This window comes from Acidovorax sp. CF316, from assembly GCF_000276605.1.
Taxonomy (GTDB): Bacteria; Pseudomonadota; Gammaproteobacteria; order Burkholderiales; family Burkholderiaceae_C; genus Acidovorax.
Map to the genome: position 1 here is coordinate 1 of NZ_AKJX01000089.1, position 55949 is coordinate 55949.

A 55949-nucleotide genomic window follows, 5' to 3' on the forward strand; every position below is an offset into this window, starting at 1 on the left:
CCGGCGGCAGCCGCCGCGGCCACCCCCCGGGCAGAGGGGGCGGTGCCAGGAGCGGTCGCGGGCGGAGCGCCGGGCTCCGGCAGGCGCCACAGGGGCCAGTTGCGGCGCACCTCTTCGGGCAGGGGTGGGTTGGCACCCGCCACCGCCGAGGCGATGCCCAGCTGCAGGGCGGTGTAGGCGGCGGCAGACTGCAGCACATAGGCTTCCTGCAATGCCTCCTTTTCGCGGGCGAGCAACTGCGCATCCAGGCGCAGCGAGACCGAGACGCCCAGCACCACCGTGGTCACCACGGCCATCAGGCCCAGCGCAAACAGCAGGATGTAGCCGCGTTCGCCGGCGCGGCCGGCCCGGTGGGCGCGGCGCTGCGGGGGCCGGAGGGGCTGCAGGGTGCGGGTGGTCATGGTGCGCCAGCCTCGCTGCGGGCCTTGTAGACCAGGGCTGGCATGTCGTCGCGCACACCCGACAGTCCCATGCGCAGCAGGTCGGGCGGCTGGCGCAGTTGCTCCCACTTGGCCAGCCAGGTGGGGATGGGCTTGCCTTCGCGGTTGGGCAGGCGGGTCAGGTAGGAGAAGGCACACATGCGCAGGCCCGAGGCCAGTACCTGGGTGTCGAGCAGGGTCGGGGTCGGTCGGTTGCCGGTGTTCGTGGGGGTGGCGGGGGGCAGCGTTTTCACGCGGTGCACCAGCGCCAGGCTGTTGCTGCCTTCGGCGGTTTCGCAGGCATATTCCACGCGCGCAATGGCCGGGGCCGCACCGGGCGTGCCCATCACCGGGTGCAGGGTGTCGAACTCCAGCGTGGTGGCACTGCCCTTGACGGAGATGCCGCGCGTCGTCCATTCGTGGCGCAGGATGCGTTCGGCACCGCGCACTTCCTCGCGCGAGCGGGCACGGTCGCTGTTGCGGCCGTAGAAATCGAGCGCCGTGGACATGGCCGAGGCGCCGATCACCGCCACCACGGCCGAGATGGCGAGCGCCACCATCAGCTCCAGCAGCGTAAAGCCGCCCTGGGCGCCGGGGTGCGAAGTGGGGTGGCGGCGCATCATGGCGAGGGCCGCACGGGGTTCTGTGGATTCGCCGGGGTCGACGAGGTGGGCGCTGCCGAGCCGCCCGCAGTGCGCTCACCCGGCGGGGGCGGTGCCAGGCGGTAGCTGTTCAGGCGGTAGACCTGCTGGTTGCCCTTGGGGCCCCAGAAGACCTCGACCTCCACCTCTTCGAGCTTCTGCCGGAAGGCCGGAATCCGCTCCTGCTGCGCGCGGGTCAGGGCCTCGAAGGGGCGCAGGTGGACGCGGTAGCCGAAATCGGTGCCGGCATAGCCCTGGTCCACGGCGTCGTCGGCCACGGCGAAGGTGGGGCTGGCCAGCGCTTCGTCGAGTTTGGCCTGGGCCAGCGCCATGGCGGCGGTGTGGCCGTTGATCTTGTCGTCCAGGCGTGCCGTGCCCGAGATCGCGGTGAACGCGATCGCCAGGCCGAAGCCGATCAGCACCATGGCCACCAGCACCTCCAGCAGCGTGAAGCCGTGTTGCTGCAGGGCGCGCGGCCGGGCAGGCACGGGCTTACTGTTCGGTCGGCGCGGCATCTTTTCTTTCAATGCGTCCGCTGACGCGGGCCATGCGGAACTGCTGCTGCACGCCCGAGGGGGTGCGCACCAGAAAGGCCGCCTCCTGCGCGGTGCCATCGGGGTAGAAGAGCAGCTGCAGGGTTTCGTCCTCGGCCCGGGTGGCCGTGGCCGCCGTGCGCGGGCGGTCCGCGGGGCTGGCAATGAGGCGGTAGTTGCCGGGCAGCTCCAGCACATTGCCGGCCGCCGTGGCGATGCGCCCCGAGTCAAAGTACACCGTGGCTTCCACCAGCGCCCCCCCGAGCACGGCCCGGTTGCGCAGGCGCTTGAGCTCCTGCTGCGTGCGGTCGAGCCAGCGGCGCTCCTCTGCGCGGCCGGCCAACTGGTCCACCGAGACCATGGCCAGGCCCGTGCCGATGCCGACCAGCACCAGCACCAGCAACAGCTCAAGCAGCGTGAACCCGGCGGTCTTTTTCATGCGCAACCGCACGGAGCCCCAAAGGCGTTATTCCCAGCTGCGGATGTCGGCGTCGTCCCCGCTGCCGCCTTCCTTGCCGTCGGCGCCCAGGGACGAGAGCTCGTAGTCGCTCTTCTCGCCCGGTGCACGGTAGACGTAGCTGTTGCCCCAGGGGTCCTTGTCCACCTTCTTCTTGAGGTAGGGGCCGCGCCAGCGGGCCGCCTCGGCCGCGTCGGCGGGCTTTTCCGACAGGGCGGCGATGCCCTGCTCGGTGCTCGGGTAGCGCGACATGTCCAGGCGGTAGGTGTCCATGGCGGCGCCCAGCATCTCGATCTGGGTGCGCGCTGCCTTGACCTTGGAGGCGTCGAGCTGGCCGAACAGGCGCGGGCCGACCAGCGAGGCCAGCAGGCCCAGGATGACCATGACGATCAGCAGTTCGATCAGCGTGAAGCCGCCTGCGCGGCGCAGCGCGGGCTTGCGGGAGGGGAGCTTGAAGGGCATGTGCATTGGAAAAAACCTACTTACTTACTACGTCACTTGTTCATTTACAGGGGCATGTCGTTGATCGAGAAGATGGCGGTCAGCATCGACACCACGATGGTGCCGATCAGCCCGCCCATCAGCAGGATCATCATGGGCTCGAACAGCGCCACCAGGTTGCGGGTGGCCTTCTGGATGTCCTTCTCATACTGGTCGGCCACCTTCACGAGCATGGCATCGAGCGCGCCCGACTCCTCCCCCACCGCGGCCAACTGGCCCAGCAGGCGGGGAAAGAACGGGTCGGCGCGCACCGGGCCCGACACGCCTTTGCCTTCCTGCACAGCGCGCACCAGCCGGTCCAGCGCCTTGCGCAAGGGGATGTGCTCGGTCAGTTCGCGCACGATGCGCATGCCGGTGAGTATCGGAACCCCGCTGGCCAATAGAGTTCCCCAGGTGCGGCAGACATGGGCCAGCTGGATCTTGAGCAGCAGGGGCCCCAGGATGGGCATGCGCAGCAGCAGCAGTTGCCAGCGCTCGCGCCATTTGTCGTCGCGCAGGGCCATCACGAAGCCGGTAAGGGCCACGGCGATCACCCCCAGGATGTACAGGCCATAGGTCTTCAAGAACTCGCCGGTGCCGATCAGCACGGCCGCCGCTGTGGGCAGCTCCTGGTGCATGTCGGTGAAGATCTGGCCGAACTTGGGCAGCACGAACACCGTGAGCCCGAGCAGCGCGCTGACGCCGAAGAAGAACAGCAGCACCGGGTAGATCGACGAGGTGACCAGGAACGAGCGGAACTCGATGCTGCGCGTGTAGAACTCCACCAGCCGCTGCATCACCACGGGCAGCACGCCGCCTTCCTCGCCGGCGCGCACCATGTTCACGTACAGGCGCGGGAACACCGAGGGGTGGCGCATGAAGGCATCGCCCAGCGAATTGCCCTTTTCCACGTCCACCACCACGGCCTGCATCACGCCGCGAAAGAAGGGCTGCTCGATGCTGCTCTGGCAGATGTGCAGTGCCCGGTCCAGCGGCAGGCCGGCGTCGAGCAGGGTCAGCAACTGCTCGGTCATGGCCAGCACATGCTTGATGCCCACGCGCTTGCTGCCGCCGAGCGAGGCGGTCCAGCCGGTGCCGGACGCAGCCGGCTTCTGCTCGGACGCCAGTGGCAGGTGCTGGGCGGTGTCGGCCGGCGGGGGGCTGATGCCCGCTTCGGCGGCAATCCCCTGGCTGGCGGCCCCTGAGGTACCCGGCCGCGGCCTCACGTCATCTCCTGGCGCGTGACGCGCGCCAGCTCTTCGAGGGTGGTGATGCCCGCCAGCACCTTGCTGATGCCGTCGGCGCGCATGGTGCGCACCCCTTGCTCGATGGCCTTGCGGCGCACGCCTTCGGCAGGCATCTTCTGGATGATGGCTTCCTTGATCGCCGTGGTCATGGGCAGCATCTCGTAGATGCCCGTGCGGCCGATGTAGCCCGACTGGCCGCAGTGGTGGCAGCCCTTGCCGTGGAACAGCTCGGTCACCTGGTGGGCCTCGACACCCTCTTCCGCCAGGAACAGCAGGTCGGCCGAGGTGGGCGTGGTGCTTTCGCGGCAGTGCGGGCAGATCACGCGCACCAGGCGCTGCGCCACGATGAGTACCACCGAGGAGGCGATCAGGTAGCTCTCCACGCCCATCTCCATGAGCCGGTGGGGCGCGCCGAACGAGTCGTTGGTGTGCAGGGTCGAGAACACCAGGTGGCCCGTGAGGGCGGACTGGATGGAGATCTCGGCCGTCTCACGGTCACGGATTTCGCCGACCATGATGATGTCCGGGTCCTGCCGCACGATGGAGCGCAGCGCGCTCGCAAAGGTCAGGTCGATCTGCGACTTGACCTGGATCTGGTTGATGCCGTCGATCTGGTACTCGACCGGGTCTTCCACGGTGATGATCTTGTTGCCCGGCAGATTCACCTGGCCCAGCGAGGCGTACAGCGTGCTGGTCTTGCCGCTGCCGGTGGGGCCGGTCACGAGGATCATGCCGTGCGGCTGCACGATGGCGGCCTCGAGCATGGCCAGCGCCTCGGCGTTCAGGCCGAGTGAGTCCATGCCCATCATGCCGGGGCCCTGGTCCAGGAGGCGGATGACCATGCTCTCGCCGTACACCGTGGGCACGGTGGAGACGCGCATGTCGATCTGGCGGCCACCGACTTCCATCTTCATGCGGCCGTCCTGGGGCAGGCGGCGCTCGGCGATGTTCATCTTGGCGCGCAGCTTCAGGTGCGAGATGGACGCCATGTACATGCGCCGCGGGGGCGATTCGGCGTCGAACAGCACGCCGTCGATGCGGTAGCGCACGCGGAACTTCTGCTGGCTGACCTCCAGGTGCAGGTCGGATGCCCGGCTTTCCACCGCGCGCAGCAGCAGCGACTGCACCAGGCGCACCACGGGGGCATCCTCGGCCAGGGCCTTGAGGGTTTCGAGGTCGTCGTCCTGGTTCTCGGAGCCCGATGCGTTCTCGTCGTCGAAGGCGGCCAGGTTGGCGTTCTCGGGGCGGTAGACCTGGTCCAGGCCGGAGTGGATCCACATGCGCGGCGCCAGGTGCAGGCGCGTGGGCACGGAAAAGAACTGCTTCAGGGCATCGAGCGCGGCCAGCTGCACGGGCACGCTGGAGGCGATGTGCACCGCTTCGTCCGTGACCGAAAAGGGCAGCAGCGAGTTCGTGCGCAAAAAGGCTGGCGACAGGCCCTCGATCGGGGACACGTCCTGCAGCGCATGCGTCATGGTGTTGAGCAGCGGCACCTTGAGGTTGCGCGCGAACTGGGCCAGAAGCTCGGCTTCCTGGTTGCCGGCGTCATCGGTGCCGATGGGGAGACTGCTCATAGTTGCTGTGGGAATGGCCGGTTCGGCACTGGGGGGCATGGGGTGGAAGGGGTTTGCCAGCGGCCCATGGCCTGCAGGATGGGCGCTGAACGGCCCGTGCGGCCACAGGCCGGGGGTGTTCTGGCACCACCCGGCATTGTAGTTTGTTCGCCTTTCGCGGGGCACCCCCTGCATGGGTGGGCTTGTGCCGGCGCGCGTAACAAAGATGAGTGCGTGTTAATGGGGGTCAGATCGCGAGGGGGTCGACATCCACCAGCCAGCGGATCAGTCCCTTGTGGGCCGGATCGCTGCGCGTGGCCTGCAGCACCGGCTGCCAGGCGGCCAGAAAGCGTTGCAGGGCCGTGCGGCTCTCGCTCTCCAGCAGCATCTGGGCGCGCTCCACATTGGCGATGCGCTGGATGGTCAGCGGCACGGGCGGGTACAGGGTGACATGGTCCACGCCCGGCAGGCCGTGCTCCCGGGCGGCGGCGCTGGCCGCGGTCAGGAAGGCCTGGGCCACCTCTTGGGTGCGGGCGTCGGCGCGCACCAGGGCCTGGTAGGCGAAGGGGGGCATGCCTGCCTCCTGGCGCTCCTTGAGCTGCTGGGCCGCGAAGGCGGGGTAGTCGTGTGTGCGCAGCGCCTCGAACACGGCATGCGTGGGGTGGAAACTCTGCACCCACATCTCGCAGGGGGCGCCGCCCTGGGCCGCCATGTAGGCCGCGTCGCGGCCGGCGCGCCCCCCGGCCTGCATGAGCAGTGCGAACAGCCGCTCGGCCGAGCGGAAGTCGCTGGAGAACAGCGCGCCGTCGGGCTGCACGGCAGCCACCAGGGTGATGCGGCGAAAGTCGTGGCCCTTGGCGATCATCTGCGTGCCCACCAGCACGTCCACCTCGCCCGAATGCACCTGGGCCAGCTGGCTTTCGAGCGCGCCCTTGGCCTTGGTGGTGTCGGCATCGATGCGCGCGATGCGCGCGGGCGAGCCGTCGGGCCGCAGCACCTCGGACAGCAGGCCGGCCAACTGCTCCTCGAGCTGCTCGGTGCCCCGGCCCATGGACAGGATGTCGGGGCTGCCGCAGGTAGGGCAGTGGCGCGGCACGCGCACGGTGTAGCCGCAGTGGTGGCAGCGCAGGGTGCGGTCGGCCTTGTGGAACACCTGGTGCGCACTGCAGTGGGGGCAGTCGCTCTTCCAGCCGCAGTCGGCGCAGTGCAGCACGGGGGCATAGCCGCGTCGGTTGAGGAGGACCATGCATTGTTCGCCGCGCTGCACGCGCTCGGTGATGGCGGCCAGCAGCGGCGCGGTGAACACCGCGCGCTTGGGCTGCTGGTTCATGTCCACCCGGCGCACCCGCGGCAACTGCCCGGCGCCGATGCGGCTGGGCATGTGCAGGCGCAGGTAGCGGCCGCCCTCGGGGTCCTCGGGCGTGGGCGGGCGGCTGGCGTGCCAGCTTTCCAGCGACGGTGTGGCCGAGCCCAGCAGCACCTTGGCGCCCTGCTCGCGCCCGCGCCACACGGCCAGGTCGCGCGCCGAGTAGCGGGCGCCCTCCTGCTGCTTGTAGCTGGGGTCGTGTTCCTCGTCCACCACGATCAGGCGCAGGCCCGGCATGCTGGCGAACACCGCCATGCGCGTGCCCAGCACGATGCGCGCCGCGCCGCTGTGGGCGGCCAGCCAGCTCTTGAGGCGCTGCGGGTTGGTCATGCCGCTGTGCAACGAGACCACGGCCTGGGCGCCGAAACGCGGCGCGAAGCGGGCGGTGAAGCGCTCTTCGAGCTGGGGGGTGAGGTTGATCTCGGGCACCATCACCAGGGCCTGGGCGCTCGGATCGGCGTCCAGCACCTCCTGCGCGCAGCGCAGGTAGACCTCGGTCTTGCCGCTGCCAGTGCTGCCGAACAGCACGAACGGGCCTTTTTCGGCGGCGATCTGCGCGCGCGCGCTTTCCTGCTCGGGTGTCAGGGCCACGCTGGGCAGGGTCTGGCCGGAGTCGCCGGCGGGCAATGCCGGGCGGCGCAGGCGCCGGGCCAGCTGCTCAGGGCCCAGGTCGCGCAACTGGGGCGGCAGGGCGGCCAGCGCCACCTCGCCCAGCGCGCGCTGGTAGTAGCGTGCCGCAAACCCGACCAGGCGGCGCCAGGGCGCGTCGAGCGGCGCCACGCCGGCCAGCACCCCAGCGATGGGGCGCATGGTCGTGCCTTCGGGCAGCTCGCCGGTGGCCTCTTCCGCGTCCCAGACCACGCCCAGTACCTCGCGGGTGCCAAAGGGCACCCGCACCAGCGTCCCGGGGGGCAGCGGATCGGGGCTGGCATAGCTCAGCAGATCGCCCACGCCGCTGTGCGAGGGGGCGTGCAGGGCCACATGGACGGTGGTGGTGGATGGAGGCGGCAAGGTCGGTGGTTCAGGGGCAACCGGGAATCGTACGCCAATCCTCCTGGGGGCTCGGGCTGTCCGCGGTGTGGGGAGGTTGCGCGTGCTACTTCATGTGCTGTGGCGGTGTCAGCGCTAAGTCGCTGATCGTGCTGCTTTTTTCAAGTCATCCCACAAATCTGTGGATAACTTTGTTGACATCCTGTCTTCACCGTGGCCCAGGCCGCATGGATACTGGGCTGGAACAAACTGCCTGTAAATCCAGCAGAGAGAAAAAATCCATATGAATCAATCATCTGAAGATTTTTGGAGGGCTTTTTTGTGTTAATCGCCGGCGGGTGCATTTTTGCTGCGCCGCATCACGTTTTGTGTGCATAAGTCGAGCCTGCCCGGTTCGTCAAGGGGAGAATGGCCACCATTTCTGTGCTAGCCGATCGAGTCGGTATGCAGTGTTTTCTGTGATGTCGCCCGCAAGTGCTTGATTTTGCAAGGCTTTTGCGAGAAGTTCAGAATTTCTGTGGATAACTTTGTTGATATCCCCTGCGCGCAGCCCGCCAGCCCTTGAAAAACCGTGCTTCCGGTAGGTTGCCCGCCAAAAGTGCAATCGAAGGATATCCATATGAATCAACCACTTGCGTCGCTGCCAAAATAAAGTGGCGCCCCAGAAACAGCGCGATTGAATTTTTCAAGGATGCGCTGCCAGTGTGCACAACTCCGGCTATTTCCCGCCTGCTGGAGGGCTTCGAGGGGCTCTCTCGATGCCCTCCGACGAGATGGCTGGACTTTTTTTTTGCCAGCGTACCCGGGTGCTGGCGCACGGGTGCGATGGATCGCCTGGCCGAAGATTCCGCCCCGCCCTGCCAAGTCATCCCGGAAATCTGTGGATAACTTTGTTGACATCCTGTCTCCAGTGCGCCGCAGGCCGCATGGATGCTGGGCTGCGACAGAATGCCTGTCAAAACGGCAGGGTCAAAAAATCCATATGAATCAATCATCTGAGGATTTTTGCTGCACCTTCTTGTGCTAGTGCCGCAGCATTGGCTTTTGCTGCGCCGCATTACCTTTTGTGTGCATAAGTGCAGTTCGCGCGGTTCGTCAAGAGGACATTGCCCGCCATTCCCGTGCCCGCGGTGTAGGACGATGTCCACTGATTCTTGCAGTTCACGCCGCAAGTGCTTGATCTGTCACAGTTTTTTCATGAAATTCAGAATTTCTGTGGATAACTTTGTTGATATCCCCTGTGTTCTGGCTGCCAGCCCTTGAAAAACCGTGCTTCTGGTAGATTGCCCAGCAAAAGAGCAGCGCATGAATGCCTATACAAATCAATGGCTTGCATGCGGTCCGAAAAAAAGGGCCGTCCAATGGACGGCCCGATAGATTTTCTTGCAGATGCACCACTGCTGTGCACAACCCAGGCTATCCCGCAACCCGGGAGAGCGCTTTTCAACCCGCGCTGCGCTGATTGCGTGAATGGCTGTGCACGGTTTCCACCAGCGCCGCCACATGCTCGGGTGGCGTGAACTGGCTGATGCCGTGGCCCAGGTTGAAGATATGCGTGGGGCCGGTGGTGCTGCGGTCGGTGTGCGGCGTGCCGAAGCTGTCCAGCACCCGGCGCGCCTGGGCTGCGATCTGCTCGGGCGGCGCAAACAGCACGTTCGGGTCGATATTGCCCTGCAGGGCCTTGCCCGGGCCGCCCACGGCGCCACCCACCAGGGCCCGGGCGCGCGCCAGGTTCGCGGTCCAGTCCAGGCCCAGCACCTCGCAGTCCAGGGGCTTCATGTCTTCCAGCCACAGGGCGCCGCCCTTGGTGAAGACCAGGCGCGGTACATCGGTGCCGTCCACGCCGGTGCGCTTGAGCTGGGCCAGCACCCGCGCCGTGTAGGCCAGGCTGAACTCCTGGAAGGCCCCGTCGGCCAGCACGCCGCCCCAGCTGTCGAAAATCATCACCGCCTGGGCGCCCGCGTCGATCTGGGCGTTCAGGTAGGCGGCCACGGCGTCGGCATTGGTGGCCAGGATGCGGTGCATCAGGTCCGGGCGCGCATACATCAGGCTCTTGACCAGGCGGTAGTCGTCACTGCCCTTGCCTTCCACCATGTAGCAGGCCAGCGTCCAGGGGCTGCCCGAAAAGCCGATCAGCGGCACCCGGCCGGTCAATGCCTTTCGAATGCTGGTCACGGCGTCGAACACATAGCGCAGCTTGTCCATGTCGGGCACGGCCAGTTCGGCCACCGCGGCCTCGTCGCGTACCACCTTGGCAAAGCGCGGGCCCTCGCCCTCGGCGAACGACAGGCCCAGGCCCATGGCATCGGGCACCGTGAGGATGTCGCTGAACAGAATGGCCGCATCGAGCGGAAAGCGCTCCAACGGCTGCAGCGTCACTTCGGTCGCGTAATCCACGTTGGTGGCCAGGCCCATGAAGCTGCCGGCCTGGGCGCGCGTGGCCTTGTACTCGGGCAGGTAGCGCCCTGCCTGGCGCATCAGCCACAGGGGCGTGTAGTCGGTGGCCTGGCGACGGCAGGCGCGCAGGAAGGTGTCGTTGGAAAGGGGGGCGAAGCTCATGCCCCGATTGTCGCAGGGCCCGGAAACTGGACGGAATCGCCAGAGCAGATGGGGTTGGGTGTGCTGCCTGCGCAGATGTCGCGGAGGCCTGCAACAAAGGCCTTCATGGGCAGGGCCGCGGCCCTGCAAGCGCCACCGTGGATCCGGCTTTGCCGGTCCACCGGAGGCGTCCCCCTCAGGGGGAAGACGCGCAGCGGCTCAGGGGGAGCTATCTCTCCGCGATGTAGTGCGACATGCGCACGACCTCCCCTGGCGCGAGGAAGGCGCGCACCTCGGTCTCCAGCGTCTGGTCGGCCATGGTGGCGCGGGCGCGCTGGTGCAGGTAGTCGGCCCAGGATTCGACGATGAAGCGCTCCACATAGCGGGTGGGATCGCCCAGGTCCTTGTAGACGCGCCAGAAGGTGGCGCCATCGCGCCGGCGCGGGGCCTTCATGCGGCTGATGGTGTCCAGGAAGGCCGCGTCCGTGCCTTCGGCGATGCGGTAGCTCACCTCCACGGCCACCGGGCCTGCCTCGGGCAGGGGTTCGGCCTCGATGAAGAGTTCGTCCCAGGGCGTGGCCTGGGTCACCTCGTGCAGGGCGCCCATGCGCAGCGGCATGGGGCGCGCGAGCAGCAGGCCCACGGCCATGCAGGCCGCGGCGGCTACCAGCGTGGGCGCCAGGCCCACGATGTCCGAGGCAGCCCCCCAGATGGCCGAGCCCATGGCGAAGGCGCCCAGGGCCGTCACCATGTGCATGGCCACGGCGCGCGAGCGCACCCAGGGCGGTGCGCTGGCCTGGGTGGCGGTGTTGAAGGTGGACATCGCCGACATCCAGGCCGCACCGCCAAACATCATCGCCAGATAGACCACGATGGCGGTGTGCGAGAACGCGGCCACCAGCATGGCGCCTGCGAACACCACGCAGGCCACGTTGACGATGACTTCCAGCCCGAAGCGCGCGCGCAGCTTGCCAATGACCAGGCCCACGGCCACGGCGCCCGTGCCCAGGCAGCCCATGAGCAGGCCAAAGCCCTGGGCGCCTGCACCCAGCTGGCGCTGGGCGATCACCGGCAGCAGCGCCCACAGGGCCGAGCCGGCCGCGCTGAAGGCCGTCACGCGCACCAGCTGCGCCAAAATCATGTGCGAATGCCAGGCAAAGCGCAGCCCGCTCAGGGTGCCGCCCCACAGGCGCTCGGCCGGCAGCCGGGTGGGCGCATGCGGGCGCGGCGGCCAGCGGCGAATGGACTCCCACATCACCATGGTGGTGACGGCCGCGATGGCGAACACCCAGCCTGCGCCCAGCTGGGCGAACACCAGGCCGGCCAGCGTGGGCCCCACGGCGCGCGCCGCGTTGTAGGCGATGCTCACGGCCGTGATGGCCTGCGGCCACTCGTCGCGCGGCACCGGGTCGATGACCGAGGAGTTCCAGGCCGGCGTGAGCACCGCCGTGCAGCAGCCGCAGACGAACACCAGGAACAGCACCGAGGCCGGCCCGCCCTTGCCCGCCAGCACCAGTACCGCCAACAGGCTGCAGGCGGCGATCTGCGCGATCAAGGCGCCGGAGATCAGCCGGCGCCGGTCGGTGGTGTCGGCCAGCACACCGGCCGGCAGCGCCAACAAAAACATGGGCATGAACACGGCTGTCTGCACCAGCGCGGCCAGGAAGGACGAGCCCGACAGCTCCACCATCAGCCAGGCCGCCGCCATGGTCTGCATGCCGCTGCCGATGAAGAAAACCCCGCCGCAGATCCACAGGCCCCGGAAAGCAGGTTGGCGCAGCGGACTCCAGAGCGAGGTGGATGAGGACATGGATGGCGTGGGGCGTGGTTCTATAGATAGAGAAGACAGACAGGGCGTGTGGCGACCCTTTGCCACAGGATAGCGGCAGCCGACGCATTGCGGTGCGCCAAAGCCCGTTTTTCCTGTACGGCGGCCAATGGAGTGTGGGAATGGGGCCGGCTGTGGGCGTACCGCTACTCCGGGTGCCGCCCGCCGCGCAGCCGGTAGGTGCGCGGCACGTCGGTGCGGGTGGCCACCAGGGCCTCGGCCTGGCGCTGCATGTGGACCAGGCTGGCATCGAGTGTGTCGAGGGCACGGGCATCCAGCCCGGTGAGCAGGGCCTGGTTGAGCGCCTTGATCTGCGGGAACAGGGCGTCGTGCACCGCCTGGCCAGCCGGGGTGAGCGAGAGCACCGCCTGGCGCCGGTCCCCCGGCATGGCTTCGCGCGTGATGAGCTTCTTGCCCAGGAGCGAGGTGATGGCACGCGAGGTGCGGGCCCGGTCCAGGCCCAGGCGCTCGGCCAGTTCAGCCGGGGGCATGCCGGGTCGCTCGGCCAGCCACATCAACAGGCCCCACTCGCGCCGCGTGATGCCGTAGCCGCCCTCGCACAGGCGCACCACCAGGCTGCCGGCCACGGCCAGCAAGCGGTTGAGCCGGTACATCAGCAGGTGCCGGGCCGCCTCGGGGTCGGCCAGCCGCAGCGGGTCATCGGGTTCGGGCATCAGGGTAAACACGGGCATGGATTGTTTAGATCAATCGATTGTGGCCCTTCTAAAGTGCGCCATTCCTTCTATCGATATCCATTCGGGAGCCTTGCCATGTGGAAACCCCTCGCCTCCGTGTTCACCGCCGTGCTGGCGCTATCGGCCGCACTGGCCCAGGCGCAGGAGGCTCCACTGCGCATCGTCGTCGGCTATGCGCCGGGCGGCTCCAGCGACCGCGTGGCCCGCATCGTGGCCGACAAGCTGCAGGCCAAGCTGGGCTCGCCCGTGATCGTGGAGAACCGCACCGGCGCCGGCGGCCGCCTGTCGGCCCAGGCCGTCAAGAGTGCGCCGGCCAACCAGCCTGCGCTGCTGCTGGCCAACCCGGCCGTGATGCTGGTGGCGCCCCTGGTTTTCCCCGACGCGGGCTATGACGCGGAGCGCGATTTCCGCCCGGTGAGCCATGTCAACAGCTACGAGTTCGGCGTGGCTGTCTCCGCCGCCGTGCCCGTGCGCGAGCTGCCGCACCTGATCGCCTGGCTGCGCGCCAACCCCGACAAGGCCAACTTCGGCGTGCCCGCCACGGGCAGCTTGCCGCACTTCTTCGGGCTCATGGTGGGCGATGCCGCCAAGGTCAGCGCCGAGGTGGTCGGCTACCGCGGCTCGGCCCCGCTGCTCAACGACCTGATCGGCGGCCAGGTGCCCGTGGCCTTCGACACCTTCGACACCCTGCTGCCCCAGCACGAGGCGGGCAAGGTCCGCATCCTGGCGGTGTCCAGCGCCAAGCGCAGCCCGCTCGATCCCAAGATCCCCACCTTCAAGGAAGGCGGCCTGGACCTGGCCGCCACGGGCTGGAACACCTTCTTCGCGCCCATGAGCATGCCCAAGGCCCAGGCCGAGCGCCTGGCCGGCCTGATCCACGAAGTGATGAAGGACCCCGACACGCGCCGCAAGTTCGAGGCCGCCAAGATGGAGCCCGTGGCCAGCAGCATGGTGCAGACCGAGGCCATGCTCAAGGCCTACCGCGCCCAGTGGGCACCCGTGGTGCAGCGCTCCGGCTTCAAGCCCTGAGGCAGCTTCATGAGCCATACACGTCCCAACATCGTCTTCATCGTCGCCGACGACCTGGGCTATGCCGACCTGGGCTGCTACGGCGGGCGCGAGGCCGCGTTCGGCCCCGTCTCGCCCGTGCTCGACGGCCTGGCCGCACAAGGCCTCAAGCTCACGCAGGGCTATTCGAACTCGCCGGTGTGCTCGCCCACGCGCTTCGGGCTGATGACGGCGCGCTACCAGTACCGCCTGCGCGGCGCGGCCGAGGAGCCCATCAACAGCAAGAGCCGGGGCAGCAGCACCCTGGGCCTGCCGCCCTCGCACCCCACGCTGCCCTCGCTGCTGCGTGCCGGCGGCTACCGCACGGCGCTCATGGGCAAGTGGCACCTGGGCTACCCGCCGGCCTTCGGGCCGCTGCAGTCGGGCTACGAGGAGTTCTTCGGCCCCATGTCGGGCGGGGTGGACTATTTCACGCACTGCAGCTCCGCTGGCCAGCACGACCTGTACCTGGGCGAGACCGAGCAGCAGGAGGACGGCTACCTCACCGACCTGATCACCGACCACGCGCTCGATTTCGTGGAGCGCATGGCGCCCGGTGCTCAGGCGGGCACGCCCTTCTTCCTGAGCCTGCACTACACGGCACCGCACTGGCCCTGGGAGACGCGCGACGACGCGGCGCTGGCCGAGGAGGTGCGCCAGAATTTGTTCCACCTGCACGGCGGCAACATCGAGACCTACCGCCGCATGATCCACCACATGGACGAGGGCATCGGCCGCATCATGGCCGCCCTCGCCCGCCATGGCATCGATCGCGACACGCTGGTAGTCTTCACCAGCGACAACGGCGGCGAGCGCTTCTCGGACAACTGGCCCCTGGTGGGCGGCAAGATGGACCTGACCGAGGGCGGCATCCGCGTGCCCTGGATCGCCCATTGGCCCGCCGTGATCGCGCCGGGGGGCGAGAGCGTGCACAGCTGCATGACCATGGACTGGTCCGCAACGATGCTCGATGCGGCCGGCGTGCCGGCCGATGCCGACTACCCGCTCGATGGCGTCTCGCTCATGCCGTTGCTGCGCGATGCCGGGTGGGACTGCGAGCGCCCGCTGTTCTGGCGCATGAACCACCGCGGCCAGCGCGCCATGCGCCTGGGCGAGTGGAAGTACCTGCGCGTGGATGGCAACGACTACCTGTTCCTCCTGGCCGACGACGAGCGCGAGCGCGCCAACCGCGCCGGAGTCGATCCCGAGCGCCTGGCCGCGATGCGCGCGGCATGGGAGGCGTGGAACGCCACCATGCCGGCCATCCCGGAGGACGCCACGGTCAGCCTTGGTTACTCAGTCAAGGACATGCCGCAGCGGTAGCTCTCTCTACTAGACAGTTGGCGCAGCCACATGTTCGCGCCGCTGCACGATCACGAAGCGGTCGGCCACGAAGGCCAGGTTGGTGTAGCTGGCGTTGGCGGCCGGGTTGCCGCCCGTGGCGTGGTAGTCCGAGAACGACGCCGATTGGTTCACGAACACACCCTGCGTGAGGTTGATGGACAGGGCCACGCGCGTGCGCCGGCCCAGGGCGATGGCGGCGTCGATGTAGGCGCGGTCGGTGGAGTACACGCCCAGCGTCAGCGCGCCATGCTCGCGCAGCGTGGCCTCGGCCACCTGCAGGCTGGCGGCGCCCGAGTCGGTGGCCACCAGGTAGGACACGGGGCCGAAGCATTCCTGGCCGTAGATGGCGCTGTCGGCCTGCTCCAGCGCCACGATCACCGGCGTGTGGATCTGCGCGTTCGCGAACTCGGGGTGGGGCAGGGCACGCGAGGCCAGCACCAGGCGGCCCTGGCCGCTGGCCTGCTGCATGCGGGCCACGGTCTCGGGCGAGCCCACGGCGCCCAGCACCGAGGTGGCCACGCGCGGGTTCGAGGCCAGCTCGGTCACGGCGGCGGCCAGGTCCGCACCCACCTGCTCGAAGCTCTTGTGCCCTTCGTCGGTGGCGATGCCGCTACGCGGCACCAGGAGGTTCTGCGTGGTCGTGCACATCTGGCCGCTGTACAGCGACAGCGTGAACGCCAGGTTGCGCAGCAGGGCCGCGTACTGGTCGGTGGATTCGATGATCACCGTGTTCACGCCGGCCATCTCGGCATACACGCGCGCCTGGCGGGCGTTGTCGATGAGCCAGCGGCCGAACTGGTTGCTGCCCGTGAAGTCGATGCTGGCCACCGCGCTGTGCGTGGCCAGGGCCTGGGTGTCTTCGGCACGGGGGCTCAGTGCCAGGGTCACGGTGTTCGGGTCCAGCCCCTGCTCGGCCAGCACCTCGCGCAGGATGTTCACCGAGATCGCGGCCGGCAGCACGGCATTGGGGTGCGGCTTGACGATGACCGGGTTGCCCGTGGCCAGCGCGGCGAACAGGCCGGGGTAGGTGTTCCAGGTGGGGAAGGTGGCGCAGCCCACCACCAGCGCGACGCCGCGGCCTACGATCTCGTAATGCTTTTGCATCACCAGCGACGGGTTCTTGCCCTGGGGCTTGTCCCACAGCGCCTGGCCTGGCACGTCGGCCATGGCCTTCCAGGCGTAGGCGATGGCTTCGAGTGCACGGTCCTGCGCATGCGGGCCGCCGGCCTGGAAGGCCATCATCGGGCCCTGGCCGGTGGTCAGCATCACGGCGTGCGCGATCTCGTGGCTGCGGCGGTGTATGCGCACCAGCGCCTCCAGCAGCACGCCCGTGCGGCCCTGCGTGCCCAGTGCCTGCCACGCGGGTTCGGCCGCCTGGGCCGCATCCAATAGGGCATGCACGTCGCAATCGGGGTAGCGCACGTCCAGCGCCACGCCGTAGGGCGAGCGCTCGGTGGCCAGGCGGCCTTGCTCGCCGGGCTGCTGCAGCGCAAAGTCCTTGCCCAGCAGGGCATTCACGGCCGCCTGGCCGTCGGCCTGGCCGGTCTCGCCATAGACCTTGGGCGAGGGCGATTCGGGGAAGGGCGTCCAGTGGCCGCGGGTGGCCAGGGCGGCAAGGGCTCCCTCCAGGAGGGCACGGTGGGTATCGAACAAGGGCATCAAATTGTCTCCGCTAGGGTTTGCCCTGATGGGTTTGACTTGCATCAGGATTCGGGAAAGTTTATTCTCTACCGAACGGTCGGTCAATAATGTTTGCGATCGCTCAACACCAGATTTCCCCACCTTGATAGGCAGGAGCATCCATGTCTGAATCCCTGGTCCTCGTGACGCAGTCGGGCGCCGTGCAAACGCTGGCGCTCAACCGGCCCGCCGCGCTCAACAGCTTCACGGCCGAGCTGCATGCCCAGCTGCTGGCGGCGCTGGAGGCGGCCGCAGCCAATGCAGAGGTGCGCTGCGTGGTGCTCACGGGCTCGGGCCGGGCCTTCTGCGCGGGGCAGGACCTGGCCGACCCGGCCGTGGCGCCCGACCTCACGCCGGGCGCCGCGCCCAAGGACCTGGGCGAGGTGATCGACAAGCTGTACGGCCCCCTGTGCCTGCGCATCCGCAGCATGCCCATCCCCGTGGTGGCCGCCGTCAACGGTGTGGCCGCCGGCGCGGGCGCCAACCTGGCGCTGGGTTGTGACCTGGTGCTGGCTGCGCGCTCGGCCAGCTTCATCCAGGCCTTCACCAAGATCGGCCTGGTCCCCGATACCGGCGGCACCTGGCTGCTGCCGCGCCTGGTCGGCCGCGCCCAGGCCCTGGGCCTGGCGCTGCTGGGCGACAAGCTGCCAGCGGCCGATGCCGAGCGCCTGGGCCTGATCTGGCGCTGCGTGGACGATGCGGCCCTGCAGGACGAAGCCCAGGCCCTGGCCCAGCGCCTGGCCGCCATGCCCGTGAAGGCGCTGGTGGCCACGCGCAATGCGATGGATGCCTCCGCGCAGATGGACTACGGCCAGGCCCTGGCCCGTGAGGCGGCCGTGCAGCGCACGCTGGGCGCCTCGGCCGACTACCGCGAGGGCGTCGAGGCCTTCATTGGCAAGCGCGCCCCCGTCTTCAAAGACCGCTGATCGAGTAGCCCCATGGATTCCTCTACCACCGCCATGGACCCCCAGGCCATCGCCGAGCATGTGCGCGCCGGCATGCTCGCCAACGACCGCGCCACGCAGGGCCTGGGCATCGCCATCACCGCCATCGCACCAGGGCAGGCGACGCTCGAGATGACCGTGCGTGCCGACATGCTCAACGGCTTTGCCATCTGCCACGGCGGCTTCATCACCACGCTGGCCGACTCGGCGTTCGCCTTCTCGTGCAATGCGCGCAACGAGATGACCGTGGCCTCGGGCCTGTCCATCGACTTCCTGGCACCCGCACGCGAGGGCGACCGCCTCACGGCCGTGGCCACCGAGGTCTCGCTGGCCGGCCGCACCGGCGTGTACGACGTGAACGTGCACAACCAGCGCGGCGAGGCCATCGCCGTGTTCCGCGGCCGCTCGTACTGCATGAAGGGCAAGCCCACCGTGCCGCTGGACGCTGCCGCCCGCTGACCCCCCTACCCAGAACCCACAGGAGACATCCATGGCCGTGCGCCAACCTGCCCCAGGCGACCTGGAGCCCATCGAAACCGCCAGCCGCGACGAAGTCCAGTCCCTGCAGCTGCAGCGCCTGCGCTGGACGCTGCAGCACGCCTACGACAACGTGCCGCACTACCAACGCGCCTTCGATGCCAAGGGCGTGCACCCGTCGGACCTCAAGCAGCTGTCTGACCTCTCCAAGTTCCCCTTCACGGTCAAGAAGGACCTGCGCGACAACTACCCCTTCGGCATGTTCGCCGTGCCGCGCGAAAAGGTGGCCCGTATCCACGCCTCCTCGGGCACCACGGGCAAGCCCACGGTGGTGGGCTACACATTGAAGGACATCGATACCTGGGCCGACCTGGTGGCACGCTCCATCCGCGCGGCCGGCGGGCGCGCGGGCGACCTGATCCACATCGCCTATGGCTACGGCCTGTTCACGGGCGGCCTGGGCGCGCACTACGGCGCCGAGCGCGCGGGCTGCACGGTGATCCCCATGTCGGGCGGCCAGACCGAAAAGCAGGTGCAGCTGATCCGCGACTTCGGGCCCAGCATCATCATGGTCACGCCCTCGTACATGCAGGTCATCAACGAGGAGTTCGTGCGCCAGGGGCTGGACCCGCGCGAGAGCTCGCTCAAGGTCGGCATCTTCGGCGCCGAGCCCTGGACCGAGGCCATGCGCCGCGAGATCGAGACCAAGGCCGGCATCGACGCGGTGGACATCTACGGCCTGTCCGAAGTGATGGGTCCGGGCGTGGCCAGCGAGTGCATCGAGAGCAAGGACGGCCCCGTGGTCTGGGAAGACCACTTCTACCCCGAGATCATCGACCCCGAAACGGGCGAGGTGCTGCCCGACGGCCAGGAGGGCGAACTCGTCTTCACCTCGCTGAGCAAGGAGGCGCTGCCAATGATCCGCTACCGCACGCGCGACCTCACGCGCCTCTTGCCGCCCACCTCGCGCGCCTTCCGCCGCATGGGCAAGATCGTGGGCCGCTCGGACGACATGCTCATCATCCGCGGCGTGAACGTGTTCCCCACGCAGATCGAAGAGATCGTGCTGCAGAACGAAAAACTCTCGGGCCAGTACCAGATCCTCGTGGCGCGCGACGGCAACCTCGACCAGGTGACCGTGCGCTGCGAGCTGCAGCCAGGCGTGGCCGATGGCGAGCGCCCGGACCTCACCGGTTGGGTGCAGCAGCGCATCAAGACCCTGGTGGGCATCACCTGCCAGGTCGAGGTGCTGGCCACCGATTCCATCGAACGCACGCTGGTGGGCAAGGCCCGCCGCGTGATCGACCAGCGCGCGCGCTGAAGCAGCCCCCCGAACGAAAGGACACCACCATGTACACCCAGGCCATGGACACCATGGGCAAGGAAGGCGGCGACGCCAAGGCCCTGCGCAGCGCCGAGGAGATGCAGCGCCAGGAGGCCTTCGATGCGCGCATCGACGCGGGCGAATTCATCGAGGCCAAGGACTGGATGCCCGACCACTACCGCAAGACCCTGCTGCGCCAGATCAGCCAGCATGCGCACTCGGAGATCGTCGGCATGCTGCCCGAGGGCAACTGGATATCGCGCGCCCCCACGCTCAAGCGCAAGGCCATCCTGCTGGCCAAGGTGCAGGACGAGGGCGGCCATGGCCTGTACCTGTACGCCGCGGCCGAGACCCTCGGGACCTCGCGCGACCAGATGCTGGATGCCCTGCACACCGGGCGCGCCAAGTACAGCTCCATCTTCAACTACCCCACGCTGACCTGGGCCGACATGGGCACCATCGGCTGGCTGGTCGATGGCGCCGCCATCATGAACCAGGTGCCGATCTGCCGCTGCTCCTACGCGCCGTATGCACGGGCCATGGTGCGCATCTGCCGGGAAGAGAGCTTCCACCAGCGCCAGGGCTACGACGCGCTGCTCACCATGATGCAGCAGGGCACCGATGCCCAGCGTGCCATGGTGCAGGACGCGGTGAACCGCTGGTGGTGGCCCTCCATCATGATGTTCGGCCCGCCCGACGACCAGTCGCCCAACTCCGCGCAGTCCATGCGCTGGGGCATCAAGCGCATCTCCAACGACACCCTGCGCCAGAAGTTCATCGACGCCACGGTGGAGCAGGCCCGCGTGCTCGGCGTGACCCTGCCCGACCCCGACCTGCAATGGAACGAGGAGCGCCAGGCGCACGACTACGGCGCCATCGACTGGAGCGAGTTCTGGCGCGTGATCGGCGGCGACGGCCCCTGCAACGAAGAACGCCTGGGCGCGCGCGTCAAGGCCTGGGACGACGGTGCCTGGGTGCGCGAAGCCGCCCTGGCCCATGCCGCCAAGCACGCCCCGGTGCGTGCTGCCGCCTGATTTCACCGAGATCCGAGATTTCCCCATGACGACCCCATCCTCTCCCTCCACCCCCGCCGCCGATCCCGCGATGGCCACCGAATGGCCGCTGTGGGAAGTCTTCGTGCGCAGCAAGGCCGGCCTGGACCACAAGCACTGCGGCAGCCTGCATGCGGCCGACCCGCGCATGGCCATCCAGCTGGCGCGCGACGTCTACACCCGGCGCCAGGAAGGCACCAGCGTCTGGGTCGTGCGCTCCGACCAGATCGTGGCCAGCGACCCCGGCGAGAAATCCATGTACTTCGACCCGGCGCAGGACAAGGTCTACCGCCACCCCACCTTCTACGTGCTGCCCCAGTCCGTGGACCACATGTGAGCGCCACTGCCATGCAAGCCACCAGCATCCACATCAGCCAGGACCCGGGCGTGCAGTACCTGCTGCGCATCGGCGATACCTGCCTCGTCCTGGCCCAGCGCCTGTCCGAATGGTGCGGCCACGGCCCCGTGCTCGAAGAGGACATCGCCCTGTCCAACATGGCGCTCGACCTCGTGGGCCAGGCGCGCGCCGTGCTCACCCGGGCCGGCCAGATTGAAGGCCGCGGCCACGACGAGGACCAACTGGCCTTCCTGCGCGACGAGCGCGACTATGTCAACGTGACCCTGGTGGAGCTGCCGCGCGGTGACTTCGCCTTCACCATGGTGCGCAATGCCATGGTGGCCACTCTCTTCAAGCTGCTGTGGGAGCGCCTGGCCAGCTCCAGCGACACGGAGCTGGCCGCCATTGCCGGCAAGGCCGTCAAGGAGGCGCGCTACCACCAGCAGCATGCGGCCGACTGGGTCGTGCGCCTGGGCGACGGCACGGCCGAATCGCGCCGCCGCACCGAAGCGGCCCTCAAGGCCCTGTGGCGCTACACGCCCGAGCTGTTCGTGGTCGATGCGGTGGACGAATCCGCCCACGCCACGGGTCTGGGCCCGCGCTGGGCCGACCTCAAGGACGCCTGGACCGGCGAGATGGCACAGATCCTGGCCGCTGCCAGCCTGGCGACGCCCCAGGAGTCGGCGTTTCGCAGCACCGGCAAGCAGGGCGTGCACAGCGAGCACATGGGCTACATCCTGACCGAGATGCAGTACCTGCAGCGCAGCTTTCCCGGGGGCGTGTGGTGATGGTGGCCGAAGCCATCGACCGCCCGGACGCAGCGGACACCTTCGCCGACGCACGCATTGCGCGCGCGTGGGAGGTGCTCGACAGCGTGCCCGATCCCGAGGTGCCCGCGGTCTCCGTGTGCGACCTGGGCATCGTGCGCGCCGTGCGCCTGGCGGGCGATGGCCTGGAGATCGTGCTCACCCCCACCTATTCGGGCTGCCCGGCCACCGAGGTGATCGAACACGACGTGCTCGCCGCCATCGTGGCGGCCGGCCTCGGCCCGGCCCACGCCACGCTGCAGCGCGCACCGGCCTGGACCACCGACTGGATCACCGAACGCGGCCGCGCCCGCCTGCTGGCCTACGGCATCGCGCCGCCGGGCCCGCTGCCGCCGGGTACCGAGGTGCCGCTGCGCTTCATGCCGCGCGCCAACGCGGCTGCCCCGGCGCTGGCCTGCCCGCGCTGCGGCAGCCTGCAGACCGAGCGGCTCTCGGCCTTCGGCTCCACGGCTTGCAAGGCGCTGTACCGCTGCATGGCCTGCCGCGAGCCCTTCGAGCACTTCAAGCCCTTGTGAAGCACCCTTCTTCGCCCCCACCCAAGACACCGACATGAGCGTCATCTTCCATCCCCTGCGCGTGCGCGCCATCGAGCCCGACACGGCCGAGGCCGTCATCGTCTCCTTCGACGTGCCGCCCGAGCTGCGCGAGGTCTTCGGCTTCACCCAGGGCCAGTACCTCACGCTGCGCACCGACATCGGCGGCCAGGACCTGCGCCGCTCGTACTCCATCTGCGCAGGCGTGGACGACGCCGAGCTGCGCGTGGGCGTGCGCAAGGTCAACGGCGGCGTGTTCTCCAACTGGATCAACGCGCAGCTGCAGGTGGGCGACACGCTGCAGGTCATGGCACCGCAAGGCCGCTTCTTCGTGCCGATCCAGGCCCAGGCGCAGCGCCACTACCTGGGGATCGCGGGCGGCAGCGGCATCACGCCCATCCTGTCCATCATGAAGACGGTGCTCGCGCGCGAACCCGGCAGCCGCTTCACGCTGATCTACGGCAACCGCACGCTGCAGTCCACCATGTTCAAGGAGGAGATCGAGGACCTCAAGAACCGCTACCTCACGCGCCTGGTGCTGCACCATGTGTTCTCGGCCGAGCAGACCGACGCGCCGCTGAACATGGGCTTCGTGAACCGCGAGAAGCTCGCCGAGTTTCTGAAGGCCCTGATCCCCGCGCAGAAGATCGACGAGGCCTTCATCTGCGGCCCCTTCCAGATGAACGACGAGGCCGAGGCCGCGCTGCTGGCCGGCGGCGTGCCGGCCGAGCGCATCCACGTGGAGCGCTTCGGCGTGGCCCTGCCGGCGGGTGGGCAGGTCGGCGCGGTGGTTCACGAGGCGTTGCCCGGCGACGCCAAGACCTCCCGCATCGCCATCGTGCGCGACGGCCTGCGGCGCGAATTCCCGTTCTCGGGCGAGCAGGCCAGCATCCTCGATGCGGCCTCGGCCGCCGGGCTGGAGGTGCCGTTCTCGTGCACCTCGGGCGTGTGCGGCACCTGCCGCGCCAAGTGCGTGCAGGGCGAGGTGCGCATGGAGCGCAACTTCGCGCTCGACAAGGCCGAGGTGGCCGCCGGCTTCGTGCTCACCTGCCAGTGCCGCCCCCTGACCGACAGCGTGGTGCTGTCGTTCGACGAACGTTGATGGTCGCGATGACGGCACCCACCGCTGCACGCGCTGCCGGGTCCCGCCAGGGATTCTGGCAGCGAGGGGCCACGGTGCCTGCGCATGCGGCAAGATGGCGGCCCTTCACTACCGGATGCAAAGGAAAACTGCCCATGGCCCGAGGACGCTCCCCCGGATACGACGACCAGCGCGAAATGATCCTCCGCCATGCCGCCGAGCTGTTTGCACGCCGCGGCTATCCGGCCACGTCGATGAACGAGGTGGCCGAGGCCTGCGGCCTGTCCAAGCCCACGCTGTACCACTACTTTCGCGACAAGTACAACCTGCTCGTGCACATCGCCGACGGCCACGTCTCGCGCCTGCAGGCGCTGGTGGAAGAAGTCGAAGCCAAGCAGCTCGCGCCCGAGGCGCGGCTGCGCGAACTGATCCACCGCTTCGTCGAGGAGTATGCCGAGGCCCAGCACGCCCACCGCGTGCTGACCGAGGACGTGCGCTTCCTGCAAGCCGAGGACAGCGAGCGCATCCTGGGCAAGGAACGCGCCGTGGTGGCCGTTTTTGCAGAGGCGCTGGCGCAGATGCGGCCCGACACCGATGCCGCCGGCCTGACCAAGGCATTGACCATGCTGCTGTTCGGCATGATCAACTGGATGTTCACCTGGCTCAAGCCCGACGGCGAACTCGACTACGGGACCATGGCGCCCATCGTTGCGGACCTGTTCTTTGGTGGATTTCCTGCCGTCCGAATGCCCATTGAACTGGCCCAAAGGCCTGCGCGTCCATGACAATGGCCACGCACCTTCACCACCGCGTACCCGATACCGGCCGACAAGAGCCGGACCAGCGCTGAATCTTCCTTGCTTGCCTGCGCTGACAACACCATCCTTTCTTTTCCACAGGAGACAAACGCATGAAAAAGACCCGCTTCGCACAACTCGCGCTCGTGGCCGCAGCCGCCGCCATGGCCTGCGGCGCCGCCCTGGCCGACATCACCGTCGGTGTCACGGTGTCGGCCACCGGCCCGGCCGCCTCGCTGGGCATTCCCGAGAAGAACACCATCGCCCTGATGCCGCGCACCATCGGCGGCCAGAAGGTCAACTACATCGTGCTCGACGATGCCTCAGACACGACCACGGCCGTGGGAAACACGCGCAAGCTGATCAGCGAAAGCAAGGTCGACATCATCCTGGGATCGAGCACCACGCCCAACTCGCTGGCCATGATCGACGTGGTCGCCGAGGCGCAGACGCCCATGATCTCCATGGCCGCCTCGGCGCGCATCGTCGAGCCCATGGACGCCAAGAAGAAGTGGGTCTTCAAGACCCCGCAGAACGACATCATGATGTCGCTGGCCATCGTGGACCACATGGCCAACGCCGGCGTGAAGACCGTGGCCTTCATCGGCTTTGCCGACGCCTACGGCGAAGGCTGGTACCAGGAGTTCGGCAAGGCCGCCGCCATCAAGAAGATCCAGATCGTGGCCAACGAGCGCTATGCGCGCACCGACACCTCGGTGACCGGCCAGACGCTGAAGATGATCTCGGCCAAGCCTGACGCGGTGCTCATCGCCGGCTCCGGCACGCCGGCCGCATTGCCCCAGAAGGCGCTCAAGGAGCGCGGCTTTGCCGGCAAGGTCTACCAGACCCACGGCGTGGCCAATGCCGACTTCCTGCGCGTGGGCGGCAAGGACGTGGAAGGCACCTTCCTGCCCTCCGGCCCCGTGCTCGTGGCTTCGCAGCTGCCCGCCTCGCACCCGGTGAAGAAGTCGGCCAGCGCCTATGTGGCCGCCTATGAGGCCGCCAACGGCAAGGACAGCGTCTCCACCTTCGGCGCCCACGGCTGGGATGCCGGCGTGCTGATGGCCGCTGCCGTGCCCGTGGCGCTCAAGAAGGCCAAGCCCGGCACCGTGGAGTTCCGCACGGCCCTGCGCGATGCGCTCGAGCAGATCAAGGAAGTGCCCGGCGCGCACGGCATCTTCAACATGTCCGAGAACGACCACCTGGGCCTGGACCAGCGCGCCCGCGTGATGGTCAAGATCGAGAACGGCACCTGGAAATACCAGCCCTGACCGAGCAGAGCGAGGTCTGACGGCGCAGGGATGAGGGCGGCGGGCTGATGAAGTGCCCGCTGCCGGCGCAGCCCTGCGGCCCACCTGACTTCAATAGACAGAAAGCCGAATATGGATTTGCAGATCGCCCTGCTCTTGGGGCAGGACGGCATTGTCAACGGCGCCATCTATGGACTGATGGCGCTGGCGTTGGTGCTGGTTTTTTCCGTGACCCGGGTGATCTTCATCCCCCAGGGCGAGTTCGTGGCCTTCGGGGCGCTGACCATGGCCATGATGCAGGGCGGGCGCATTCCCGCCACGCTGTGGCTGCTGGTGGGCATGGCCGCGGTGGTGCTGGTGGTCGAGGTGGTGCGCTTTCAGCGCGGCAGCCCCGTGAACTGGCCCGCCACCGCGGTCTGGTGCCTGGTGCTGCCGCTGCTGGCCACAGCGCTGATCCTCGGGCTGCGCCCCACCTCGCTGGGCATGCAGGCGCTCACCACGCTGATCCTGATCACGCCCATGGGGCCGCTGCTGTACCGCCTGGCGTATCGCCCACTGGCCGATGCCACGGTGCTGATGCTGCTCATCGTCTCGGTAGCGCTGCATGGCGTGCTGGTGGGCCTGGGCCTGCTGTTCTTCGGCGCCGAAGGCTCGCGCACGCCACCGTTCTCGGAGGCGCGCTTCGACCTCGGCGGCATCCCCGTCTCGGGCCAGTCGCTGGTGGTGCTGGGTGTCACGCTGGCGCTGGTGATGCTGCTGTTCCTGTTCTTCGGCCGCTCCATGGTCGGCAAGGCGCTGCGCGCCACGGCCCTCAACCGCGTGGGGGCGCGCCTCATGGGCATTCCCACCGAGCTGTCGGGCGATGTGAGCTTTGCCCTGGCCGCGCTGATCGGCGCGGTCTCGGGCCTGTTGATCGCCCCGCTCACCACCGTGTACTACGACACGGGTTTCCTGATCGGCCTCAAGGGCTTCGTCGCGGCCATCGTGGGCGGCCTGGGCAGCTACCCCATGGCGCTGCTCGGCGCGCTGATCGTGGGCCAGCTGGAGGCCTTTGCTTCGTTCTGGGCCAGTGCCTACAAGGAGGTTCTCGTGTTCACCCTGATCGTGCCCGTGCTGTGGTGGCGTTCGCTCAACAGCCGCCATGTGGAGGATGAGGAATGACCGCGCCCGTCAAGACAGATATGGCTGCCGGCGCACACGATGCAGGCACCTCGCGCGGCATCGCCACGCGCACCCAGCTCACGCTGGCGGCCGTGGCGCTGCTGGCCCTGTGCTGGGGCTTCCTGCCCGACTTCACCGTGGTCGTGCTCAGCTACATCGGCCTGTACGCCATCGTCGCGGCGGGCCTGGTCATGCTCACCGGCGTGGGCGGCATGACCTCCTTCGGCCAGGCGGCCTTCGTGGGCGTCGGTGCCTATGCCACGGCCTGGATCTGCACGGCGCCCGCGTCGGTGCAGGCGCTCTCGGGCCTGGTCGGTATGGCCGGCCTGCCCTGGGTGGGCCTGGTGCTCGGCCTTACGATCACCTTCGCGCTGGCCTGGGGCCTGGGCTCGGTCACGCTCAAACTCTCGGGCCACTACCTGCCGCTGTGCACCATCGCCTGGGGCCTGTCGCTGTACTACCTGTTCGGCAACATGGAATTCCTCGGCGGGCAGACCGGCATCACCGGCATCCCGCCGCTCGTCGTGGCCGGCGTCTCGCTGGCCTCGCCGCGCGCCATCGGCGTGCTGATCTGGGCGGTGCTGCTGGTGTCGCTGTGGCTGCTGCACAACCTGCTCGACTCGCGCGAGGGCCGCGCCATCCGCGCGCTCAAGGGCGGGCGGGTGATGGCCGAGTCCATGGGCGTGGACACGGCGCGTTACCGCATCAAGCTTTTCGTGCTGGCGGCGCTGCTGGCGGCGATCTCGGGCTGGCTGTATGCGCACCTGCAGCGCTTTGTCAGCCCCACGCCGTTCAACCTCAACATCGGCATCGAGTACCTGTTCATGGCCGTGGTCGGTGGTGCCGGCCACCTCTGGGGTGCGGTGCTGGGCGCCACGCTCATCACCCTGCTCAAGGAAAAGCTGCAGGACGTGCTGCCCTCGCTGCTGGGCACCAGCGGCAACTTCGAGGTCATCGTCTTCGGCCTGCTCATGGTCTTCGTGCTGCAGCGCTTTGCCGACGGCCTGTGGCCCACGCTGAACCGCCTGGGCGAGCGCTGGCTGCGCCGCGAGGCGCCGCGCACGGCAGGCCAGGCCACCGAACTGGCGCAGCGCACGCTGCCCACGGCCGGCACGGTGCTGCTGCAGGCACGCAACGTGACCAAGCGCTTCGGCGGCCTGGTCGCCAACAACAATGTCTCCATGGACGTGAAGGCCGGCGAGGTGCACGCGCTGATCGGGCCCAACGGCGCCGGCAAGAGCACCTTCTTCAACATGGTCTCGGGCGTGGACGACGCCACCGAGGGCGAGGTGCGCCTGGTGGACCAGGCCATGCTGCGCCGCCCCTCGCGCGCCTTCGCCCGCCTGGGCATGGCGCGCACCTTCCAGCACGTGCGCCTGCTGGGCCAGCGCAGCGTGGTCGAGAACGTCGCCCTGGGCGCGCACCAGCGTGCGCACCGCGGCTGGCTCGCCTCCATGCTGCGCCTGGACCGCGCCGAAGAGGCGGCCCTGCTGGCCGAGGCGCGTCGCCAGATCGAGCGCTGCGGCCTGGGGGTCCATGCCGATGCGCCCGCCGCCTCGCTGGCCCTGGGGCAGCAGCGCATCGTCGAGATCGCGCGTGCTTTGGCCGGCCAGCCGGCCATCCTGCTGCTCGACGAACCCGCCGCCGGCCTGCGCCACCTGGAAAAGAAGGCCCTGGCCGACCTGCTGCGCCAACTGCGCGCCGAGGGCCTGGGCATCCTGGTGGTGGAGCATGACATGGAGTTCGTGATGAACCTGGCCGACCGCATCACCGTGCTGGAGTTCGGCACCGTGATCGCCGAGGGCACGCCCGCACAGGTGCAGAGCAACCAGCGCGTGCTCGATGCCTACCTGGGTGGCGCCGACGACGACCTGCCCGCCGCCATTGCTGAAGGAGCCACCGCATGACCGCCTTGCTGCAACTGCAGGACCTCTCCGTGTCGTACGGCCAGGTGGAAGCCGTCCACCAGGTCCGGCTCGATGTGAACGAGGGCGAGATCGTCACCGTCATCGGCCCCAACGGCGCCGGCAAGACCACCTTGCTGTGTGCAGCCATGGGGCTGCTGCCGGCCACCGGCTCCATCGCTCTGGCCGGCGAGCGCATCGCGCGCCCCAGCGTGGAGGCCATGGTGGCGCGCGGCGTGGCCCTGGTGCCCGAAAAGCGCGAACTCTTCGGCGAGATGTCGGTGGAGGACAACCTGCTGCTGGGCGGCTTTTCGCGCTGGCGCAAGGGCCAGCGTGACCAGGCGCAACGCATGGAAGAAGTGTTCGGCATCTTCCCGCGCCTGCGCGAGCGCCGCCCGCAACTGGCCTCCACGCTATCGGGCGGCGAGCGGCAGATGCTGGCCATCGGCCGTGCGCTGATGGCCCGCCCGCGCCTGTTGATGCTCGACGAGCCCTCGCTCGGCCTGGCCCCGCTGATCGTGCGCGAGGTGCTGCAGGTGGTGTCCTCTCTCCGAGCGCATGGAGTGTCGGTACTGCTCGTGGAGCAGAACGCGCGCGCCGCGCTGCGCGTGGCCGACCGGGCCTATGTGCTGGAGATGGGCGCGGTGGCGCTGACGGGCGCTGCGCAGGATTTGCTCAACGACCGCCGCATCATCGACACCTACCTGGGCATGGGCGGGTCGGCGCACGCCCAGGCCGAGCCCGCGACACATTGAGCCCGCAGAGGACCGCCGTGTAACGCAGCGACCGTCCCGTTTTCACCCTTTCGCAGGCCCTGGGGCTGCGGAAGGGTTTTTGCGTTGTGAAGATCCATAAATACGACAGGAGACAAAGCATGAAGACAGGCGTTCGGCCGGGGTTGGCGCGCAGGGAGTTTTTGCGTTCGGGTGGGGCATTGGCCGCGGGCCTGGCGGGCACGGCCTGGGCCCAGGACAGCGCGGGCGGGGCCGATGGCGAGATCGTCATCGGCCAGTCCTGCCAATTGAGCGGTCCATTGGCCGCGCTCACCACCGAGGTGCGCCAGGGTGCAAGCCTCTACTTCGACCACGTGAATGCCTCGGGAGGCGTGCGCGGCCGCAAGATCCGCGTGGTCGCCATCGACGACGCCTACGACCCCAAGAAGGCCGCCGAGAACACGAAGAAGCTGATCGACGAGGACAAGGTGCTGGCGCTGTTCCAGTACGCCGGCACGCCGCCCGCGCTGGCCGCCCTGCCGATTGCCGAGGAGCGCGGCGTGCCCTTCATCGCGCCGTTCACCGGCTCGGACGGCCTGCGCCAGCCTGGCAGCCGCTATGTCTTCAACATCAAGGCCGGCTATGCGGCCGAGCTCGACGCCACGGTCAAGCAACTGGCCTCGGTGGGCATCTCGCGCATCGCCGCGGTCTACCTCAACAACCCGTTCGGCACGGGCGGACTGGCCTCGGTCGAGAAGTCCGTGCAGGTCCACAAGGTGACCCTGGCGGTCAAGGCCCCGCTGGAGGTGGACGGCTCGAAGATGGCGGACGCCGTGGCCACCGTGGCCAAGGAGTCGCCCCAGGCCATCATCGTCATCAGCGCGGGCAAGCCCAGCGTGGATTTCGTCGATGCCTACCTCAATGCCGGCCACCGCTCCACCTTCTACATGCTCTCGGTGATCAGCAATTCCCAGCTCGTGAAAGCGCTGGGCGAGCGCGCACGGGGCGTGGTGGTGTCGCAGGTCGTGCCCTCGCCCTGGAACCAGAGCATGCCGATCTCGCGCGAGTTCCAGACCCTGGCCAAGGCCAAGGGCATCACCGAGTACACCTTCAGCCAGATGGAGGGCTTCATTTCCGCCCGCTTCCTGGTCGAGGCGCTGCAGCGCGCCGGCGCCAAGCCCACCCGCGCCGGCCTGGTCCAGGCCATGGAGTCGATGAAGAACCTGAACCTGGGCGGCTACCCCGTGGAGCTGTCGGCCACCCAACACAGCTCGGGCAAGTTCGTCGATCTGCTCATGATGGGCCGCGACGGCCGTTTCACGAAGTAGGAGCGACTCAAAAACTCTTCTGGCGTCGTTGCTGCGTCTTGTCGTACTAGAGCCTGTCCACGGCCTTTTACGGGGATGCGCATGCAGTCCACGGTGCGTCCGTCTAGGCGCGCGCCGCTGCCCATGCCGGTGGCATGGGCAAGGTGGGCAACGACGAGGGGCGGGGCGTGGGCTGCATGCCCTTCGGGTTGCCACCTCCGGCAGGCCCATGCGGCGTTGCCCATCCTTGATGGACATGCGTCCATCTGCGGTGGGCGCCTTGCCTGATCCTCCCGGAGGAGGCAACGCAACCCCGTAAAAGGCCGTGGACGGGCTCCGACTGCCTGCGACGCAGCGCCTAGCCAGAACCGCTTCGCTGAGCTTTTGAGCCGCTCCGAGGCGGGGCCCGCTGCTCAGGAGTTCAGCAGCGCGCCGCCCTCGGAGGACTCCAGCAGGCGCGTGAGCAGCGGGTGCATGACCTTGCGCGCGTTGTAGATCAGGTGGAACTGCTCCTGCACGTCGGGCGTAGCGCCCACCTGCACCAGCCCATGGGTCTTTTGCAGGTGCGCGCCCACCGACATGGGCGCCGGCATCACACCCATGCCCGTGGCGGCAAAGGTGCTGAGCAGGGCGCTGTCCTCGAACTCGCCCGCAATGCGCGGGCGGATGCGCTCGCGCTCCAGCCAGTGGTCGATGCGCGCACGCATGGCGGCATGGTCGGTGGGCAGCAGCACGGGCACCACGGCCAGGCTCTGCGGAAACTGCTGCGCCGCCGCCTCGGCCCATACGGGTGGGGCGTACCAGGCCACGGCACTCGTGCCCAGCAGCTGGCTGGTGGTCTTGAGGGCCGGGTTGGGCGGTGCGGCGCGGTCGGCCAGCACCGCGTCGAGCTTGTGCAGCGCGAGCTCGCCGAGCAGCGGCTGGAACTCCCCCTCGTGGCACAGCAGGCGCAGGTGCGGTTCGTCGAGCACCGGCGTCAGCAGCCGGTGCATGGCCAGCTTGGCGATGCCGTCCGAGATGCCCAGGTTCAGCCGCAGCGTCTGGCCGCTGGCGGCTTCGCGCACGCGGTGCGTCAACTGCTCACCCAGGGCAAAGATGTGGTCGGCCTCGTGCAAGGCGGCCACGCCGGCTTCGGTCAGCACCAGGCTGCGCCCCTCGGTGCGCAGCAGGCTGGTGCCCAGGGCCTGCTCGAGCAGGCGCACCTGGGCGCTGATTGTCTGCACGGCCATGTCCAGCCGCTCGGCGGCGCGCGCGATGCCGCCCTCCTTGGCGACCACCCAGAAGTAGTACAGATGGCGGTAGTTGAAGCTCTGGCTCATGGTCTGGGTTGTCCCACCGGTGGAAAGGGGTATCCGTAAAAAGTGTTTGGTTCGTAAAAACCAGATGAATGGTATCGAAAAGACAGGTTTTAAAGATGCAAAGGCATCCCTACAGTGCGGGCTTGCCTTGAATTTCCCAGGAGATACCTCATGCACGACACCGCCGTCCACACCCCCGCCACCCCGACCCCGGGCCTGCCACCCCTGCCGCGTTCGCGGCGCTGACGCCGCCGCTGCGCGAAGGAGAACGACATCATGGAAACCATTGGAACCTGGTGGATGTGGGCGGGATTCGCCGTCTTCGTGGTCGTTGCCATCGGCATCGACCTGTTGGTGATGGAGCGCCAGGGCGCGCACAAGGTCACGACCAAGGAGGCCCTCAAGTGGAGCGCCCTGTGGTTCTCGCTGGCCTTCGTCTTCGTGGCCGGCCTGTGGTGGTACCTGGACGGCAGCCAGGGCCGCGAGGTGGCCAACACCGTGTCGATGCAGTTCATCACCGGCTACCTGGTGGAGAAAAGCCTGTCCATCGACAACATCTTCGTGTTCCTGATGCTGTTCAGCTACTTCGCGGTACCGGCACAACACCAGAAGCGCGCGCTGATCATCGGCATCATCGGCGCCATCGTGCTGCGCACGCTGCTGATCCTGGCAGGCGCCTGGCTGCTGGCTTCGTTCCACTGGCTGCTCTATGTCTTCGGTGCCTTCCTGGTGTTCACGGGTGCCAAGATGTGGTTCGCTGCCGGCCAGGAGCCCGACATCGCGACCAACCCGGTGCTGCGCTTTTTGCGCAAGCGCATCCGCATCGCCGACGTGTTCGATGGCGAGAAGCTGACCACCACCATCAACGGCGTCAAGCACTACACGCCGCTGTTCGTGGTGCTCATCCTGATCGGCACCACGGACATCATCTTCGCGGTGGACAGCATCCCGGCCATCTTCGCGATCACCAGCGACCCGTTCATCGTGCTCACGGCCAACATCTTCGCCATCCTGGGCCTGCGTGCGCTGTACTTCCTGCTCGCCGACCTGGCCGACCGCTTCCACCTGCTGGCCTATGGCCTGGCCCTGGTGCTGGTGTTCATCGGCAGCAAGATGCTGCTCATCGACCTGGTGAAGATCCCGATCGGCTACGCTCTGCTGGTCACGGCAGGCCTGATCGCCGGCTCCATCGTGCTGTCGCTGCGCAGCTCGGCCGGCAGCCCGCCCGCTGCACAGCCTCCCAAGCCCTGAAGGAAACCTGCCATGGACATGATCGAATCGGTGATGCTCACCCTGCTGGTGGCCCTGGCGGGCACGGCCTTGATGGCCTGGCGCCTGGGCAACGAGCGGCGCGACGTGGGCCTGCTCACCGCCCTGGCGGCGCTGTGGGGCCTGGCCACCGCCGCAGCCTTCAGCTGGTGACCGCAGGACCATGCGGATGCTGAGCACCCTGCGCCGCAAGCTGCGGCACCTGGAGCCAAGCGTGCGCGACCAGCTGGCGCGCACGGCATTGGCCCGTGCCGTGCCCTGGATGGAGCAGCGCGCGCTGTTCCGCTTCCAGCGCGAGCCGCTGGCGCGCGGGGTGGCTGCCGGCCTGTTCTGCGGGCTCATCCCCGGCCCGCTGCAATTGGTGGGGGCGGTCGGTGCCTGCGCCTGGCTGCGCGGCAATGTGGTCGCCGGCGGCGTCACCACCTTCTACACCAACCCGCTGACCACCGTGCCCCTGTACGTGCTGGCCTTCCAAATGGGCTCGCTGGTGCTCCCTGGCGAACAGTCGCTGCCGGCCTTCAACGCGGACGGCCCGGCCGGCGCCTTCAGCGTGCAAGCGCTGGCCGAGTGGATGCAGGCCCTGGGCACGCCATTGCTGGTCGGCCTGCCGGTGCTGGGTCTGGTCCTGGCAGTGCTGGGCTATGCAGTGGTGCAGGCCCTGTGGCTGGCCCCCGTACTGCAGCGCGGGCGCCGCCTGCAGCGTGCGCGGGCCCTGCGCGGCCCGCCGTGAGCCGGCGGTTCAATCCAGCTTGACGCCGACCTTGGTAATCACACGGCCCCATTTTTCGCGCTCGGCGCGCGCATAGCTGCCCATCTGGGCCGGGGTGCCGGGCAGGGGCTCCACGCCCAGGGCCTGCAGGCGCGCCCGGGTGCGCGTGTCGGCCAGGGCGGTCTGCAGCGCCTTGCTGAACTGGGCCACGGCCTCGGGCGAGGTGCCCGTGGGGGCCACCAGCCCCTGCCATGCATAGCCCTCGAATCCCTGCAGCCCCTGCTCCTGGATGGTCGGCACATCGGGCATGGTCGCCACGCGCTGCGGGCTGGCCACACCGATGGCGCGCACCTTGTTCGTGGCGAGGAAGGGGTAGACCGTGGCGCTGTCGATCCACATCGCCGGCACCTGGCCGCCGATCACGTCCTGGATGGCCGGGGCCGCGCCGCGGTAGGGCACGTGGGTGAGCTTGAGGCCGCTCTGCTCGCGGAACAGCTCGCCCACCAGGTGGTGCGGGCTGCCCGGCCCGGCGGATGCCCAGTTCACGCCATCGGCGTTGCCCTTGGCCCAGGCCATGAACTCCTTGAGGTTCCTGGCGGGCACGCTGTTCGAGACCACCAGAAACATCGGAAAGCGCACCAGCAGCCCCACGGGCTGGAAGTCCTTCTCGGCGTTGTAGCTCAGCTTGCTGAACAAGAAGGGGTTGGCCGCCAGCGTGGCGAAGTCGGCCGAGAAGATCAGGTTGCCCAGGTCCTTGCTGCGCGCCGCATAGTCGGCCGCGATGTTGGTGCCCGCGCCCGGCTTGTTGTTGATGATGACGGGGCGGCCCAGGCTGGCGCCCATGGATTCGGCGATGGTGCGCGCCACGATGTCCGAGCCGCCCCCGGCGGCATAGCCGACCACCCATTCCAGGGGCTTGCCGTTGTCCTGCGCATGCAGGGGCAGGGCGAGGGGCGTGAGTGCCAGTCCCGCAAGGGTGGCGAGGAAGTGTTTGCGCAGCATGGTGTTGTCTCCGGTGGTCAAGGGGGGATGGTTTGGGCACAGCGGCGCCGCAGGCCCTGTCTGTGCAGGGCTTGCGCGGTGGCTGAATGGTGGGCGGTTGTGGGCGGCGTCAGGCCGCAGCGTGTACCGGGGCGACCGGTGTCACGGGCGCGATGCCCGCGCTGCCGGCGGGCACCGTGGTGCCGCGTGCGAACTGCAGTGCCTGCAGCAGCGTGGCCTGGTCGCCGATGTGGTTGGCCAGCAGCAGGATCAGGCGGGCGTTCATCGCATGGCTCTCGGGCGGGGTCAGGCCGTTGTGGCTGGTGATCAGGGCCTCGTAGAAATCGTCGCAGGCCTGCAGGCGGGGCTGGGTGTCGAGCATGCTCATGGCTCCTTTGTCAGGCGGTTGCGAGGTCGGCAGGGGCGGCTGCAGCCTGGTGGCTGCTGGCAGTCGCTGTGGCCGTGGCCAGCGCGGCGCGCACGGCGGCTTCGCTCAGGCCGCGCCAGCGCGCGCACACATGCTGGTCGGGCCGCACCAGGTAGGCCGTGCCGGGCCGCGCGTCCAGGCGCTGCGTGAGCAGGCCCTGCGCGTCGACCACGTCGCTGCCCACCTGCAGCAGTTTCACCTGGGGCAGGGTCGTGGCCCAGGCCGGCGCGGGGCCGAACACCAGCAGGGTGAAATCCGGCCCCAGCGTGCGCAGCAGCCAGGCGCCATGGCCGCCCTGCAGCACCGGTGCGTCGAGCAGCACGGCGCCGGGCACCTGGGTGCCTGCGAAGGTGCCGCCATCCGGCGTGTTGAGCGCCGAGCCGTGCAGCGTGGCCGGCACCGACAGGCGCCCGCTGTTGACGATGCGGCGCGCAAACGGGTGCGTGCGCGCCAGCTCCAGCGCGGCATCGCGGAACAGCCGGCTGATCTCGCTCTTGGGCGTGATGAAGTCGGTGGCACGGGTCGAGTTGGCAATGTTCTCGTCGGCCGCGTACTCGCGCTCCGGGCCGTAGGTGGCCAGCAGTTCCGCGCCGGCGCGGCCGCGCAGCACCCAGTCGAGCTTCCAGGCCAGGTTCTCGGCGTCCTGCACGCCGCTGTTGGCACCGCGCGCACCGAAGGGCGAGACGCCGTGGGCACTGTCGCCTGCGAAGACCACGCGGCCGTGCACGAAGCGGTCCATGCGCAGGCAGGCGAAGGTGTAGACACTGGCCCATTCGAGCTCGAACTGCGCATCGGGCCCGAGCAGTGCACGCACGCGCGGCAGGATGTTCTCGGGCTTTTTCTCTTCCTCCGGGTCGGCGTCCCAGCCCAGCTGGAAGTCGATGCGCCAGACATTGTCGGGCTGGCGGTGCAGCAGCACGCTCTGGTTGGGGTGGAAGGGCGGGTCGAACCAGAACCAGCGCTCGGTCGGGAAGTCGGTGCTGCCGGCCATCTTCACGTCGGCGATCAGAAACCGGTCCTGGAAGATGCGGCCCTTGCTCTCCAGGCCCAGCAGCTGGCGCATGGGCGAGCGCGAGCCGTCGCAGGCGGCGATCCACTGCGCGTCGATGCGGTAGTCGCCCTCGGGAGTCGCGATGGTCAGCAGTGCGCCGTCACCGCGCGGCGCCACGCCCGTGACCTTGTTGTGCCAGCGCAGCTCGATGTTGGGCAACTGCAGCGCCCGCTCCACCAGGTAGGCCTCGGCGTAGTACTGCTGCAGGTTGATGAAGGCCGGGCGCTCGTGGCCCTCTTCGGGCAGCAGGTCGAACTCGTACAGCGGGGCGTCGTGGAAGAACACCTTGCCTACGTTCCACGACACGCCCTTGTCCACCATGCGCTGGCCCACGCCCAGGCGGTCCCAGATCTCCAGGGTGCGCTTGGCAAAGCAGATGGCACGCGAGCCGGTGGACAGCTTGCAGTCGTTGTCCAGCACCACCACGTGCTGGCCGCGCTGGGCCAGATCGATGGCCAGCGACAGGCCCACGGGGCCCGCGCCCACCACCACGATGGGGTGTTGCGCCGGGCTGGTTGCATCCTGGTCCGGGGAGCGCCGGTAGGCGAATTCGATGGCTTGCACCTGGGCGCCAGTTCCGTCGAAGGCGGGTGGCGCGGACGCTGTTGTTGTCATGCTTGTCTCCTCCGGGGCGCCTCAGCCTTCGAGCGACTTCCACATCTGGATGTCGCGCTCGGCGGTCCAGATGCGCGGGTCCGGGTACTGTGTGGCCTCGTCGTAGGCGCGCGTCACGTCGAACGGCATGCAGTGGTTGAAGATCACCCAGTGGCCGTACTTGGGTTGCAGCTTCGCGAACGTGGCCTCGTAGACCTTGCGCAGGTCCTCGCCTTGGGCGGCGCTGGCCTTGACGCTTTCGTACAGGTCGCTGATGAAGGCGCGCGTGCCGGCCAGGCCGGCCTGCACCTGCTCGGGCGTCTGCAGCGCCGCACCGCGTCCGGGCACCAGCTTCTCGGGCTTCAGGGCGGCCAGGTTATCGAGGGTCTGCGGCCAGTCCTGGAAGTAGGCATCGCCCGCATACGGCGTGGCATCGAACTCCACCAGATCGCCGGAGAACAGGATCTTTTCCGCAGGCAACCAGGCCACGGTGTCGCCCTTGGTGTGGCCGCGGCCCAGCTGCAGGATCTGCACCTCGAGCTTGCCCAGCCACAGGGTCATCTTCTTGTTGAAGGTCATGGTCGGCCATGTCAGACCGTCGGGCACGCTCTCCACGTTCTGGAACAGGCGCGGGAAGCGGCCGATCTCGCTGTCCTTGTCGAACTGGCCGCGCTCGACGATCAGGTCGCGCGTGTCCTCGCTGGCGATGATGTGCTCGGCCCCGTAGGCGCTGGCACCGAGCACGCGCACGGCGTGGTAGTGCGACAGCAGCACGTACTTGATGGGCTTGTCGGTCACTTCGCGGATGCGGCGGATCACGTCCTGCGCCATGACCGGCGTGGCCTGGGTGTCGATGACCATCACGGCGTCGTCGCCAATGATGATGCCGGTGTTGGGGTCGCCCTCGGCCGTGTAAGCGTAGGCATGGTCGGAGAGCTTGTCGAAGCTCACCTTCTTGACTTCCAGGTCGGCGGCGGAGGCGAAGGTCTTGGTGCTCATGGGTGGTACCGGTTGATTTGGTTTAGTGGAATGCATTCACCTAAACGGAATGTTTTGATCATAGGCAATAAATTCGTTAATGTCTAATTCATTTGTTTAAGTGGAAACCCCAGGGTGGACAGGATCGCTGCAGGCTCGGTGGACAATGGCGCCATGGACGACCTTTCCCGTGACCTTGCCTCAGCCGACGACGAAGACAGCCCCCGTGCGCCGCGCGGCATCCAGAGCGTGGAGGTGGGCGGGCAACTGCTCAAGGTGCTGGCCCGCACCGGCCGGCGCATGGCCCTCAAGGATCTGGCGCGTGCCGCCGACATGACGCCCGCCAAGGCCCACCCCTACCTCGTGAGCTTTGGCAAGCTGGGGCTCATCGAGCAGGACGCCGTGAGCGGCCACTATGGCCTGGGGCCGCTGGCCATGCAACTGGGCTTGATCAGCCTGCAGCAGGTCGACCCGGTGCGGCTGGCGATTGCCGAGCTGCCGGCCCTGGCCCAGCGCATCGGCTACACCGTGTCGGCATCGGTCTGGGGCGACAGCGGGCCCACCATCATCCGGGTGGAAGAGGGGCCCACCGCCGTCTACGTGGCCATGCGCCATGGCACGACCGCATCGGTTCGGCACACGGCCACGGGCAAGGTGTTCGCGGCCTTCGGCCCGCGCGAGCGCACCCTTGCCGCCCTGGCCGCAGACGGCCATGCCGGGGCGCTCGACGACCCGGCCTTTGCCGCGGAACTGGACGCCGTGCGCACCCACCAGGTGGCCGAGGTCACCGACCAGTTGCTGCCCGGCATCAGCGCCCTGGCCACGCCGGTCTTCGACGGCTTCGGCCAGTTGGTGCTGTGCTTGGCCGTGATCGGCCCGAGCGCCACTCTGCGCACCGGGCCGGACAGTGCCGCGGCAGGGCATCTGCGCGAGACGGCGCGCAGCCTGTCGCAGCGGCTGGGCGCCGCACAGGGCGGCGAGCGCTAGGTTTTCGACAGCGCCTGGTCGATGTCCCAGAGGATGTCGTCCAGGTCCTCGATGCCCACCGACAGGCGCACCATGTCGGCACTCACGCCGGCGCGGGCCAGTTCCTCGTCGTTGAGCTGCCGGTGCGTGGTCGAGGCCGGGTGGATCACCAGGGTCTTGGCGTCGCCGATGTTGGCCAGGTGGCTCAGGAACTCGCAGGCGTCGATGAACTTCTCGCCCGCCGCGGCGCCGCCCTGGATGCCGAAGGTCAGGATGCCCGAGGCCCCCGGCGTGCCGTCCACCGCGCGGAACTGCTTGTGCGCCAGGGCGTAATACGGCGAGTCGGCCAGGCCCGGGTAGTTGACCCAGGCCACCTTGGGGTGGCTCTGCAAAAACTTGGCCACGGCCAGCGTGTTGCGGCAGTGCTCGCGCATGCGCAGGTGCAGGGTCTCGGCGCCCTGCAGCAGCTGCCAGGCGTTCATGGGCGAGAGCACGCCGCCGAAGGTGCGGTTGATCTCCATGCGCGCCTTCATGGTGTAGCCGAAGTCGCCGAAGGTCTCGTAGAACTTCACGCCGTGGTAGGCGCGGCTGGGCTCGACCATCTCGGGGAATCGGCCGTTGTCCCACGGGAACTTGCCACCCTCCACCACCACGCCGCCCATGGTCGTGCCATGGCCGCCGATGTACTTGGTGGCGCTGTGCACCACGATGTCGGCGCCGAAGGCCAGCGGGTTGCACAGGTAGGGGCTGGCCACCGTGTTGTCGATGACCAGGGGCACGCCGTGGGCGTGCGCTACGTCGGCCACGGCCGCGATGTCGAGCACGTTGACCAGCGGGTTGCCGATGGTCTCGCCGTACACGGCGCGGGTCGTGGGGCGCACGGCGCGCTCAAAATTCTCCGGGTCGGCCGGGTCCACGAACGTGGTCTCGATCCCCAGGCGCGCAAAGCCCACGCCGAGCTGGCCCACCGTGCCACCGTAGAGCGTGCTGGCCGCCACGATGTGGTCGCCGGTCTTGAGGATGGCCAGCAGCGCCGCCATCTGCGCGGCCATACCGCTGGCGCAGGCCAGGGCGGCGCGGCCGTTCTCCAGGCTGGCGATGCGTTCCTCGAACACGGCCACCGTGGGGTTGCTGATGCGGCTGTAGACGTTGCCGAAGGTCTGCAGGTTGAACAGGCTGCTGGCGTGCTCGGCGCTGTCGAAGACGAAGCTCGTCGTCTGGTGGATGGGCGTGGCGCGTGCGCCGGTCACCGGGTCGGGAATGGCGCCCGCATGGATGGCGCGCGTGCCGAAGCCGTAGTCTCTGTCCTTTTCCATGGGCGGATGTCTCTCTGGTGTTCTTCTTGTTCAGTAGGGCAATTGCTGCGGGCGCTTGGCCGAGATCACGCGCGTGTTCACACCCGCCCAGTTGAGCCCGCCGAACAGGCGCGCATGCTCGATCTTCACGCAGCGGTCCATCACCACCGCCAGGCCCGCCGCACGGGCCCGCGCCGCCGCAGCCTCATGAACGACACCGAGCTGCAGCCACAGGCACTTCGCGCCGATGGCAATGGCTTCTTCGGCCAGCGGCGGGATGTCCTCGCTCTTGCGAAAACAGTCCACCATGTCGATGCGGTGGTCGGCCGCCGCGGCGGTGACGCTGGGGTAGCAGCGCTCGCCCAGGATCTCGCTCGCCATGGGGTTCACCGGCACGATGCGGTAGCCATGAGCCTGCATGTACTTGGCCGCAAAGAAACTGGGCCTGTGCCATTGCGGCGACAGGCCCACGACCGCGATGGTGCGGCAGCTTGCGAGGATATGGCGCAGTTCGCTGATGGTGCTCATGCCACCAGTGTAGGGCGCAGTGCCCTATGCCGGGTCTTTGTACTTGATGCTGCAGCCGTAGGGGCGCGTGGTGGATGCAGTGAGCGGTTTGCCGGCCAGCGCCTCTGCCAGCCCGGTTTTCACATAGTTGGTGGCGCGCTGGATATCGTCGACCTTGGACGAGGGAATGCTGTCGATGCCGCCGGCATAGATCAGCTGGCCCTGCGGGTTCACGATGTACATGTGCGGCGTGGTGCGCGCGCCGTAGGCGCGGCCGGCCGTGCCTTCCTCGTCCATGAGGATGGCGGTGGGTGCCGACTGGCGTTCCTTGAGCCAGCTGGTCAGCCTGGCGGGCTCCAGGTAGTCACCGCTGGCCTTTTCGGTGGAGTTGACCGCGAGCCACACGACGTCCTTGCCGGCCGCGTCCTTCTGCGTGGCGGGCATGTTGCCGCTGTCGTAGTGCTTGCGCACGAAGGGGCAGCCGGGGTTGGTCCATTCGAGCACCACATGCTTGCCCTTGAAGTCCGACAGGCGCACGGTCTTGCCCGTGGTGTCCTTGAGGGTGATGTCGGGGGCCGGCTGGCCCACGGTGGCGGCAGCCTGTGCTCCGGCGGCGGCCAGCAGCAGGGGCAGGGCGATGAGGGTACGTCGAAGCAGCATGGATGAAAGATCTCCAGGTGAGGGACGGTGGTGGGGCAGTATGGGTGATGCGGCCCTGGATTTCCAGGCGGAGCCCCTGCCGACCGGCTGGTCTTACAGCGCCGCCACGGCGGCGCGCAGTTCCGCTTCGCCGAGGATCTCGGAGAACACCACGGGTGCCTTGCCCGGGGCGTGCAGCACATACACCGGCACGCCGCTGCGGCCCAGCTGGGCCAGGGCTGCGGTGATGGCCGGGTCGCGGCGCGTCCAGTCGGCGCGCAGCAGGGCCACGTTCTTGGCCGCGAAATCGGCCTGCACGCCGGCATCGGCCAGCGTGGTCTTCTTGTTGTACTGGCAGGTCACGCACCAGGCGGCCGTGAAGTCCACGAACACGGGGCGGCCACTCGCGATGAGCTGCTCGGCCGCTCCGGGTGTCCAGGCCTGCCACTGCGCACCGGTGGTGCTGGTCGTGGCAGTGGACGTGGGCGCGGCAGCAACGCTGGTGATGTGGGGCGCAAAGGTCCAGGCCAGCAGCGCCAGCGCCAGCACGGAGACCGGCGCCATGAAGCGGCGCGCCGTGCCCGCGAGCGACAGCGCCCAGGCCACCATGCCCAGCGCCACCAGCAGGATCAGCAGCGCGCCCGCGCCGTCGATGCCGCTTTGCTGGCCCAGCACCCAGACCAGCCAGACCACGGTGGCCAGCATGGGGAAGGCCATGAACTTGCGCAGCGTGTCCATCCATGCGCCGGGGCGCGGCAGGGCGCGCGCCACCGCAGGCACGAAGGCGGCCGCCAGGTAGGGCAGGGCCAGGCCCAGGCCCAGCACTGCGAACACGGCCAGCGCCTGCGGTCCCGGCAGCGTGGCCGTGAGGCCCAGCGAGGCGCCCATGAACGGGGCGGTGCAGGGCGAGGCCACGGCCACGGCGAGCACGCCGGTGAGGAAGGAGTCGGCCACCGGGTGGCGCGCCTGCAGGCTGGCCACCGAGGAAGGCAGGAAATGCCCGAACTCGAACACCCCCGCCAGGTTCAGCGCGATCAGCGTGAACAAGGCCGCCAGGCCCGCCACCACGGCCGGCGACTGCAGCTGGAAGCCCCAGCCGATGGCCTCGCCCGCGGCGCGCAGGCCCAGCATCAGAGCGCCGAGCGCCAGGAAGGACAGCACCACGCCCGCGGTGTAGGCGATGCCGCTGAGCCGGTGGGCGCGCCGGTCCTGGCCATGCTGGGCAAAGCCCACGACCTTGATGGCCAGCACCGGGAACACGCAGGGCATGAGGTTCAGGAGCAGACCGCCCAGCAGGGCTCCGAGCAGGGCTGCCGCCAGTGTGGCGGCGGGTGCCGGGGTGGTGGCTGGCGGGCCGGGCGGGGCAGCTGCCGCATTGGCCTTGAGCGCCGCCTCCAGCGCGGGCGATACCGCGGCCGCGGCAGCCACCGCGGGCCAGGCGCCCAGCACCTTGAGCTCGGCGCGGTAGCCCTGGCCATCGGCGGCCAGCACCACGGGCATGGGGTCGGGGCTGTTGCTGCGCTGGGCCGAGAGCGGGACCTCGGCGGTCCAGACCGCGCCCTTCCAGGCCTGGGTCCAGGCGGCGGCGTTTTCGATGACCTCGGGGGTCTCGGGGAACATCTCCAGCGTCTTGCCGCGCAGCGCCTCGGGCAGGCCCTGCACGCTCAGCTGCAGGGTACCGCCCTCAATACGGGCCTGGCTGTCCTGGCCCGCCACGGGCCGGGGCTGGGCCGCCAGGGCCGCATCGAAGGCCGCGCCGTGCATGGCCGTCGTGCTGCGCGCGGGGATGGTCAGGGTGAAGTCGCCCTCTTCAGGAATGCATTCCTTGCGGCACACCAGCCAGGTGGCGTGCAGGCGCACCGTGGCATCGTTCGACAGGGCCTTGGGCGCGAAGGTGCTGGCCACGGTGACCGGCACGGGCAGCAGCACCGTGCCCTCGTAGCCGTAGTTGGCCAGGGTGCCGATGGGGATCTTTTTGGGCAGCGGCCAGGCGATCTCGCCCGCGTCCAGCCCGGCCGGCAGGGTCCAGGCCATCTCGATGGGCAGGCCCGAATCGCCGGGGTTCTTCCAGTAGGTGTGCCACTCGGGCTGGTGCGTGATCTGCAGGCCCAGCCACAGCGGCTGGCCGGGCTCGATGCCCTGCGGTGCGTGGGCGATGAGTTCGGCGCGCACATGGGGGGTGGTGACCACGGCGCTGGCGGCGCCGCTGCCCTTGGTGGGCAATTGGGCCCAGCTGCCTGCGCCGGCAAGCAGAAATGCTATGAAAAATATAGCTTTGACGAGCAGGGACGGCGGGCGGTGGGGCATGTTGCAGGGTGTGAGCGCTGGAACCGGCGATTGGTTCCAGCGCAATGGAGTGGCCCCTTATTGTGTCGCCAGGCTCATCTGCGCCTGGGGAGACCATTTTTCCGGCTGGGTTCCTGCCCGCGGCGCGGCCAGGAACAGGCGCTCCACGGGCAGCTTCTGCGCCAGCAGGTAGCTGCGCACGGCCTGGCCCCGCTGGGTGGCCAGTTCCTGCGCCATGGCCTCGGTGGCAGGCTGGTTGGCCAGCAGCAGGGCTTCCATCTCGGCCGTGGTCAGCTCGCGCGCCAGTCCCACCAGGTTGCGCGGCTTGGGGATGTCGGCGCGGCGGTACACCTCCTTGAGCAGGGCGGGGTATTCGGCGGCCTGCACCGGCGCCGTGTCGGCCGGGCTGGCGCGGCGCTTCTCGGCCAGCACCAGCTGCTGCAGGTGTTCGCGCTGGATGCCTTCGCGCTCGGCCTGCAGGCTGGCCAGGCCGGTCACGGTGATGCGCAGGTTGGGCCGGTCGGTCAGCGCCTTGACCACCTTGGCCAGGTTCTGCTGCGCCTCGGGGCTCAGCGTGGCGCTGCCCGGGGCGAACGGCACGCTGCTCAGCTCGTCGCCGCCGCCCAGCGCGCTGGCCAGCAGGCTGAAGGGCGAGGTCAGGGCCTTGCCGATCAGGTTGACGATGATCTTCCAGATCACCGGGCCGACGCGGAACTCGGGATCGTTGAGCGAGCCGCTGAGCGGCAAGTCCAGGTCGATCACGCCCTGGCGGTCGGCCAGCAGCGCCACGGCCAGCTTCACGGGCAGGCTGTTGGGCGCTCCGGCCACGGCCTCGCCAAAGGTCAGCTGGTTGAGCACCAGCCGGTTGCTGGCCGTGAGCTGGCCGCTCGGCAGCACCTTGTAGGCCACGTCCACGCTGAGCTTGCCGCGCTCGATGCCGTGGCCCGCATACTTCACCGCGTAGGGCGACAGCGGCGGCAGCTCCAGGTCGCGCACCTTGCCCGCGATGTCCAGCGCCAGCGGCTTGGCCAGCGGGTTGAGCTTGCCGGTGATTTCCAGCGAGGCCGTGCCCTCGGCCTTGCCGCGCAGCTCCAGGTCGGCCAGCACCGGCTCGCCGCCGGGCGCTGCCGTGGAAAAGGCGCTGAGCTTGCCCGTGAGTTCCGACAGGTCGGCCGAGTAGTTGGGCTTGATGAAGAAGTCCGAGAACAGCACCTTGCCGTTGACCAGGCTCACCGGGCCGAACTGCACCACCGGTGCCAGCGGGTCCACTGGCGCTGCCGCCACGGCGGCGGACGCGGTGGACGCAGCAGGCACCGGCGCGGGGGGCACCGATTTGGCGGCGCTGGCAGCATTGGCCGCCTGGGCCTCGGCCGGCGTCTTGGCGATGTCGCCCAGGTTGATGCGGCCGGCCTCGTTGATGGTGATGCGCGCGAAGAAGTCGGCCAGGCTGGTCTCCTTGACCTCGAGCCGCGGCGCCGTGCCGGGCGCGGTGGCCAGGGCCAGTCCACGCAGGTTCAGGCTCTTCCAGGCCAGCAGTTCCTCGCCCACCTGGGCCTCGGTCTTGGGGGTGGAGGCCGAGGTGCTGTTGGCCTTCAGGTCATCGACCACGGCGTCGCCCGACAGGCGCAGGCTGGGCCCCTTGTCATTCTGGGAAAAAGCCACCTGTCCGCGAAAGCCCACATCGGCGCGCAGCAGCTCGACGGACAGCTGGCTGGCCAGGTAGCCGTCCAGCGCATGCAGCGGCAGGCGCGTGGCGCTGAGTTTGCCCTCCATGGCCAGCGGCTGCAGCGCCAGCGTGCCCTGGTAGTCGAGCTTGCCGGGCGTGCTGCCCTTGCCGGTGGCGACCTGGGCCGAGAGCTGCAGTGCTTCGGGCTTGCTGCCGTCGGTCGCCAGGTTCTTCGCCGTGATGCCCAGGGTCGACAGCTCCAGCGCCACGGGGCGGGCCTGGGCCCTGTCGGCCAGCGAGACGGTGCCGCCCTGCAGCGCGAAGTCGGCCACGCGCAGCACCCATGGGGCTGCGGCAGCAGGCGCGGTGGCAGCGCTTTCGTCTGCTGCCGCGGGCTGGGTCTTCATCCAACGCTCGAACATCCAGCGGCCATCGGCGTCGCGGTCCACAGTGACTTTAGGCTGCGTGACCACCAGGCTCTCCAGCGTGGCGGTGCGCTTGTCCAGGGGCAGTTGCAGGCCCTTGAGCTCCAGCCGGCCCAGGCTGGCCAGCTGTGACTTGCCCTGGCGCAGGGCCAGTTGCTCCAGCGCCAGCGGCCCGGCCGTGAGCGTGATGCCGGTGGCCGCCGGTGTGTCGGCCGCAGCCCACTGCACGCCGATGTCGCCCGTGAGTTGGCCCGCAACGGTGGGCTCCAGCACCTGGGCGAGGTAGGGTGCGGCCAAGGGCAAGGCCAGCGCATTCAGGCTGGCCTGCACCTGGGCCTTCTGGTCCGTGGCCTCGCCTTGGAAGGCCAGGCTGCCATCCTGCAGCTTCAGGCCGCCCTCGAACGTGACAGGGTGGGCCCAGGGCAGGGCCAGGTCCTTGGCGTCCAGCGTGAATTCGCGCGCCTCCAGGGCCGCGGCGGGGCGGGTGGACTGGTCAGCCCAGCGCAGCGTGCCGCCGCGCACGATCGTGTGGGCCACTTCCACGGTCCAGGGCCTGGCGGCAGCGGCCTTGCCGCTGGCCGACGATGCGGGGCGAGAGGCTGCGCTGGCTGGCACTGCATCCGCTGGCGGTGTGGCCGGTGCCAGCTGCGCCAGGTTGACCTGGCCTGCGGCATCGCGGCGGGCGCTGAGCACCGGGGCGATGAGCTCCACCTGCGACAGCCGTACCACCTGGTCGAGCGGGCGCACGTCGGCCAGATCGATCTTCAGGCGCTCGTAGGCCAGCAGGTCCTGGCCAGCGCGGTCCGCCAGGCGCACATTGCTGGCCTGCACGCTGCCCGTGAGCTTCACGGCCATTGTCGGGGCCTGCTCGAAGGCCACCTTCAGGTTCACATCGAGCGTGGCGCCCTGCACTTTCACGGGCAGGCTGGCAGGCAGGTAGGCCAGGTAGGGGGCCAGGTCCACGCCCTCCCAGCGCACAGCGGCATCGGTCTTGCCGGTCTGGGCAAACGGCGTGCCCTGGGCCGACGAATCGAAGCGGCTGCCGTTGAGGCTGAAGGCCAGGTGCGGCTCCACCTTCACCTCGCGCTGCGAGGGCAGGGTGCTGATGAAGGGCACCTTGAGCGCCAGGTCGCGCAGGCTGTGCTTTTTGCCCACGCTGCGGTCGTCGTAGTCGATGCTGCCGCCCACCAGCGCCAGGTTGTACAGCGCCAGGCGGGCGGGGCCGGTGTCCGGCTGGGGTTCTGCGGGCGGGGCGGTGAGCTTGGCGATGACGTCGTCCACGTCGTAGCGGCCCTCGCCCAGGTGGGCGATGTGCAGCACGGGCGACTCCACGGTGAACTCGTCCACCACGGGCGCCAGGCGCAGCAGCGACTGCAGCTCGCCATCCACATGCACGCGGGCGATGGTGAGCTGCGGTGTGCCGCCATCGGCACCGGCCACGGCAATGTCGCGCAGCGTGAGCTCCAGCGACCAGGGCTGGAAATCGATGGCACCCACCGTCACCGCGCGGCCCAGTTGCTCACTGGCCGCGCGCTGCAGCGGCCCCTTGAGCAGGGGCGGTACGGCCAGCCAGGTCAGCAGCCACAGGGCCAGCAAGGCCGCCAGCGCAACGGCCGCGCGGCGGGCCCAGCGGTGCTGGCGCAGGGCAGCCAGGGAAGGGCGGGTCAGGGAAAGGCGCTTGGGAAAGGACATGGGGCAGCGGAAAACGGCAGGCGGTCAAGTGGCGGTGCCGCGAACGGGCGGCAGGCCGCCCAAGGTACCACCGCGCAGCGTGGCGCAGTGTATCCAGGGGTTGGGTTGATGTTTTTTGACGATTGACCCGGCGGTGAGGGCCCTGGCCTCAGGCAGCAAAGCCCAGCACCACGCGCCGCGTGGTGGCGCTTTTCTTCTCGATCTTGGTCACCACGATGGCGCCGATCTCCGCCGTATTGGCCACGTGCGTTCCGCCGCAGGGCTGCAGGTCGATCAGCGGGGCATCGCCTTCGCCGCCGATGCGGATGGTGCGGATGCGCCCCGAACCGCGCGGCGGCTGCACGCTCATGCTCTTGACCAGGGCCGGGTTGGCGTCAAGCTCCTCGTCGCTGATCGAGGCCACGGTGAGCGGGTGGGCGGCTGCGACCAGCGCGGCGATGCCGGCCGTCAGCGCATCCTTGTCGAGCGGGTCGGTCATGGAGAAATCCAGGCGCGCGTACTCGGGCGTGATGGAGCAGCCATTGACCAGTTGCGGTACCAGGTGGCACAGCAGGTGGGTGGTGGTGTGCAGGCGCATCAGGCGGTGGCGGCGCTCCCAGTCGATGCGCGCGGTGACGGGCGTGCCGGTGGCGAGCGCGGCCAGCTGCGCTTCCTGGCCCGGGTCCGGCACGTGCACGATGTCGGCGGTGGGTTGGCCGTCGGCGTCCTTGCCCTTGCGCGTGTCGGCAATGGTGATGGCTGTGCCATCGGCCAGCAGCAGGTTGCCGGCGTCGCCGGCCTGGCCGCCGCCCAGCGGGTAGAACACCGTGCGGTCGAGCACGATGCCGGCCTCGGTGATCGCGGTGATGCGGGCGCTGCATTCGCGCAGGTAGCCGTCTTCTCGGAACAGATCGTGGGTCATCCCCGCATGGTAGCGGCAGCGCCGTGCGGCTGCAGGGGGCGCTACCATCGGTGCACCATGAAACGCCGCACCGCCCTGATCGCCGCCCCTTTGGTCCTGGTCCCCGCCCTCGGCTGGGCCGATGAGCCCAAGGTCGCCGACCTGTCCGGCGCGCTGCGCTGGCTGGACAAGCTGGAGGCCACACCCCAGGCCCGCACCACGGGCGCCTGGCCGCTGGTGGCCGTGCTCGAGCACCTGTCGCAGAGCATCGAGATGAGCATGGACGGCTTCCCCAAGGAAAACAGCGCCCTGTTCCAGCGCACCCTGGGTGCTGCAGCATTCGGCTTCTTCGGCTGGCGCGGGCGCATGTCGCATGGCTTGGCCGAGCCCATTCCCGCGGCGCCGGCGCTCACCATGTCGGGCGACTGGAAGCCGGCGGCCCAGCGTTTGCGCGCTGCCATCGCGCGGTTCAACGCCCACGCCGGGGCGCTGCGCCCGCATTTCGCCTACGGCGCGCTGGACAAGGCCGACTTTGCGCGTGCCCACACCTTCCACATCGCGAACCACCAGGACGAGATCGTTCTGGGCTGACACCGCTACCATGGCGGGCATGACGCAGCCACCGGTGCCTCCCTCTTCCCCACCCGCCGCCACGCCCCCGCGCTGGTGGGCCGATCTCGGCACGCGCGATTTCGCGCAGCGCAAGGCCTCGGGCCTGGCGGCGCAGACCGTGGCCGTGCTGCCGGTGGCGGCCATCGAGCAGCACGGGCCGCACCTGCCGCTGTCGGTCGATGCCACGCTGCTGCAGGGCGTGATCGATGCCGCGCTGCCGCTGCTGCCGGCGGATCTGCCGGTGCTCTTTTTGCCGCCGCAGAACGTGGGCCTGAGCCCCGAGCACATCCGCTACCCCGGCACGCTCACGCTCTCGCCGGCCACCATCATCGCGCTGTGGACCGAGCTGGGCGAGTGCGTGGCGCGCGCCGGCGTGAAGAAGCTCTTGCTGTTCAACGGCCATGGCGGCCAGGTCAGCGTGATGGACATCGTGGCGCGCGAGCTGCGCACGCGCTGCGACCTCCTGGTCTACAGCGCCAGCTGGTTCAGCCTGCCGCTGCCCGATGCCGTGGCCGGCCAGTTCAGTGCACAGGAGCACCGCTTCGGCATCCATGCGGGCGAGATCGAGACCTCGATGATGCTGCACCTGGCGCCCGGTACCGTGCACATGGCGCATGCGCAGGATTTCCGCTCCACCTCGCAGGACCGCTCGGAGCAGTACGCCCTCCTGGGCAACGGCAAGAGCGCCAAGCTCGGTTGGCAGATGCAGGACTACCATCCGGCCGGCGCCGTGGGCAATGCCGCCGCCGCCACGGCCGACAAGGGCCGGCAGGTGGTCGATGCCGCAGCCACGCAGCTCGTGGCCCTGTTGCAGGAGATGGTGGCATTGCCGCTGAGCACCCTGCGCGACGCGCCGGACGGCGCCAGCCCGCCCTGAGTCAGACCAGTTCCCGCAGCACCAGCGTGGCCTGGCGCTCGGCACCATCGGCGGCACGCAGCTGCAAGGCGAGTGCCGTGCCGGGTGCCGCTGCCAGTTGCGCGCGCAGCCAGCCGACATCGCTGGCACCCAGGCCATGTCCCTGCACCGCCAGCAGTGCTTCGCCTGGCCGCACACCCGCCTGGTCCGCGGGGCTGCCGGCCACCACATGGAGCACCTCGAAGCGCTCGCCATTCCAGCGCGCCATCAGGCCGCTGCGCGGCCCGGCAAACGGCTCGGTGAACGCCGCCTGGGGCTCCAGGTACAGCGCGCCGCCGGCCACGTCGATGGTGACGGCAAAGCGCCGCCACAGTTCGCCCCCCAGGTTGCCCATCCAGGCGTCGCTGCCGAACAGCCCCCCTGTGGCGAGAGACAGGTGCACCGGTACCCGTGGCCATTGCCAGGGGCCCAGTTCGAACACGGGCAGGCGTGCCACATCCGCCCAGGTGGTGCCGCCCACGCTCACCCCGGTGGGCATGCGCACCGAGGGCTGCAGCGCCCTGCGCAGGCCCAGCCGCTCCACCGCGGGGCGAAACAGCGTGACGGCCCCGCCATCGCCGGTGTCCACCGAGAACCAGCCGGTGTGCCCTGCGGCGCTGGCCTGGACCAGCATCTTGCCGCCGGGCAGCACCTGCAGGGGCAGGCGCACGGCCCCCGGTGGTGGTGCCAGCCGGCCCACGGGCGCCAGCGTGAGCTCGCCACGGCCATAGTCCAGGCGCGCGGCGAAAGCGCGCCAGAACGTGGCGCCCAGGATGCCGTCGTGGGTGAATTCGTCGGGCAGCGGTATGACGAAGGCCACTTCGCGCCGCAGGTGCGCGGCATCACCCACAGCCAGGTCGTCCAGCACCGTCCAGGGCACGGGCGGGGCCGATGCCTCGGCCCCGGAACTGGGCACCCGCTCCTCGGACAGGGGCAGGCCCAGCATGGCCGCCGCGCGCGGCGTGAGCACATTGTGGTCCGCCCCTGTGTCGAGCAGAAAGCGCAGGGGCTGGCCGTTGGCACGCACCGCCACCGACACATGGGGGTGTTGTTGCCGTTGCATTGGAACCGTGACGCCGCCGGGCGCGAAGACCTCGGCCTGGGGACTGGTGGCGCCCAGGGAGCCGCCGCAGCCGCTCAGGGCGCCGAGCAGCGGAAAAGGGGTCAGCAGGGCATGGCCCAACAGGTGGCGGCGGCGCATGGCAACTCCAGACAGTGCATGGAGTTGCCATTAAACAGCAAATAATTATTGTTTTGCAATAAATTTATCTAAGCTAACCAGCCAACCAGCCAGGCTGGATGCCTTTACGCGTGCGTCAGCCAGTCCGCATGCTCCAGCGCCTGCAGGTGCGGCAGGGTGTTGAAGGTCTGCAGCATCAGGCGCTTGGGGGCAATGCTGAACTCCGTCACCGCGCTGTTGCGGATGCGCATGTTGAGCGCAATCGTCACCTCGGGCGCGGTGCCCAGCACCTGGCCCACGGCGGTCGATATCGGGCCGCCGCTGCTCACCAGCAGCACGTTGTGGCCCACATGGTGCTGGCGCACATGGTCGAGCGCAGACCGCACGCCGGCACTGAATTCGTTCCAGCTGGGCATGCCCTGGGGGCTGATCACCCCGGCCATCCACTGCGCGAGCGCATCGCACAGCAGGCGGAAATGGTGGCGGTAGAGCTCGGGTGTATCGGGCTTGGGCAGGGGCTGGGGGTGGATGGCGGTGATCAGCGCATGGCTGTCGTATTCATTGAGGCCGGGCATCTGCAGCACCTCGGGGGTGGTCTGCAGGCCTTCGGCAATGCCTTCGAGCGTCTGCGTGTGGCGGCGCAGCGTGCCGGTGATCACGGCATCGAAGACCTGGCCGCGCTCGCGCCAGTGCTCGCCCAGGCGCACCGCCTGTTCGCGCCCGCGCGCGCTCAGCTGGTCATAGTCGTCTGCGCCAAACGAGGCCTGGCCGTGGCGCACGAGGTAAAGGGTTCCCATGCGCCGGATTGTGGGCAGGCACCGGCCTGGCCGTTTGTCTCCCAAGCGACCGGAGCCGTGGCGCCAGTAGCCTTGGAGACAGTGCCGTGGTGCGGCTCAGCCCGCCAGCACGCGGCTGAACACCGGTGCGTCGACATTGCCGCCCGTGAGCGCCAGCCCCACCGCCAGGCCGCGCAGGCTCTCGCGCTCCTGCAGCGCCGCGGCCAGGGCGGCGGCACCCGCGCCCTCGGCCACGTTGTGCGTGTCGGTGTAGATCGCGTGCATGGCGGCGGCCACCTGGGCATCGCTGACCTGCACGATGTGGTCAATGTGCGGCGCCAGGATGGCCAGCGCCTGCGCATCGGCCACGCGGCAGGCCATGCCGTCGGCCAGCTCGGTGGTCACGGGCGCCTCGACCACGCGGCCCGCGGCCAGCGAATCGGCATAGGTGGTGGCATGGCTGCTCACCACACCGACGATGCGCACGCCATGGCCAAGCGCCAGCTTGGCCGCAATGGCCGAACATGCGCCCGAACCCTGGCCAATGGGCACGTACACCACGCCGAGCTGCGGAACCGCGCGCAGGAACTCCCACCAGTAGGTGCTCACGCCGCGCAGCAGGTCGGCATGGAAGCTTGGCACCATGTGCGCGCCGCGCTCGGCGGCCAGTTGCATGGCATGCTCGCGCGCCTCCTGGAAGTCGCTGCCATGCTCGATCAGCGTGACGCCCAGGGCGCGCATGGCGGCGTTCTTCTCCACCGAGTTGCCCCGGGGCACGACGATGGTGCAGGCCACGCCGTGGCGCCGCGCGGCCCAGCCCATGCTTTGGCCATGGTTGCCGCGCGTGGCGCTGACCACCTCGCGCGGCAGGGCACCGCGCGTTGCGAGCTGGTCGAAATAGGTCAGCCCGCCACGGATCTTGAAGGCACCCACGGGCGTGTGGTTCTCGTGCTTGAGCCAGCAGTCGGTGCCCAGGCGCTCGCTGAGCAGGCCCCAGCGGTACTGCGGCGTGGGCGCGAAGTCGCGGTACACGACTTCGGCCGCCGCCTCGATGTCGGCCAGGCCCGGCAGCCAGGGCAGGGGGGTGGAGGGCCGGGCACTCATGCGGCAGGCCTCTTTTCGGTGAGCAGGCGCACGGCCAAGAGGCCCAGCACTGTGCCCATCACATAGCGCTGGGCGCGCATCCAGCCCTGGCTGCGGTTCATGAACAGCGCCACGCGGGCTGCGAACAGCACCAGCAGGGCGTTGACCAGCCCACTGATGCTGATCTGCACGGCGCCCAGGCTCAGGCTCTGCAGCAGCCACTGGCCGCGTTCAGGGTGCAGGAACTGCGGAAAGAACGACAGGTAGAACATGGCCACCTTGGGATTGAGCAGGTTGGTCATGAAACCCATGAGGAAGAGCTTGCGCGGCGTGTCGTGCGGCAGGTCGCGCGCCTCGAAGGGCGCGGCGCCCCCCGGCTTCACGGCCTGCCAGGCCAGCCACAGCAGGTAGGCCGCACCCGCGAGGCGGATGGCGTCGAAGGCCATGGGCACGGCCGCCAGCAGGGCCGTGAGGCCGAGCGAGGCCGCCAGCAGGTGCACGCCAAAACCCGCCAGCACACCGGCCAGCGAGAGCAGGCCGGCGCGCGGGCCCTGGGTGAGGCTGCGCGAGACGCAGTAGACCATGTTGGGCCCGGGCGTGAGCACGAGCAGCAGCGCGGCGAGCGCAAAGAGCATCAGTTCCTGGGGTGCGAGCATGGTGGCCTACTCCGTCGATGGGGTGGAAGGGGGCGGGGCCGAGCGCAAGGCCACGGGGCCGCGCGGCGTAGAAAGTGCCGCCTGCAGCAGAGGTGCCGGGCCGGCAAGGGCCGTGGCGATGGCGCGCAGGCCTGCGGCATCGCAGGCCGCACCCAAACCGGCGGCGTCCGGGTGCTGCAGCGTGAGCGACTGCAGCTGCACGCCGCTGGCAGGCAGGTGATCGCAGGGGTGCGCGGCGCCCCACTGGATCAGCGTGGGCAGGCAGCCGTCCCACAACCGCTGGCCGTCGGGGCGCACGGTGATCTGCCACTGCAGCAGGCCCTGGGGCGTGGGGCGGCTGGCCGTGATGGCCCGGCCCCGGTCCACGCCCAGGGCAGCGAGTGCAGCCAGGCTGGCCGCCACGTCGGGCACCGAGGCCACCCAGTGGATGAGCTGCGGGCCGTGCTCGGCCACCTGCTGCTGCAGGGCGGCCTCGTCCATGTCGAACCAGCGCCGGTCGCTTTCGGGAATGCTCCTGGTGCCCTGCGGATTGATCGCGATGACCTCCAGGTAGGCGCGCGGATGGGCCGGGCTGGAGACATTGAGCAGGCGGTTGTGCGTGCCCATCAGCGGGTGCTCGCCACCTGCGGCGGGCGTGACGCCGAGCGTGCGCTCGCACCACTCCACGCCTGTGGCCAGGTCGCGCGCCAGCACCACCAGGTGGTCGATGCAGGCAGCGGTCTGTGCCGTCACAGCAGCACCTCGCCCTGCACGCAGGTCACCGAATGGCCGCCGATCCAGATCTCGCTGCCCTCCTGGTGCACGTGTACCCGCCCGGCGCGGCCCAGGGCCGTGCCCTGGCTGGCGACATAGCTGGCGGGTGCCAGGCCTTCGCCGATCAGCCATTGCGCCAGGGCCGCGTTCAGGCTGCCGGTCACCGGGTCCTCGGCCAGGCCGGCATTGCCGGGGAAGAAGGCGCGCACCTCGAAGGCGATGTCCTCGCGCGCGGTGTCGGCGCCGATCACGCCGACCTTGCCGCGCGGGCCCACCACGCCGATATCCAGGCCCGCGAGGATGGCGCTGTCGGGCCGCAGTGCCAGCACCTGCTCGGCCGATTTCAGCATCACGCCGCGCCACTTGGGGCCGTTGTCGCACCAGGCGTGGTGCAGGATGTCGGCGCGGTCCACGCCCAGGCCGCGAGCGATCAGCGCCACGTCGGCCTCGTCCAGCGGGCCGCTGCGCAGGCGCTCGGGCGCGGCAAAGGCCAGGCGCTCGCCGTCCTGGCGCAGCGGCACCAGGCCGACGCCGCATTCCTGCACCACGCGGCCCGGCGTCTGCGGCTTGCCGCCCGCGCCCAGCCAGGCATGGCAACTGCCCAGCGTGGGGTGGCCGGCAAACGGCAGCTCGCGCCCGGGGCAGAAAATGCGCACGCGGTAGTCGGCCCCCGCTGCGCGGCCTTCGGGCGTGGGCGGCAGCAGGAAGGTGGCCTCGGACAGGTTGGTCCAGTTGGTGAACTCCTGCATGGCCTCGGTGGTGATGTCCTCGCCATCGAGCACCACGGCCAGCGGGTTGCCGCGGTAGGCCTGGTCGGTGAAGACGTCGACTTGCTGGAAGGGGCGCAGTTTCATGGGATGCCTGTGTCAGTGGGGATGGTGGAACAAAGAGCGGTCACTGGCCGGGCCACGCCTGGGGGCTGGCCTGGGCCTCTTTCCGTGGTGCCGGGCTGCAATCAGCCGCTGGCGTGAAGGGGAACGGGTCGGGGCTTCATCACAGCAGCACCGTGCCTTCGATGCAGGTGACGGAGCGTCCGCCCACCCACACCTGGTGGCCGTCCTGGCGGATCTGCACCCGCCCTGCGCGGCCCAGGCACTCGCCCTGCGAGACCTGGTAACTGTGCGGTGCCAGGCCTTCGGCGATCAGCCATTCGGCCAGGCTGGCGTTGAGGCTGCCGGTCACCGGGTCTTCGCGGTTGCCCATGGGGGCTGCAAAGGCGCGCACCACCACGCCGGGCCGGCTGGTGTCGCTGGCATGCGGGCCCACATGCACCACGCCCACCGACTGGCCCAGGTCCATGAGCCGCGCATGGTCGGGCTGCAGGCCGAGCACGGTGTCGGCGCTGTCGAGCAGCATGCCCAGCCACACGGGGCCGTTGTCGAGCAGCTGCGTGCCCAGGATCTGCGCCGGGCGCACGCCCAGGGCGCTGGCGATCAACGGCACCAGGGCCGGGCTGGGCGCACTGCGCTTGAGCGGTGGCGCGGCAAAGGCCAGGGTGTGGTCCTCGCGCCGGATGCGCACCAGGCCCAGCGCGCATTCCTGTACCACCAGGCCCTCCAACCGTGGCGCATGGCCGGCCTGCAGCCAGGCATGGCAGGTGCCCAGCGTGGGGTGGCCGGCAAACGGCAGCTCACCCTGCGGGCTGAAGATGCGCAGGCGGTAGTCGGCCCCTTGCGCGCGGCCGGCCTCGGTGGGCGGCAGCAGGAAGGTGGTTTCCGACAGGTTCATCCACGCGGCAAAGCGGCGCATGTCCGCATCGCCCAGGTCTTCGGCCTCCAATACCACGGCCACGGGGTTGCCATCGCC

General features: G+C 69.1%; 53 protein-coding genes (1 of these 53 running past the window's edge). 22 read left to right on the forward strand and 31 right to left on the reverse strand.

The features are described 5' to 3' along the window. The 12 genes from PMI14_RS34595 to PMI14_RS07180 form a co-directional block, all read right to left on the reverse strand. On the reverse strand, positions 1-401 hold a 401-nt coding region (locus PMI14_RS34595; RefSeq protein ID WP_007852034.1), incomplete at its 3' end, for a hypothetical protein. Then, complete coding sequence (locus PMI14_RS07135) at positions 398-1042, reverse strand: type II secretion system protein J (RefSeq protein WP_007852035.1); 645 nt, start codon at positions 1040-1042, stop codon at positions 398-400. The genes PMI14_RS34595 and PMI14_RS07135, both read right to left, overlap by 4 nt. Further along, positions 1039-1548, reverse strand: coding sequence for a prepilin-type N-terminal cleavage/methylation domain-containing protein (locus PMI14_RS07140; RefSeq protein ID WP_035202757.1), 510 nt, complete (start codon positions 1546-1548; stop codon positions 1039-1041). The genes PMI14_RS07135 and PMI14_RS07140 overlap by 4 nt, the downstream gene beginning before the upstream one ends. A gap of 4 nt (positions 1549-1552) precedes the next feature. Beyond that, the gene (locus PMI14_RS07145) at positions 1553-2032 is read right to left on the reverse strand and encodes a prepilin-type N-terminal cleavage/methylation domain-containing protein (protein WP_007852037.1); all 480 of its coding nucleotides are present in this window, start codon (positions 2030-2032) and stop codon (positions 1553-1555) included. Positions 2033-2059: 27 nt separating this feature from the next. Beyond that, positions 2060-2518 carry a type II secretion system major pseudopilin GspG gene (gspG, locus tag PMI14_RS07150; protein ID WP_007852038.1) on the reverse strand — a complete coding sequence of 153 codons (459 nt, stop codon included), beginning with the start codon at positions 2516-2518 and terminating at the stop codon, positions 2060-2062. A 38-nt stretch (positions 2519-2556) separates the two neighbouring features. Beyond that, positions 2557-3756: a type II secretion system F family protein gene (locus PMI14_RS07155; RefSeq protein ID WP_007852041.1), complete on the reverse strand. Its 1200-nt coding sequence runs from the start codon at positions 3754-3756 to the stop codon at positions 2557-2559. Continuing rightward, complete coding sequence (locus PMI14_RS07160) at positions 3753-5351, reverse strand: GspE/PulE family protein (RefSeq protein WP_052024349.1); 1599 nt, start codon at positions 5349-5351, stop codon at positions 3753-3755. The genes PMI14_RS07155 and PMI14_RS07160 overlap by 4 nt, the downstream gene beginning before the upstream one ends. Positions 5352-5577: 226 nt before the next feature. Further along, positions 5578-7707 (reverse strand): primosomal protein N', encoded by a 2130-nt coding sequence (priA, locus tag PMI14_RS07165; RefSeq protein ID WP_035202758.1) that lies wholly within the window; start codon positions 7705-7707, stop codon positions 5578-5580. Between the two features lie 485 nt (positions 7708-8192). Next, the gene (locus PMI14_RS34760; protein WP_146187901.1) at positions 8193-8681 is read right to left on the reverse strand and encodes a hypothetical protein; all 489 of its coding nucleotides are present in this window, start codon (positions 8679-8681) and stop codon (positions 8193-8195) included. A gap of 448 nt (positions 8682-9129) precedes the next feature. Then, positions 9130-10245: a uroporphyrinogen decarboxylase gene (gene hemE / locus PMI14_RS07170; protein WP_007852054.1), complete on the reverse strand. Its 1116-nt coding sequence runs from the start codon at positions 10243-10245 to the stop codon at positions 9130-9132. 208 nt (positions 10246-10453) lie between these two features. Continuing rightward, positions 10454-12034: an MFS transporter gene (locus PMI14_RS07175; RefSeq protein ID WP_007852057.1), complete on the reverse strand. Its 1581-nt coding sequence runs from the start codon at positions 12032-12034 to the stop codon at positions 10454-10456. A gap of 164 nt (positions 12035-12198) precedes the next feature. Further along, a complete protein-coding gene (locus PMI14_RS07180; RefSeq protein WP_007852061.1) occupies positions 12199-12744 on the reverse strand; it encodes a MarR family winged helix-turn-helix transcriptional regulator in 546 nt (181 codons plus the stop codon). 78 nt (positions 12745-12822) lie between these two features. Between PMI14_RS07180 and PMI14_RS07185 the strand changes: the two genes are divergently transcribed. Beyond that, positions 12823-13776, forward strand: a complete 954-nt coding sequence (locus PMI14_RS07185; RefSeq protein ID WP_007852064.1) for a tripartite tricarboxylate transporter substrate-binding protein — start codon at positions 12823-12825, stop codon at positions 13774-13776. Between the two features lie 9 nt (positions 13777-13785). Next, positions 13786-15117 carry a sulfatase gene (locus PMI14_RS07190; protein WP_007852073.1) on the forward strand — a complete coding sequence of 444 codons (1332 nt, stop codon included), beginning with the start codon at positions 13786-13788 and terminating at the stop codon, positions 15115-15117. A 9-nt stretch (positions 15118-15126) separates the two neighbouring features. Here the strand turns inward: PMI14_RS07190 and paaN are convergent, their stop codons facing one another. Next, the gene (paaN, locus tag PMI14_RS07195) at positions 15127-16797 is read right to left on the reverse strand and encodes a phenylacetic acid degradation protein PaaN (protein WP_007852076.1); all 1671 of its coding nucleotides are present in this window, start codon (positions 16795-16797) and stop codon (positions 15127-15129) included. Between the two features lie 143 nt (positions 16798-16940). Here paaN and PMI14_RS07200 point away from each other — a divergent pair, with 143 nt between their 5' ends. The 14 genes from PMI14_RS07200 (at position 16941) to PMI14_RS07265 (ending at position 30546) form a co-directional block, all read left to right on the forward strand. Beyond that, positions 16941-17744: an enoyl-CoA hydratase-related protein gene (locus PMI14_RS07200; RefSeq protein WP_007852078.1), complete on the forward strand. Its 804-nt coding sequence runs from the start codon at positions 16941-16943 to the stop codon at positions 17742-17744. Between the two features lie 12 nt (positions 17745-17756). After that, positions 17757-18221, forward strand: a complete 465-nt coding sequence (gene paaI / locus PMI14_RS07205) for a hydroxyphenylacetyl-CoA thioesterase PaaI (protein ID WP_007852081.1) — start codon at positions 17757-17759, stop codon at positions 18219-18221. Positions 18222-18252: 31 nt separating this feature from the next. Beyond that, positions 18253-19560, forward strand: coding sequence for a phenylacetate--CoA ligase PaaK (gene paaK, locus PMI14_RS07210; protein WP_007852084.1), 1308 nt, complete (start codon positions 18253-18255; stop codon positions 19558-19560). Between the two features lie 29 nt (positions 19561-19589). Further along, the gene (gene paaA, locus PMI14_RS07215) at positions 19590-20597 is read left to right on the forward strand and encodes a 1,2-phenylacetyl-CoA epoxidase subunit PaaA (RefSeq protein WP_007852087.1); all 1008 of its coding nucleotides are present in this window, start codon (positions 19590-19592) and stop codon (positions 20595-20597) included. Between the two features lie 25 nt (positions 20598-20622). Continuing rightward, positions 20623-20952, forward strand: a complete 330-nt coding sequence (paaB, locus tag PMI14_RS07220; RefSeq protein ID WP_007852089.1) for a 1,2-phenylacetyl-CoA epoxidase subunit PaaB — start codon at positions 20623-20625, stop codon at positions 20950-20952. Positions 20953-20963: 11 nt separating this feature from the next. Beyond that, positions 20964-21740: a 1,2-phenylacetyl-CoA epoxidase subunit PaaC gene (gene paaC / locus PMI14_RS07225; protein ID WP_007852091.1), complete on the forward strand. Its 777-nt coding sequence runs from the start codon at positions 20964-20966 to the stop codon at positions 21738-21740. Next, positions 21740-22294 (forward strand): 1,2-phenylacetyl-CoA epoxidase subunit PaaD, encoded by a 555-nt coding sequence (paaD, locus tag PMI14_RS07230; protein ID WP_007852093.1) that lies wholly within the window; start codon positions 21740-21742, stop codon positions 22292-22294. The genes paaC and paaD overlap by 1 nt, the downstream gene beginning before the upstream one ends. A 34-nt stretch (positions 22295-22328) precedes the next feature. Then, a complete protein-coding gene (gene paaE / locus PMI14_RS07235; protein WP_007852095.1) occupies positions 22329-23414 on the forward strand; it encodes a 1,2-phenylacetyl-CoA epoxidase subunit PaaE in 1086 nt (361 codons plus the stop codon). Positions 23415-23548: 134 nt separating this feature from the next. Continuing rightward, on the forward strand, positions 23549-24178 hold the full coding sequence (locus PMI14_RS07240) for a TetR/AcrR family transcriptional regulator (protein WP_007852096.1): 630 nt from the start codon (positions 23549-23551) through the stop codon (positions 24176-24178). A gap of 125 nt (positions 24179-24303) precedes the next feature. Beyond that, the gene (locus PMI14_RS07245; RefSeq protein ID WP_007852100.1) at positions 24304-25461 is read left to right on the forward strand and encodes an ABC transporter substrate-binding protein; all 1158 of its coding nucleotides are present in this window, start codon (positions 24304-24306) and stop codon (positions 25459-25461) included. 111 nt (positions 25462-25572) lie between these two features. Next, positions 25573-26601: a branched-chain amino acid ABC transporter permease gene (locus tag PMI14_RS07250; protein WP_007852103.1), complete on the forward strand. Its 1029-nt coding sequence runs from the start codon at positions 25573-25575 to the stop codon at positions 26599-26601. Then, positions 26598-28508 (forward strand): ATP-binding cassette domain-containing protein, encoded by a 1911-nt coding sequence (locus PMI14_RS07255; protein WP_007852104.1) that lies wholly within the window; start codon positions 26598-26600, stop codon positions 28506-28508. The genes PMI14_RS07250 and PMI14_RS07255 overlap by 4 nt, the downstream gene beginning before the upstream one ends. Beyond that, complete coding sequence (locus PMI14_RS07260; RefSeq protein WP_007852106.1) at positions 28505-29260, forward strand: ABC transporter ATP-binding protein; 756 nt, start codon at positions 28505-28507, stop codon at positions 29258-29260. The genes PMI14_RS07255 and PMI14_RS07260 overlap by 4 nt, the downstream gene beginning before the upstream one ends. 119 nt (positions 29261-29379) lie before the next feature. Beyond that, positions 29380-30546: an ABC transporter substrate-binding protein gene (locus PMI14_RS07265; protein WP_007852112.1), complete on the forward strand. Its 1167-nt coding sequence runs from the start codon at positions 29380-29382 to the stop codon at positions 30544-30546. A 392-nt stretch (positions 30547-30938) separates the two neighbouring features. Here the strand turns inward: PMI14_RS07265 and PMI14_RS07270 are convergent, their stop codons facing one another. Then, positions 30939-31844 carry a LysR substrate-binding domain-containing protein gene (locus tag PMI14_RS07270; RefSeq protein WP_007852116.1) on the reverse strand — a complete coding sequence of 302 codons (906 nt, stop codon included), beginning with the start codon at positions 31842-31844 and terminating at the stop codon, positions 30939-30941. A gap of 255 nt (positions 31845-32099) precedes the next feature. Between PMI14_RS07270 and PMI14_RS07275 the strand changes: the two genes are divergently transcribed. The 3 genes from PMI14_RS07275 to PMI14_RS07280 are packed head-to-tail and all read left to right on the forward strand — an operon-like array spanning position 32100 to position 33822. Beyond that, entirely contained in the window at positions 32100-33074 is a 975-nt protein-coding gene (locus PMI14_RS07275) for a TerC family protein (RefSeq protein ID WP_007852117.1), read from the forward strand. A gap of 12 nt (positions 33075-33086) precedes the next feature. Beyond that, positions 33087-33245: a hypothetical protein gene (locus tag PMI14_RS35295; protein WP_007852119.1), complete on the forward strand. Its 159-nt coding sequence runs from the start codon at positions 33087-33089 to the stop codon at positions 33243-33245. Between the two features lie 16 nt (positions 33246-33261). Further along, positions 33262-33822: a DUF2062 domain-containing protein gene (locus tag PMI14_RS07280; protein ID WP_007852121.1), complete on the forward strand. Its 561-nt coding sequence runs from the start codon at positions 33262-33264 to the stop codon at positions 33820-33822. Between the two features lie 9 nt (positions 33823-33831). Here PMI14_RS07280 and PMI14_RS07285 read toward each other — a convergent pair whose 3' ends face one another. The 4 genes from PMI14_RS07285 to PMI14_RS07300 form a co-directional block, all read right to left on the reverse strand. Beyond that, positions 33832-34803, reverse strand: coding sequence for a tripartite tricarboxylate transporter substrate binding protein (locus tag PMI14_RS07285; protein WP_007852123.1), 972 nt, complete (start codon positions 34801-34803; stop codon positions 33832-33834). A 109-nt stretch (positions 34804-34912) separates the two neighbouring features. Beyond that, positions 34913-35164, reverse strand: a complete 252-nt coding sequence (locus PMI14_RS07290) for a DUF2783 domain-containing protein (RefSeq protein WP_007852126.1) — start codon at positions 35162-35164, stop codon at positions 34913-34915. Positions 35165-35180: 16 nt separating this feature from the next. Beyond that, complete coding sequence (locus PMI14_RS07295) at positions 35181-36875, reverse strand: FAD-dependent oxidoreductase (RefSeq protein ID WP_007852129.1); 1695 nt, start codon at positions 36873-36875, stop codon at positions 35181-35183. Positions 36876-36896: 21 nt separating this feature from the next. Beyond that, positions 36897-37853 carry an MBL fold metallo-hydrolase gene (locus tag PMI14_RS07300; protein WP_007852133.1) on the reverse strand — a complete coding sequence of 319 codons (957 nt, stop codon included), beginning with the start codon at positions 37851-37853 and terminating at the stop codon, positions 36897-36899. 153 nt (positions 37854-38006) lie between these two features. Here PMI14_RS07300 and PMI14_RS07305 point away from each other — a divergent pair, with 153 nt between their 5' ends. Beyond that, on the forward strand, positions 38007-38819 hold the full coding sequence (locus PMI14_RS07305; protein ID WP_007852136.1) for an IclR family transcriptional regulator: 813 nt from the start codon (positions 38007-38009) through the stop codon (positions 38817-38819). Here the strand turns inward: PMI14_RS07305 and PMI14_RS07310 are convergent. The 6 genes from PMI14_RS07310 to PMI14_RS07335 all read right to left on the reverse strand — a co-directional run bounded on the left by PMI14_RS07310 (position 38816) and on the right by PMI14_RS07335 (position 48209). Continuing rightward, positions 38816-40114, reverse strand: coding sequence for an O-acetylhomoserine aminocarboxypropyltransferase/cysteine synthase family protein (locus tag PMI14_RS07310; protein ID WP_007852137.1), 1299 nt, complete (start codon positions 40112-40114; stop codon positions 38816-38818). The genes PMI14_RS07305 and PMI14_RS07310 overlap by 4 nt on opposite strands. A 30-nt stretch (positions 40115-40144) precedes the next feature. Then, a complete protein-coding gene (locus PMI14_RS07315; RefSeq protein WP_007852139.1) occupies positions 40145-40621 on the reverse strand; it encodes a CoA-binding protein in 477 nt (158 codons plus the stop codon). A gap of 24 nt (positions 40622-40645) precedes the next feature. After that, a complete protein-coding gene (locus PMI14_RS07320) occupies positions 40646-41260 on the reverse strand; it encodes a thioredoxin family protein (protein ID WP_007852140.1) in 615 nt (204 codons plus the stop codon). 93 nt (positions 41261-41353) lie between these two features. Further along, positions 41354-43546 carry a protein-disulfide reductase DsbD gene (locus PMI14_RS07325; protein ID WP_007852144.1) on the reverse strand — a complete coding sequence of 731 codons (2193 nt, stop codon included), beginning with the start codon at positions 43544-43546 and terminating at the stop codon, positions 41354-41356. Positions 43547-43603: 57 nt separating this feature from the next. Then, positions 43604-47308 carry a DUF748 domain-containing protein gene (locus tag PMI14_RS07330; protein WP_007852151.1) on the reverse strand — a complete coding sequence of 1235 codons (3705 nt, stop codon included), beginning with the start codon at positions 47306-47308 and terminating at the stop codon, positions 43604-43606. 148 nt (positions 47309-47456) lie between these two features. Then, on the reverse strand, positions 47457-48209 hold the full coding sequence (locus PMI14_RS07335; RefSeq protein WP_007852153.1) for an alanyl-tRNA editing protein: 753 nt from the start codon (positions 48207-48209) through the stop codon (positions 47457-47459). 57 nt (positions 48210-48266) lie between these two features. Between PMI14_RS07335 and PMI14_RS07340 the strand changes: the two genes are divergently transcribed. Both PMI14_RS07340 and PMI14_RS07345 read left to right on the forward strand, forming a co-directional pair. Further along, positions 48267-48779: a DUF1569 domain-containing protein gene (locus PMI14_RS07340; RefSeq protein WP_007852154.1), complete on the forward strand. Its 513-nt coding sequence runs from the start codon at positions 48267-48269 to the stop codon at positions 48777-48779. A 19-nt stretch (positions 48780-48798) separates the two neighbouring features. Further along, on the forward strand, positions 48799-49677 hold the full coding sequence (locus PMI14_RS07345) for a creatininase family protein (RefSeq protein WP_035202765.1): 879 nt from the start codon (positions 48799-48801) through the stop codon (positions 49675-49677). Between the two features lies 1 nt (position 49678). Here PMI14_RS07345 and PMI14_RS07350 read toward each other — a convergent pair whose 3' ends face one another. From PMI14_RS07350 to PMI14_RS07380, 7 genes are all read right to left on the reverse strand, one after another. Next, positions 49679-50896 (reverse strand): aspartyl protease family protein, encoded by a 1218-nt coding sequence (locus PMI14_RS07350; protein ID WP_007852157.1) that lies wholly within the window; start codon positions 50894-50896, stop codon positions 49679-49681. Positions 50897-51000: 104 nt separating this feature from the next. Continuing rightward, on the reverse strand, positions 51001-51672 hold the full coding sequence (locus PMI14_RS07355) for a histidine phosphatase family protein (protein WP_007852158.1): 672 nt from the start codon (positions 51670-51672) through the stop codon (positions 51001-51003). Between the two features lie 96 nt (positions 51673-51768). Next, the gene (locus tag PMI14_RS07360; RefSeq protein WP_007852159.1) at positions 51769-52755 is read right to left on the reverse strand and encodes a threonine dehydratase; all 987 of its coding nucleotides are present in this window, start codon (positions 52753-52755) and stop codon (positions 51769-51771) included. After that, positions 52752-53390 carry a LysE family translocator gene (locus PMI14_RS07365; RefSeq protein ID WP_007852160.1) on the reverse strand — a complete coding sequence of 213 codons (639 nt, stop codon included), beginning with the start codon at positions 53388-53390 and terminating at the stop codon, positions 52752-52754. Before PMI14_RS07365 ends, PMI14_RS07360 begins: the two co-directional genes overlap by 4 nt. A 6-nt stretch (positions 53391-53396) precedes the next feature. After that, the gene (locus PMI14_RS07370; protein ID WP_007852163.1) at positions 53397-54122 is read right to left on the reverse strand and encodes a VOC family protein; all 726 of its coding nucleotides are present in this window, start codon (positions 54120-54122) and stop codon (positions 53397-53399) included. Continuing rightward, on the reverse strand, positions 54119-54997 hold the full coding sequence (locus tag PMI14_RS07375; protein ID WP_007852166.1) for a PhzF family phenazine biosynthesis protein: 879 nt from the start codon (positions 54995-54997) through the stop codon (positions 54119-54121). Before PMI14_RS07375 ends, PMI14_RS07370 begins: the two co-directional genes overlap by 4 nt. Before the next feature lie 139 nt (positions 54998-55136). Next, positions 55137-55949 carry the 3' portion of a PhzF family phenazine biosynthesis protein gene (locus PMI14_RS07380; RefSeq protein ID WP_007852172.1) on the reverse strand. It continues 48 nt past the right edge of the window, so 813 of the gene's 861 nt are visible here — the last part of the coding sequence; its start codon lies beyond the right edge, outside the window; the stop codon is at positions 55137-55139.

Coding starts and splice junctions, on each gene's coding strand:
- PMI14_RS07135 (WP_007852035.1), bottom strand. CDS start 1,042: ATGATGCGCCGCCACCCCACTTCGCACCCCGGCGCCCAGGGCGGCTTT.
- PMI14_RS07145 (WP_007852037.1), bottom strand. CDS start 2,032: ATGAAAAAGACCGCCGGGTTCACGCTGCTTGAGCTGTTGCTGGTGCTG.
- gspG (WP_007852038.1), bottom strand. CDS start 2,518: ATGCACATGCCCTTCAAGCTCCCCTCCCGCAAGCCCGCGCTGCGCCGC.
- PMI14_RS07160 (WP_052024349.1), bottom strand. CDS start 5,351: ATGAGCAGTCTCCCCATCGGCACCGATGACGCCGGCAACCAGGAAGCC.
- PMI14_RS34760 (WP_146187901.1), bottom strand. CDS start 8,681: ATGATTGATTCATATGGATTTTTTGACCCTGCCGTTTTGACAGGCATT.
- hemE (WP_007852054.1), bottom strand. CDS start 10,245: ATGAGCTTCGCCCCCCTTTCCAACGACACCTTCCTGCGCGCCTGCCGT.
- PMI14_RS07175 (WP_007852057.1), bottom strand. CDS start 12,034: ATGTCCTCATCCACCTCGCTCTGGAGTCCGCTGCGCCAACCTGCTTTC.
- PMI14_RS07180 (WP_007852061.1), bottom strand. CDS start 12,744: ATGCCCGTGTTTACCCTGATGCCCGAACCCGATGACCCGCTGCGGCTG.
- PMI14_RS07185 (WP_007852064.1), top strand. CDS start 12,823: ATGTGGAAACCCCTCGCCTCCGTGTTCACCGCCGTGCTGGCGCTATCG.
- PMI14_RS07190 (WP_007852073.1), top strand. CDS start 13,786: ATGAGCCATACACGTCCCAACATCGTCTTCATCGTCGCCGACGACCTG.
- paaN (WP_007852076.1), bottom strand. CDS start 16,797: ATGCCCTTGTTCGATACCCACCGTGCCCTCCTGGAGGGAGCCCTTGCC.
- PMI14_RS07200 (WP_007852078.1), top strand. CDS start 16,941: ATGTCTGAATCCCTGGTCCTCGTGACGCAGTCGGGCGCCGTGCAAACG.
- paaI (WP_007852081.1), top strand. CDS start 17,757: ATGGATTCCTCTACCACCGCCATGGACCCCCAGGCCATCGCCGAGCAT.
- paaK (WP_007852084.1), top strand. CDS start 18,253: ATGGCCGTGCGCCAACCTGCCCCAGGCGACCTGGAGCCCATCGAAACC.
- paaA (WP_007852087.1), top strand. CDS start 19,590: ATGTACACCCAGGCCATGGACACCATGGGCAAGGAAGGCGGCGACGCC.
- paaB (WP_007852089.1), top strand. CDS start 20,623: ATGACGACCCCATCCTCTCCCTCCACCCCCGCCGCCGATCCCGCGATG.
- paaC (WP_007852091.1), top strand. CDS start 20,964: ATGCAAGCCACCAGCATCCACATCAGCCAGGACCCGGGCGTGCAGTAC.
- paaD (WP_007852093.1), top strand. CDS start 21,740: ATGGTGGCCGAAGCCATCGACCGCCCGGACGCAGCGGACACCTTCGCC.
- paaE (WP_007852095.1), top strand. CDS start 22,329: ATGAGCGTCATCTTCCATCCCCTGCGCGTGCGCGCCATCGAGCCCGAC.
- PMI14_RS07240 (WP_007852096.1), top strand. CDS start 23,549: ATGGCCCGAGGACGCTCCCCCGGATACGACGACCAGCGCGAAATGATC.
- PMI14_RS07245 (WP_007852100.1), top strand. CDS start 24,304: ATGAAAAAGACCCGCTTCGCACAACTCGCGCTCGTGGCCGCAGCCGCC.
- PMI14_RS07250 (WP_007852103.1), top strand. CDS start 25,573: ATGGATTTGCAGATCGCCCTGCTCTTGGGGCAGGACGGCATTGTCAAC.
- PMI14_RS07255 (WP_007852104.1), top strand. CDS start 26,598: ATGACCGCGCCCGTCAAGACAGATATGGCTGCCGGCGCACACGATGCA.
- PMI14_RS07260 (WP_007852106.1), top strand. CDS start 28,505: ATGACCGCCTTGCTGCAACTGCAGGACCTCTCCGTGTCGTACGGCCAG.
- PMI14_RS07265 (WP_007852112.1), top strand. CDS start 29,380: ATGAAGACAGGCGTTCGGCCGGGGTTGGCGCGCAGGGAGTTTTTGCGT.
- PMI14_RS07270 (WP_007852116.1), bottom strand. CDS start 31,844: ATGAGCCAGAGCTTCAACTACCGCCATCTGTACTACTTCTGGGTGGTC.
- PMI14_RS07275 (WP_007852117.1), top strand. CDS start 32,100: ATGGAAACCATTGGAACCTGGTGGATGTGGGCGGGATTCGCCGTCTTC.
- PMI14_RS35295 (WP_007852119.1), top strand. CDS start 33,087: ATGGACATGATCGAATCGGTGATGCTCACCCTGCTGGTGGCCCTGGCG.
- PMI14_RS07280 (WP_007852121.1), top strand. CDS start 33,262: ATGCTGAGCACCCTGCGCCGCAAGCTGCGGCACCTGGAGCCAAGCGTG.
- PMI14_RS07285 (WP_007852123.1), bottom strand. CDS start 34,803: ATGCTGCGCAAACACTTCCTCGCCACCCTTGCGGGACTGGCACTCACG.
- PMI14_RS07290 (WP_007852126.1), bottom strand. CDS start 35,164: ATGCTCGACACCCAGCCCCGCCTGCAGGCCTGCGACGATTTCTACGAG.
- PMI14_RS07295 (WP_007852129.1), bottom strand. CDS start 36,875: ATGACAACAACAGCGTCCGCGCCACCCGCCTTCGACGGAACTGGCGCC.
- PMI14_RS07300 (WP_007852133.1), bottom strand. CDS start 37,853: ATGAGCACCAAGACCTTCGCCTCCGCCGCCGACCTGGAAGTCAAGAAG.
- PMI14_RS07305 (WP_007852136.1), top strand. CDS start 38,007: ATGGACGACCTTTCCCGTGACCTTGCCTCAGCCGACGACGAAGACAGC.
- PMI14_RS07310 (WP_007852137.1), bottom strand. CDS start 40,114: ATGGAAAAGGACAGAGACTACGGCTTCGGCACGCGCGCCATCCATGCG.
- PMI14_RS07315 (WP_007852139.1), bottom strand. CDS start 40,621: ATGAGCACCATCAGCGAACTGCGCCATATCCTCGCAAGCTGCCGCACC.
- PMI14_RS07320 (WP_007852140.1), bottom strand. CDS start 41,260: ATGCTGCTTCGACGTACCCTCATCGCCCTGCCCCTGCTGCTGGCCGCC.
- PMI14_RS07325 (WP_007852144.1), bottom strand. CDS start 43,546: ATGCCCCACCGCCCGCCGTCCCTGCTCGTCAAAGCTATATTTTTCATA.
- PMI14_RS07330 (WP_007852151.1), bottom strand. CDS start 47,308: ATGTCCTTTCCCAAGCGCCTTTCCCTGACCCGCCCTTCCCTGGCTGCC.
- PMI14_RS07335 (WP_007852153.1), bottom strand. CDS start 48,209: ATGACCCACGATCTGTTCCGAGAAGACGGCTACCTGCGCGAATGCAGC.
- PMI14_RS07340 (WP_007852154.1), top strand. CDS start 48,267: ATGAAACGCCGCACCGCCCTGATCGCCGCCCCTTTGGTCCTGGTCCCC.
- PMI14_RS07345 (WP_035202765.1), top strand. CDS start 48,799: ATGACGCAGCCACCGGTGCCTCCCTCTTCCCCACCCGCCGCCACGCCC.
- PMI14_RS07350 (WP_007852157.1), bottom strand. CDS start 50,896: ATGCGCCGCCGCCACCTGTTGGGCCATGCCCTGCTGACCCCTTTTCCG.
- PMI14_RS07355 (WP_007852158.1), bottom strand. CDS start 51,672: ATGGGAACCCTTTACCTCGTGCGCCACGGCCAGGCCTCGTTTGGCGCA.
- PMI14_RS07360 (WP_007852159.1), bottom strand. CDS start 52,755: ATGAGTGCCCGGCCCTCCACCCCCCTGCCCTGGCTGCCGGGCCTGGCC.
- PMI14_RS07365 (WP_007852160.1), bottom strand. CDS start 53,390: ATGCTCGCACCCCAGGAACTGATGCTCTTTGCGCTCGCCGCGCTGCTG.
- PMI14_RS07375 (WP_007852166.1), bottom strand. CDS start 54,997: ATGAAACTGCGCCCCTTCCAGCAAGTCGACGTCTTCACCGACCAGGCC.